This is a genomic window from Pseudoalteromonas haloplanktis ATCC 14393, assembly GCF_000238355.1.
In the GTDB taxonomy this organism is placed as follows: Bacteria; Pseudomonadota; Gammaproteobacteria; order Enterobacterales; family Alteromonadaceae; genus Pseudoalteromonas; species Pseudoalteromonas haloplanktis.
This window is the reverse complement of sequence record NZ_AHCA01000009.1, coordinates 172447-227431: the sequence shown is the minus strand read 5'-3', so window position 1 is coordinate 227431 and position 54985 is coordinate 172447. Positions and strand designations below refer to the sequence as shown.

Annotated in this window: 47 protein-coding genes (1 of these 47 cut by a window edge); 25 read left to right on the top strand and 22 right to left on the bottom strand. The window is 41.0% G+C overall.

Translation table 11 applies throughout. The annotated features are described in order from the left end of the window. Positions 1 to 172: 172 nt before the first annotated feature. Positions 173 to 580 carry a hypothetical protein gene (locus PHAL_RS24275; protein WP_016709610.1) on the bottom strand — a complete coding sequence of 136 codons (408 nt, stop codon included), beginning with the start codon at positions 578 to 580 and terminating at the stop codon, positions 173 to 175. Positions 581 to 652: 72 nt separating this feature from the next. Between PHAL_RS24275 and PHAL_RS0116865 the strand changes: the two genes are divergently transcribed. The 3 genes from PHAL_RS0116865 (at position 653) to PHAL_RS0116855 (ending at position 4891) form a co-directional block, all read left to right on the top strand. Continuing rightward, on the top strand, positions 653 to 2242 hold the full coding sequence (locus PHAL_RS0116865) for an alkaline phosphatase (protein WP_016709609.1): 1590 nt from the start codon (positions 653 to 655) through the stop codon (positions 2240 to 2242). Between the two features lie 11 nt (positions 2243 to 2253). After that, the gene (locus PHAL_RS0116860) at positions 2254 to 4044 is read left to right on the top strand and encodes an alkaline phosphatase (protein WP_029216211.1); all 1791 of its coding nucleotides are present in this window, start codon (positions 2254 to 2256) and stop codon (positions 4042 to 4044) included. A 133-nt stretch (positions 4045 to 4177) separates the two neighbouring features. Continuing rightward, on the top strand, positions 4178 to 4891 hold the full coding sequence (locus PHAL_RS0116855) for a hypothetical protein (protein WP_029216210.1): 714 nt from the start codon (positions 4178 to 4180) through the stop codon (positions 4889 to 4891). Between the two features lie 44 nt (positions 4892 to 4935). Here the strand turns inward: PHAL_RS0116855 and PHAL_RS0116850 are convergent, their stop codons facing one another. Continuing rightward, entirely contained in the window at positions 4936 to 7002 is a 2067-nt protein-coding gene (locus tag PHAL_RS0116850; protein ID WP_016709606.1) for a TonB-dependent receptor, read from the bottom strand. A 219-nt stretch (positions 7003 to 7221) separates the two neighbouring features. Here PHAL_RS0116850 and PHAL_RS0116845 point away from each other — a divergent pair, with 219 nt between their 5' ends. Next, complete coding sequence (locus PHAL_RS0116845; RefSeq protein ID WP_016709605.1) at positions 7222 to 8025, top strand: VOC family protein; 804 nt, start codon at positions 7222 to 7224, stop codon at positions 8023 to 8025. On the opposite strand, the gene PHAL_RS0116840 is transcribed toward PHAL_RS0116845, so the two are convergent. Continuing rightward, entirely contained in the window at positions 8002 to 8784 is a 783-nt protein-coding gene (locus PHAL_RS0116840; protein ID WP_016709604.1) for a hypothetical protein, read from the bottom strand. The genes PHAL_RS0116845 and PHAL_RS0116840 overlap by 24 nt on opposite strands. A gap of 150 nt (positions 8785 to 8934) precedes the next feature. Between PHAL_RS0116840 and PHAL_RS0116835 the strand changes: the two genes are divergently transcribed. From PHAL_RS0116835 to PHAL_RS0116820, 4 genes are all read left to right on the top strand, one after another. Further along, a complete protein-coding gene (locus PHAL_RS0116835; protein ID WP_016709603.1) occupies positions 8935 to 9600 on the top strand; it encodes an SDR family oxidoreductase in 666 nt (221 codons plus the stop codon). Between the two features lie 304 nt (positions 9601 to 9904). Further along, positions 9905 to 10270 carry a hypothetical protein gene (locus PHAL_RS0116830; protein ID WP_016709602.1) on the top strand — a complete coding sequence of 122 codons (366 nt, stop codon included), beginning with the start codon at positions 9905 to 9907 and terminating at the stop codon, positions 10268 to 10270. Positions 10271 to 10274: 4 nt separating this feature from the next. Then, positions 10275 to 12608, top strand: a complete 2334-nt coding sequence (locus PHAL_RS0116825) for a fatty acid cis/trans isomerase (RefSeq protein ID WP_016709601.1) — start codon at positions 10275 to 10277, stop codon at positions 12606 to 12608. Between the two features lie 108 nt (positions 12609 to 12716). Further along, positions 12717 to 14444 carry a response regulator gene (locus PHAL_RS0116820; RefSeq protein WP_016709600.1) on the top strand — a complete coding sequence of 576 codons (1728 nt, stop codon included), beginning with the start codon at positions 12717 to 12719 and terminating at the stop codon, positions 14442 to 14444. A gap of 6 nt (positions 14445 to 14450) precedes the next feature. Here PHAL_RS0116820 and PHAL_RS0116815 read toward each other — a convergent pair whose 3' ends face one another. Next, positions 14451 to 15068, bottom strand: coding sequence for a hypothetical protein (locus tag PHAL_RS0116815; RefSeq protein WP_016709599.1), 618 nt, complete (start codon positions 15066 to 15068; stop codon positions 14451 to 14453). 151 nt (positions 15069 to 15219) lie between these two features. On the opposite strand from PHAL_RS0116815, the gene PHAL_RS0116810 reads away from it, so the two are divergent. Beyond that, complete coding sequence (locus PHAL_RS0116810) at positions 15220 to 16665, top strand: ATP-binding cassette domain-containing protein (protein ID WP_016709598.1); 1446 nt, start codon at positions 15220 to 15222, stop codon at positions 16663 to 16665. Between the two features lie 317 nt (positions 16666 to 16982). Then, the gene (locus PHAL_RS0116805) at positions 16983 to 17477 is read left to right on the top strand and encodes a hypothetical protein (protein ID WP_016709597.1); all 495 of its coding nucleotides are present in this window, start codon (positions 16983 to 16985) and stop codon (positions 17475 to 17477) included. Positions 17478 to 18145: 668 nt separating this feature from the next. On the opposite strand, the gene PHAL_RS0116800 is transcribed toward PHAL_RS0116805, so the two are convergent. Both PHAL_RS0116800 and PHAL_RS0116795 read right to left on the bottom strand, forming a co-directional pair. After that, positions 18146 to 18439, bottom strand: coding sequence for a type II toxin-antitoxin system RelE/ParE family toxin (locus tag PHAL_RS0116800; protein WP_016709596.1), 294 nt, complete (start codon positions 18437 to 18439; stop codon positions 18146 to 18148). Then, the gene (locus tag PHAL_RS0116795; protein ID WP_016709595.1) at positions 18439 to 18678 is read right to left on the bottom strand and encodes a type II toxin-antitoxin system ParD family antitoxin; all 240 of its coding nucleotides are present in this window, start codon (positions 18676 to 18678) and stop codon (positions 18439 to 18441) included. The genes PHAL_RS0116800 and PHAL_RS0116795 overlap by 1 nt, the downstream gene beginning before the upstream one ends. Positions 18679 to 18989: 311 nt before the next feature. Here PHAL_RS0116795 and PHAL_RS0116790 point away from each other — a divergent pair, with 311 nt between their 5' ends. After that, entirely contained in the window at positions 18990 to 19298 is a 309-nt protein-coding gene (locus PHAL_RS0116790) for a hypothetical protein (protein ID WP_016709594.1), read from the top strand. Positions 19299 to 19523: 225 nt separating this feature from the next. Here PHAL_RS0116790 and PHAL_RS0116785 read toward each other — a convergent pair whose 3' ends face one another. Genes PHAL_RS0116785 through PHAL_RS0116760 form a run of 6 tightly spaced genes read right to left on the bottom strand, consistent with a single transcriptional unit; the run spans position 19524 to position 26588 of the window. Then, positions 19524 to 20402 carry a TraB/GumN family protein gene (locus tag PHAL_RS0116785; RefSeq protein ID WP_016709593.1) on the bottom strand — a complete coding sequence of 293 codons (879 nt, stop codon included), beginning with the start codon at positions 20400 to 20402 and terminating at the stop codon, positions 19524 to 19526. A 45-nt stretch (positions 20403 to 20447) separates the two neighbouring features. After that, a complete protein-coding gene (locus tag PHAL_RS0116780; RefSeq protein ID WP_016709592.1) occupies positions 20448 to 21881 on the bottom strand; it encodes a sensor histidine kinase in 1434 nt (477 codons plus the stop codon). Next, positions 21862 to 22536, bottom strand: coding sequence for a response regulator transcription factor (locus tag PHAL_RS0116775; protein ID WP_016709591.1), 675 nt, complete (start codon positions 22534 to 22536; stop codon positions 21862 to 21864). The genes PHAL_RS0116780 and PHAL_RS0116775 overlap by 20 nt, the downstream gene beginning before the upstream one ends. A 56-nt stretch (positions 22537 to 22592) precedes the next feature. Further along, complete coding sequence (locus PHAL_RS0116770; RefSeq protein WP_016709590.1) at positions 22593 to 24557, bottom strand: LTA synthase family protein; 1965 nt, start codon at positions 24555 to 24557, stop codon at positions 22593 to 22595. Beyond that, positions 24548 to 24922 carry a diacylglycerol kinase gene (locus PHAL_RS0116765; RefSeq protein ID WP_016709589.1) on the bottom strand — a complete coding sequence of 125 codons (375 nt, stop codon included), beginning with the start codon at positions 24920 to 24922 and terminating at the stop codon, positions 24548 to 24550. Before PHAL_RS0116765 ends, PHAL_RS0116770 begins: the two co-directional genes overlap by 10 nt. After that, entirely contained in the window at positions 24915 to 26588 is a 1674-nt protein-coding gene (locus tag PHAL_RS0116760; RefSeq protein WP_016709588.1) for a phosphoethanolamine transferase, read from the bottom strand. Before PHAL_RS0116760 ends, PHAL_RS0116765 begins: the two co-directional genes overlap by 8 nt. A gap of 552 nt (positions 26589 to 27140) precedes the next feature. On the opposite strand from PHAL_RS0116760, the gene ilvG reads away from it, so the two are divergent. From ilvG to can, 7 genes are all read left to right on the top strand, one after another. Further along, entirely contained in the window at positions 27141 to 28790 is a 1650-nt protein-coding gene (ilvG, locus tag PHAL_RS0116755) for an acetolactate synthase 2 catalytic subunit (protein ID WP_016709587.1), read from the top strand. Continuing rightward, positions 28787 to 29032 carry an acetolactate synthase 2 small subunit gene (ilvM, locus tag PHAL_RS0116750; protein ID WP_016709586.1) on the top strand — a complete coding sequence of 82 codons (246 nt, stop codon included), beginning with the start codon at positions 28787 to 28789 and terminating at the stop codon, positions 29030 to 29032. Before ilvG ends, ilvM begins: the two co-directional genes overlap by 4 nt. 110 nt (positions 29033 to 29142) lie before the next feature. Beyond that, positions 29143 to 30999 carry a dihydroxy-acid dehydratase gene (ilvD, locus tag PHAL_RS0116745; protein WP_016709585.1) on the top strand — a complete coding sequence of 619 codons (1857 nt, stop codon included), beginning with the start codon at positions 29143 to 29145 and terminating at the stop codon, positions 30997 to 30999. Between the two features lie 2 nt (positions 31000 to 31001). Beyond that, positions 31002 to 32552 (top strand): threonine ammonia-lyase, biosynthetic, encoded by a 1551-nt coding sequence (gene ilvA, locus PHAL_RS0116740; protein ID WP_016709584.1) that lies wholly within the window; start codon positions 31002 to 31004, stop codon positions 32550 to 32552. A gap of 169 nt (positions 32553 to 32721) precedes the next feature. After that, positions 32722 to 33771 carry an ABC transporter substrate-binding protein gene (locus tag PHAL_RS0116735; protein ID WP_016709583.1) on the top strand — a complete coding sequence of 350 codons (1050 nt, stop codon included), beginning with the start codon at positions 32722 to 32724 and terminating at the stop codon, positions 33769 to 33771. Between the two features lie 31 nt (positions 33772 to 33802). Beyond that, the gene (locus tag PHAL_RS0116730) at positions 33803 to 34999 is read left to right on the top strand and encodes a methyltransferase (RefSeq protein ID WP_016709582.1); all 1197 of its coding nucleotides are present in this window, start codon (positions 33803 to 33805) and stop codon (positions 34997 to 34999) included. Further along, a complete protein-coding gene (can, locus tag PHAL_RS0116725; protein WP_016709581.1) occupies positions 34996 to 35658 on the top strand; it encodes a carbonate dehydratase in 663 nt (220 codons plus the stop codon). The genes PHAL_RS0116730 and can overlap by 4 nt, the downstream gene beginning before the upstream one ends. A 67-nt stretch (positions 35659 to 35725) precedes the next feature. Here the strand turns inward: can and PHAL_RS0116720 are convergent, their stop codons facing one another. The 4 genes from PHAL_RS0116720 to ubiK form a co-directional block, all read right to left on the bottom strand. Continuing rightward, entirely contained in the window at positions 35726 to 36520 is a 795-nt protein-coding gene (locus PHAL_RS0116720; RefSeq protein WP_016709580.1) for a helix-turn-helix transcriptional regulator, read from the bottom strand. A gap of 13 nt (positions 36521 to 36533) precedes the next feature. After that, positions 36534 to 37319 carry a type I methionyl aminopeptidase gene (gene map, locus PHAL_RS0116715; protein ID WP_016709579.1) on the bottom strand — a complete coding sequence of 262 codons (786 nt, stop codon included), beginning with the start codon at positions 37317 to 37319 and terminating at the stop codon, positions 36534 to 36536. Continuing rightward, the gene (locus PHAL_RS0116710; protein ID WP_016709578.1) at positions 37312 to 37518 is read right to left on the bottom strand and encodes a ParD-like family protein; all 207 of its coding nucleotides are present in this window, start codon (positions 37516 to 37518) and stop codon (positions 37312 to 37314) included. Before PHAL_RS0116710 ends, map begins: the two co-directional genes overlap by 8 nt. Before the next feature lie 127 nt (positions 37519 to 37645). Continuing rightward, positions 37646 to 37915, bottom strand: a complete 270-nt coding sequence (gene ubiK / locus PHAL_RS0116705; RefSeq protein ID WP_016709577.1) for a ubiquinone biosynthesis accessory factor UbiK — start codon at positions 37913 to 37915, stop codon at positions 37646 to 37648. A gap of 112 nt (positions 37916 to 38027) precedes the next feature. Between ubiK and rep the strand changes: the two genes are divergently transcribed. Then, entirely contained in the window at positions 38028 to 40046 is a 2019-nt protein-coding gene (rep, locus tag PHAL_RS0116700; RefSeq protein ID WP_016709576.1) for a DNA helicase Rep, read from the top strand. 11 nt (positions 40047 to 40057) lie between these two features. On the opposite strand, the gene PHAL_RS0116695 is transcribed toward rep, so the two are convergent. The 3 genes from PHAL_RS0116695 to elbB form a co-directional block, all read right to left on the bottom strand. Continuing rightward, positions 40058 to 42628 carry a diguanylate cyclase domain-containing protein gene (locus PHAL_RS0116695; protein ID WP_016709575.1) on the bottom strand — a complete coding sequence of 857 codons (2571 nt, stop codon included), beginning with the start codon at positions 42626 to 42628 and terminating at the stop codon, positions 40058 to 40060. A 193-nt stretch (positions 42629 to 42821) separates the two neighbouring features. After that, on the bottom strand, positions 42822 to 43214 hold the full coding sequence (locus tag PHAL_RS0116690; protein WP_016709574.1) for a c-type cytochrome: 393 nt from the start codon (positions 43212 to 43214) through the stop codon (positions 42822 to 42824). A 191-nt stretch (positions 43215 to 43405) separates the two neighbouring features. Further along, positions 43406 to 44056, bottom strand: coding sequence for an isoprenoid biosynthesis glyoxalase ElbB (gene elbB / locus PHAL_RS0116680; protein WP_016709572.1), 651 nt, complete (start codon positions 44054 to 44056; stop codon positions 43406 to 43408). A 567-nt stretch (positions 44057 to 44623) separates the two neighbouring features. On the opposite strand from elbB, the gene polA reads away from it, so the two are divergent. From polA to PHAL_RS0116665, 3 genes are all read left to right on the top strand, one after another. After that, complete coding sequence (gene polA, locus PHAL_RS0116675; protein WP_016709571.1) at positions 44624 to 47359, top strand: DNA polymerase I; 2736 nt, start codon at positions 44624 to 44626, stop codon at positions 47357 to 47359. A 359-nt stretch (positions 47360 to 47718) separates the two neighbouring features. After that, positions 47719 to 48306 carry a YceI family protein gene (locus PHAL_RS0116670; protein WP_016709570.1) on the top strand — a complete coding sequence of 196 codons (588 nt, stop codon included), beginning with the start codon at positions 47719 to 47721 and terminating at the stop codon, positions 48304 to 48306. Continuing rightward, positions 48306 to 48827 carry a DUF1285 domain-containing protein gene (locus PHAL_RS0116665; RefSeq protein WP_016709569.1) on the top strand — a complete coding sequence of 174 codons (522 nt, stop codon included), beginning with the start codon at positions 48306 to 48308 and terminating at the stop codon, positions 48825 to 48827. Before PHAL_RS0116670 ends, PHAL_RS0116665 begins: the two co-directional genes overlap by 1 nt. Here the strand turns inward: PHAL_RS0116665 and yihA are convergent, their stop codons facing one another. Then, positions 48828 to 49490 (bottom strand): ribosome biogenesis GTP-binding protein YihA/YsxC, encoded by a 663-nt coding sequence (yihA, locus tag PHAL_RS0116660; protein ID WP_016709568.1) that lies wholly within the window; start codon positions 49488 to 49490, stop codon positions 48828 to 48830. Between the two features lie 294 nt (positions 49491 to 49784). On the opposite strand from yihA, the gene PHAL_RS0116655 reads away from it, so the two are divergent. From PHAL_RS0116655 to PHAL_RS0116640, 3 genes are all read left to right on the top strand, one after another. Then, on the top strand, positions 49785 to 50417 hold the full coding sequence (locus PHAL_RS0116655) for a c-type cytochrome (protein WP_016709567.1): 633 nt from the start codon (positions 49785 to 49787) through the stop codon (positions 50415 to 50417). A 742-nt stretch (positions 50418 to 51159) separates the two neighbouring features. Next, entirely contained in the window at positions 51160 to 51747 is a 588-nt protein-coding gene (yihI, locus tag PHAL_RS0116645) for a Der GTPase-activating protein YihI (RefSeq protein ID WP_016709565.1), read from the top strand. Continuing rightward, complete coding sequence (locus PHAL_RS0116640) at positions 51747 to 52259, top strand: DUF2489 domain-containing protein (RefSeq protein ID WP_016709564.1); 513 nt, start codon at positions 51747 to 51749, stop codon at positions 52257 to 52259. Before yihI ends, PHAL_RS0116640 begins: the two co-directional genes overlap by 1 nt. A 58-nt stretch (positions 52260 to 52317) precedes the next feature. On the opposite strand, the gene hemN is transcribed toward PHAL_RS0116640, so the two are convergent. Continuing rightward, positions 52318 to 53691 carry an oxygen-independent coproporphyrinogen III oxidase gene (hemN, locus tag PHAL_RS0116635; protein ID WP_016709563.1) on the bottom strand — a complete coding sequence of 458 codons (1374 nt, stop codon included), beginning with the start codon at positions 53689 to 53691 and terminating at the stop codon, positions 52318 to 52320. A gap of 116 nt (positions 53692 to 53807) precedes the next feature. Next, on the bottom strand, positions 53808 to 54985 hold the 3' portion of the coding sequence (locus tag PHAL_RS0116630; protein WP_029216208.1) for a methyl-accepting chemotaxis protein. 850 nt of this gene lie beyond the right edge of the window; the window shows 1178 of its 2028 coding nt (coding positions 851–2028); its start codon lies beyond the right edge, outside the window; the stop codon is at positions 53808 to 53810.

The window sequence follows — 54985 nt, the reverse complement described above, 5'->3', positions numbered from 1 at the left end:
AGGTGCTGGTGTTGTAGCAACTATCGTAGAGTAATAGTTAGCCTAGCTAATTAATACTAAAAAAACCCGAGCCTAGTCTCGGGTTTTTTAATGTCTGCGATTTGAGCTGTAAGCCGCCAGCCGTCAGTTTAAGACAAATTCGTCTTGACATGAAAGTTGAAGCGGGCAAATTTTATAGCTGATAGCTGATAGCTGATAGCTGATAGCTGATAGCTGATAGCTGATAGCTGATAGCTGATAGCTGATAGCTGATAGCTGATAGCTGATAGCTGATAGCTGATAGCTGATAGCTGATAGCTGATAGCTGATAGCTGATAGCTGATAGCTGATAGCTGATAGCTGATAGCTGATAGCTGATAGCTGATAGCTGATAGCTGATAGCTGATAGCTGATAGCTGATAGCTGATAGCTGATAGCTGATAGCTGATAGCTGATAGCTGATAGCTGATAGCTGATAGCTGATAGCTGATAGCTGATAGCTGATAGCTGATAGCTTACCCATCGTAACGTTATGATATAACAAATTAAATTCAATCAAACCTTTCATTTTTATGTAATCTAAAGTCACTTTTTCAGTCACAAATTCTGCCTAGTATGATTGCTCTGATTATTACTAACTTTCTTGTTCATAACGTACTAACGGAATTTAAAAATGAAAATTAATAAAATTGCGACTGCAATTGGTTTTACATTGGCATTGTCTGCAACGGCAAATGCGGCTGTATTACCAGATAATCAAACAAAAAATGAATGGTATAGCGATGCGCAAAGCAAAATAACGGCTAAGCAGGCAATGGCTACTACCGCACCCGCTACAAAAGCAAAAAACGTAATTCTATTCGTGGGCGATGGTATGGGTGTATCAACGCTCACCGCGGCGCGTATTCTTGCGGGTCAACAACAAGGCGCTTTAGGTGAAGAAGGCTTTTTGAGTTTTGAAGAGTTTCCATATTCTGCGCAAGTAAAAACCTATAACGTAGATGCGCAAACGCCAGATTCAGCAGGCACCATGACGGCTATTATTTCTGGTGTTAAAACGGATGTGGGTGTTATTGGTGTAAACGAAAATATAGAGCGCGGTAACTGTGCAACGGTAGCAGGTAATGAATTAATTACGGCTACTGAACTTGCTGAAATAAAAGGCTTAGCTACTGGAATCGTTTCTACTGCACGTATCACCCATGCGACACCGGCTGCAACCTATGCAAAGTCAGCCGATCGTAACTGGGAAGATATCTCAGATATGCCAGCAGATGCGGTTGCTGCAGGGTGTGAAGATATCGCCTCACAGTTAGTTAATTTTGAGAAGAATTTAGAAGCGCGTTTTGTTGGTGTTGATGTTGATGGTCTTGAAGTTGTAATGGGTGGTGGTCGTCGTCATTTCTTACCAAAAGATGCGGCGTTTAATTCTGTCGATGCGATGAGTGAGGTCGAAGGTGACCGCACTGATGAGCGTGACTTAACGGCGCAGTGGCAACAGCAATATCCTGAAGGTAAATATGTGGTTGATCAGGCTGGTTTTGACAGCTTAAGCACAGATACAACGCGTGCGTTGGCATTATTTAATGAATCTCACATGCAATATGAAGCAGACCGCAGCAATGATATTGCTGGCGAGCCTTCACTGACCGAGATGACGACTAAAGCCATAGATATCCTGAAAAATAATGAAAAAGGCTTCTTCTTAACGGTTGAATCAGGTCGTATCGATCACGCTCACCATGCGGGCAATGCTTATAACGCATTAAATGACACTATTGAGTTGGCCAATGCGGTTAAAGCTGCTGTAGAAAATACCGATCCAAGTGAAACACTTATCTTAGTGACTGCGGATCATAGTCATGTATTCACTATTGCTGGTTACCCAAAGCGTGGTAATCCAATTCTAGGGCAAGTAGTTGCTGTTGGTAGCGACACGGCAACGCTTGCAGCTGATGGCATGCCATATACCACAGTTGGTTACGCAAATGGTTTAGGCTTTAGAGATTTAGGCGATGAAACAGATGCCGATGCGTCGTATTCAGAAGCGGCAGCCGCAGGGCGTGTAGATTTGAGTGGTGTAGATACTTTAGCTGCTGGTTTTCATCAAGAGGCCACAGTGCCAATGGGCTCAGAAACCCATGCTGGTGAAGATATTTCATTACACGCAATGGGACCAGGCGCGCAGTTAGCACAAGGTGTGGTGGAGCAAAATGTAATTTTCCACATAATCAATCAAGCGCTCGAACTAATAGAAGAATAATGGTGATGACAATGAAAAAATTAAATTTAATATCTCTTGCCGTGGTTGTTGCATTAGCAGGTTGTTCTGATGACGATGATAAAATTGATTCACTGACTGTGGAAAACGCAATTACTGTGGGCTCTGAGCAATGTATCAATGGTGGCATTGAAACCTTAACGGGTGAAGACACCAATCAAAATGGTGAACTTGATGCGGATGAAGTTACTGCGACATCTGTTGTATGTAATGACCCTGCAACGTCATTAAATGCACAGCAGCTAGCGCCGCTTACAACAAATACTTGGTTTAAAGAAGCCAAAACTAAACTCGCTACTAGCCAAGATAATATAGCTAATATTATTACAGAATCAGGTAAAGCGAAGAATGTAATTCTGTTTGTTGGTGATGGTATGGGTATTTCGACAGTCACCGCAGCGCGTATTTTAGCGGGTCAGTTACAAGGAAAAATGGGTGAAGAACACCAACTAAGTTTTGAAACACTCCCATTTTCAGGTTTTGCTAAAACTTACAATGTAGACGCACAAACACCTGACTCTGCGGGTACTATGACAGCAATGGTTTCGGGTGTAAAAACAGATGTCGGTGTTGTTGGTATTGATGAAGCAGTGGTTAACGGCAATTGTTTGTCAGGTAAAGGTCATGAACTTATTACTTCATTAGAGCTGGCTGAAATTGCGGGTAAATCAACCGGTATTATTTCAACTGCGCGTATTACTCATGCCACACCAGCTGCAGCTTATGCTAAAGCGGCTAACCGTAATTGGGAAGATATCTCCGATATGCCTGAGTCTGAGGCTGCAAATTGTGAGGATATCGCTTCGCAACTGGTTAATTTTGAAAAGAATTTGGAAACACGTTTTGCTGGCATCGACGTTGATGGTATCGAAGTGGTAATGGGCGGCGGTCGGCGTCACTTCTTACCTAAAGATGCGTCATTTAATTCAGCCGATGCAGTAAGCTCAGTAGAAGGTGATCGTACTGATGGGCGCGATTTAACGGCAGAGTGGCAGGCTAAATATCCAAATGGTCAATACGTAATGGACCAAGCGAGCTTTGACGCGATTGATGTGGTAAATACTAAGCAAGTGTTTGGTTTATTTAATGAATCCCACATGCAATATGAAGCAGACCGCAGTAACGATATTGCGGGAGAGCCTTCTTTATCAGAAATGACAGCAAAAGCATTAGACGTATTAGATAATAACGACAAAGGCTTTTTCTTAACTGTAGAAGCAGGGCGAATTGACCATGCTCACCATGCGGGTAATGCTTATAATGCGTTAAACGATACAATTGAGTTGTCAAAAGCGGTGCAAGTTGCACTTGATAAAACCAGCATTGAAGATACATTAATTATTGTTACAGCTGATCACAGCCATGTATTTACCATTGCAGGTTACCCTAAACGTGGTAATCCAATTTTAGGTAAAGTGGTTGCTGTGGGTGAAACTGAGCCAAGCCTTGCGGCAGACAACATGCCGTACACCACAGTTGGTTATACCAATGGGGGTGGATTTAGAGATTTAGGTGAGGAAACCGATGCAGATGCAGGCTATAACTTTGCTCCTGTTACGGGTCGTGTTGATTTAACTGATATTAATACACAAAGCCCAGGCTTCCACCAAGAAGCGTTAGTCCCGCTTTCATCTGAAACCCATGCAGGTGAAGATGTAGGGGTTTATGCTCGCGGCCCAGGTGCCCACCTTGTTACTGGTACTAATGAACAAAGCTTTATTTTTCATGTTATGGATTACGCTGCTGATTTAGTGCAACAAGCTGATGACAAAGTGGCTAATTAAATGACAGTGGCTAACTAAGAGCACAACACTGTTAGATTATAAGAGCAACTCGTAGATGAGTTGCTCTTTGTCATTAATTTGCCAAATAAACACTTTACAGTGCTCCTCAGTATTAGATAAAAAAGAGAAATCAGTGAAAAAACTCATCGCATCGTTAGCATTCATAACTCCATTGGCCAGTGCCGCACAATGCGACCTTGATAGCCAATATGTACAAGCACACTATCAGGTTAGCAATCAGCAGACGACAACCAATGCGCTTACAAAGGATCAACAATTTACATTGTGGCGAACGCCGCATCAAGTTGCCGAGCAAGGCCATGAATTAGTTGAAGTATGGCAGCAGTTACGTAATCAACAGATCAGGCCTATTCGATATTTCCAAGCACAACAGCGTGGTATTGAATATCAGCCAACAGAGGTGCACGGCCAGCAAGATTGGAGTACTAAGTATCAATTAGTGAGTGATAACTTTATTGCCAAAATGACGCTAACCAATGAGCAAGGTGAAGGGTGTGAGCGTCTGCAAAATTATCAGTTAGTACAAGGTGATACTAAGATTGAACTGGCATGGTTGGTAAATAAAAAGCTGATAAGTTCAATGCGTATTAGCAAGCCACAGTTAACGCAAACATTAAGCTTAGTGTCGGTACATTTTGATAAAGCTGACGTGTTACAACAGTTTGCCAATTGGGATAGTTACCAAACGACTGATTACGCCGATATTGGTGATAATGAGAGCGACCCATTCTTAGCTAAAATGATTAACCTAGGTTTTATTGAGCATGGTGCGTCAGGTTTTTATGATGCTAACGGTAAAGCACTGAGTGGTGGGCATAGTCATTAAAAAGAGCGCCGAAGCGCTCTTACTAATCAATAACTCATTTACAGTTAGAAACCAAAGCTCCAATTTACACTGGCCACTCGGCCAGTACCCGCAAAGTAACGGGTCGCAGCAGGGTTAGTTTGGCCGTAATAAGTGATATAAAACTCATCGGTTAAATTATCAATACCTAAGCTAAATGCGCCGTATTGCTGAGTTTGATAGTTCACTGATAAATCAACAGTGGTATAACCTTCAAACTCACCACCGGTGTTATAATCACGGTCAAATAATTTGTTAGCTTGTAGACGACTGTTGATACTATTTGTCCACTGTTGCTGCCAAAATACATTCAGACGCGTTGGTGAAATATTACTGCCGCCTAAGTCACTTTCTACAACATTGTCACCATCACCATCATATTGCCCTTCGGTATCTGCATAATTAGCGCCAAAGGTCGTATCGTCATTGAAGAAGTATTGTAAGTTTGCTTCTATACCCGATATTTCGGTACGTTCACGTTGTACACTGTAAATACCATCGGCATCTGCTTGTAAACGAGAGCCTAAATCAGAGTCTGATTCAAAATAGCTGGCTTTAAAGCTAAACAAGTCATTGTTATATTCAAGGCCTACTTCACGATTGTCAGAGATCACCGGTTCTAAGTTTAAAAAGCTTTCAACAGATAGCCCAGGCTGATTAATACCACGTAGTACTCGACCCACATCAGCCATACTAAAGCCTTCGCTGTAGCTGGCGTAAAAGCGTAGATCATCCGTCATTTGATATACGACACCGACATTACCGAGTAATTCGTTAAAGCTTGGCTCGCCACCTTCAACAAAGGTACTGCCGTAAGAGGCAAGGGTAGTGAAATCATCAACTTTTAGCTTACCGTATTCGTAGCGAGCGCCCACGTTGAAGGTCCAATCTTCAAGGCCATCAAAACGTAATTGTGCAAAAGGAGCAGCATTATTAAATTTTGTTTCTGGAACCCAGTTGCGGCCGGTTTGTGCAAGCTCTTGGTAGGTCTCATCGCTTAATAAGTCAAGTCCGGTGACTAAATCAAAGTCGCTGCCAGCAAGGTTATTTTTGGCATAAGTTAGGCGGCTACCGAACTTTTGTGACTTGTTTTGAGATTGATCAAAAATGTCATCACCATAGTTGGGATCTTGAAACGTTGCAAAGTTGCCACCGCCATACATAGCAGCAAAGTCTTGCATAAAGAGTTGAAGCGACAAACTGCCGCCAGCGAGGTTGTTGTGCACATAATCAACCGTGGCTGTCGTAACTCTGTTACGAGGGGTTGCACCTTCAACATCACCTTTTTCTGCGCCCGTTGGGATCCCAGTTGTTACATCACCATCGGTTGCAATATAGTCGCCATTACCTTCAATTTTGTAATGGTTGAACATCACTTGTAGGCTTTGCTCACTATCTAATTGGTATTTCGCTTTAAAGAATAGGTCCAAACTGGTTGAATCTTGGGTGTCGCCTTGGGTACCATCGAGACCGACTAAATTGCCATTACCATCACGGTACATACCTGTACTACGTGCTGATACGCCTGCAACGATACTTAAATCATCTTTTTCCTGACTGAACAAATAGCTGGCTTTATAACTTTGGCTATCACTACCGCCAGTTGTTGGCGCGCTAAAACCAGCGGTTACTTGATGATTATTGTCGCCCGGTGTTTTGGTAATAATATTAATAATACCGCCACTTGCGCCCATACCTTGAATCGCATTGGCACCGCTGATCACTTCAATGCGCTCGATCATGGCAGGATCAATGGTATTGCCATCACGAGAACCATTACGTAATGGATTTGATTGTGGCACGCCATCGATCATATAAAGTGGTTCTCGACCACGCAGTGTTTCACCTGCACTGGTCATTTTTTGTCGACTTGGTGAAAAGCTCGGTAATAAGTTACCCAGAATCTGCGATAGATCTTGGGTGTGAGCCAATTGCTTTGCAATGTCTTCTGCGCTAATCACGTTAATTGTCGCTGGTACAGTGCTCACAGGAGCTGAACTACGAGTGGTTGATATTGTGATCTGTTCAATATCGGCTTGAGAATTAGCGAATGCAGCTAAAGGAGTTAGTAAAAACGGTAAGTAATATTTCATGGACACAATACAATCACTATTTGTTATGGTAGTAAAAATTGTTCGTATTTATACATTTATTTAGCTCTATTAGCAATATATTCAGCTCGAATTACCAGCAACTATTGCTATTAATGAAATTAATAGCTGTGTCAGTACAGGCTATGTCATAAATAAAATTGGCGAAAATGGCATTCCTCTTTTAATTTTAATAGACGTATTTTTTAAGGCGAATAAAGCATGAGTGAAACAAAAGTAAATCATCCCCATGGGATTTTTTGTTGGTCTGAGTTATGTACAACTGATTGGAAAAATGGCAAAGCTTTTTATACTGAGTTATTTTCTTGGGCGGCAGATGACCAACCGATTGGTGATGATCTTTATTACACTATGTTACAAAAGCAAGGCGATGATATAGCCGCTATGTATCAAATGTCATTAGAGCAAAAAACCGCAGGCACACCGAGCCATTGGCTAGCTTATATTGCGGTAGATAATATTGATGAAGTAGCTGCCAAAGCCACTAAATTAGGTGCTGATATCATTGCTGGCCCGCATGATGTGATGGACGCTGGGCGTATGGTGTTACTGAATGAGCCTGGTGGCGCACTGTTTGCGCTATGGCAAGCTAATGAGCATAAAGGCTGTAAGCGCTTAGGGGAGCTAAACACTCCGTATTGGCATGAGTTAGCAACACGTAATAGCGCTGCAAGCCGTGATTTTTATTGCCAATTATTGGGCTGGAAATGCGTCGAAAAACCAATGGAAGGCATGAGTTACACATTATTCACCATCGCCGATCAACCTGTTGCTGGAATGCTAGAAATGACAGAAGAGTGGCCAGCTGACATTCCTGCTCATTGGATGATTTATTTTGCGGTAGATGATTGTGATAATTACGCTGCCACCGCACAGCAACTTGGTGGTGAAGTGTGTGTACCGCCAACTGATATTCCTGAAGTAGGGCGTTTTAGTGTAATCACCGATCCGCAAGGTGCGGTGTTTTCGATCATGACATCGTCAATTCATGATATTCAAGATTAATCCATCGTCAATAGAGCTGTTTAACTGTATTGGTGGCAGCTCAATGATTTTGCCATTGCAGTGTGTAAACTCATTAGCAATCTCATTCAATATAACAGTAATTTCACCACTTGCTTTTAGCTTCGAAATTGACTGTTCAAGTGGTGCTAAAAGCGCTTGGTGGCGTTTGTGAATAAAGTGATGAAGAGGAAATGATTGCCCTAGAATTTCTCGGATATAGACTTGCTCTAACCCGGATTCACATAAAGTGCCTTTAGGAAATAAGCTATTACCAATGATGGCATGAGCACGTTGTTTTTTTAATGCGATAAAGGCTGATTTATCATTGATCACGGTATTACAGCTTAATAACTTGGATTCACACAGTGCTTCGGTAAATAAAGTCCCCGAAATAGTTAAAAACCCTTGATTGACATCTAGCTGGCAGAATGATTCTTCAATACAAAAAAGTACAATTTTAAGTTCAGCGAGAGGAGTCGGTATCATTAATAGTGATTTATATTGATTGCCAATAATAGTAAATCGTCCAGCTTCGGCATCATATAATCCGGCATTTACTTGCTCAAGCCCTCGCTTGCTTGGTAAAAAAATGTAGTGTGGCGTTATATCTAAAGGCGCATAAATTTTATTAAATAGCGTTTCAATTTGAGCTTGACCTAACTGATAAGACGCACTTTCTGACACATTAATAGTGTAATTATTAGCAGCGCTGGCTGTTGTAAATAAGCTAACAAAAAATATCAATAAAACTTTATACATAATGAGCGTGATGAAAGGGTGGTGTATTTAACATAGCATAGAACGAAAGGCTTGCAGTTGTAGTTTCAGTTTTATATTTAGTTCTTGTATTTTGTGGAATTACCCCAAGTAATTAGAACAGGTTAAATTAACAGCAATATGGAGAAATTGATGACAAAGCACGTAGTAATTACTGGCGCAAATCGTGGCATCGGCCTTAATTTATGTCAGCAATATTTAGCAAAAGGCTACCAAGTTACGGCTGTGGTACGTACACCAAGCGATGAACTTAAAGAGTTAGACGTTACAGTGATCAGCAATATCGATGTTGCTAACGCTGCTGATATTGACACCCTAGAAAGCCAATTGCATGGTCATAAGATCGACTTACTCATTAACAATGCTGGTATTTTCCATAATGAAAGTATGGCAGAAATGGATTTTGATACGCTCAATCAACAAATTGCAGTCAATGCGGTGGCACCGATCCGCGTGACTCATGCTTTGATCCATAGTTTAGGTGTTGATGCTAAAGTCGCCATGATCACCTCTCGTATGGGGTCAATTGCTGATAATGGCTCTGGAGGCTATATTGGTTATCGCATGTCAAAAGCTGCACTGAATGCGGCCTCAGTGAGTTTAGCTCATGAATTAAAAAGTAAAAAAATTGCTGTTGGGTTATTTCATCCAGGTTTTGTGCAAACGCAAATGGTTAATTTTGCAGGCGATATCTCGCCAGAATTATCAGCACAGCGCTTAATACAACGCATAGATGAACTAAGCTTGAGTAATACGGGTGGTTTTTGGCATTCAAATGGTGAAACCCTACCTTGGTAAATTTGCCAAACAGCACTTCTATATTTCAACAGTTGGTGAGTAATACCAATTCGCAATAATAAAATCATTTTGAGGGATTAAACCTGACGCTAACGGCGTTAAAAATTTCTGATTTATAGCAACTAAATAACGAAATTTTTGCCTTGTTATCGACGAGGTTTGCTTGCCTCAAAATTGACTCCTTAATTAAGCGAATTGCTATAAAACTCCACTAACTGTTGAAATCTTTCGCTAATTTTTAATACTATTATTTGCTATAATCGCTCTATTAAAAGCCAGAACAGTCGTATTTAGAGAGCAGCACATGGAATTAGAGCAAGATAGCAGTTTAACCTTACCGTTATTTCTTTTTGATGAAACCTTAAATGAGCGAGATTTAGAGGCACCAGATCTGTTGATCAGTGTACTTTTAGATGACGACTTACTTACTCAGCTTTGTCAAAACCCTACGCCTGATAGTAGCGTTGCAATTACTATTGCAGATTACTTGGTCGAAGCGCATAACCCTGTTTTTAGTGAGCTAGTTTCGCAGGCACATCATGCACAGTTGACTTTAAGCCACGGGCCTTTATTAAGTGCAGTGCTAGATACTAAGTCAGATCACACATTTGTGTCACCGCAAATGGATATGATGCCGACCTTTGATTTAGGTGATGATGAGGACGAATAAAGCGATGAAAAAGCCTTTTTTATTAAGCATGTTGTTTATTGTGCTAAGTGGCTGCGCTTATTTAGGTGCAGCCCATTACGATGAGCTTTTTGGCCCAGAGCAAACGCAGCAACGTATTGTTGCTCATAACACGGGCAGTGGCGCTGAATTTTTACAGCATGTACAACCTGTACTTGAAAGCCGTTGTGTGGTGTGTCACGGTTGCTATGATGCGCCATGTCAGTTAAAACTATCATCGCCAGAAGGGATCGACCGTGGCTTAAGTAAAGAGCTTGTGTATGACGGCACCCGTTTGTTAGCGTCAACACCAAGCCGCTTACTGTTTGATGCGACACAAACCAGTCAATGGCGAGAAAAAGGTTTTGTCCCAGTGCTCAATGAGCGAGAGCAATCAGAACAAGCTAATCTTGCAGGCAGCGTGTTATATAACAGTCTTGTGCTGAAAATGAGTTCTCCTTTACCTGAAGAAGGTGTGCTTGATGATGAGTTTGATTTTTCACTAGATCGTTCCCAAAGTTGTGCTTCGATAGGGGAGTTTGACCGTTTGGCTGATAGCCAGCCGCATGCGGGGATGCCTTACGGATTACCGGGTATTTCACGAACCGAATTTAAGCACTTAGAGAATTGGCTTAAAAATGGTGGTAAAATGGCGCATATTAAACCGCCAAGTAAAACCGTGCTTGCACAGGCTCAGCGTTGGGAAAGCTTTTTAAATCAAGATGGTTTAAAGCACCAGTTAGCTGCGCGCTATATCTTTGAACATTGGTATTTGGCGCATATTTACTTTGCACAGGATGGCGAAAAAAGCTTCTTTAAACTAGTGCGTTCAACGACCCCGCCAGGGCAAGATATTGTATTGGTCAATACGCGTCGTCCATACGATGATCCTAAGGTAGAGCGAGTGTATTACCGTTTGATGCATGATAGATCAACTATTTTGGCCAAAACACACTTACCACTTGCCTTGGATGATACAAAGTTAGCACGTTTATATCACCAGTTTATTGAACCTGATTACAAAGTTGAAAAAATGCCGAGTTATACGGCTGACGTAGCATCGAATCCATTTAAATCCTTTGCGGCAATCCCTACTAAATCTAAGTATCAATTTATGCTTGATGAAGCTGAGTTGATTATTATGGGCTTTATCAAGGGGCCAGTATGTCGTGGTCAAATTGCTTTAAATGTTATTAACGACCATTTTTGGGTGGCGTTTGCAGATCCAGATAAGGCTGCAACACCAGAAGTGGGGCAAATGCTAATGCAACATGAAGATGCACTGGCGCTACCTGCCGCCGAAGAAAGTAATGCTTTACCAATTTCAAGTTGGGTAAAATATTCACAGCGACAAAGTGCTTACCTTGAAGCAAAAGTAAAACTGGCAAATAGCATGTTCAAAAATGGCGAAAACCTTACCACCGACGTGTTATGGCGTGGTGAAGGGGTTAATGATAATGCCGCATTGACTATATTTCGCCATTTCGATAGTGCGACTGTGGTTAAAGGCTTTATAGGTCAAGAGCCGAAAACCATGTGGGTACTAGACTATGCATTATTTGAACGTATTCACTATTTGCTGGTGGCGGGGTTTGATGTGTATGGCAATATAGGCCATCAGCTCATTACGCGTTTGTACATGGATTTCCTCCGTCTTGAGGGCGAGCAAAACTTTTTAGCTCTGCTACCACAACAACAACGTAAACAGCTCAAAGCAAACTGGTATCGTAAATCGCCAACAAGTCTAACTGAATTTTTTAAAAGCGGTGAGAGCTTTAGCCAACCAACTGGGGTGGAGTATCAAACTCAAGATCAACAACACGAGTTGTATGGGTTAATTAAGCAAACTTTAAAACCAGTGCTTAGCCCTCGTTATGACTATAAACAGGTTCCAGAGCCGTTACAGCAGTTAAATAAAATGCCCGCCAAGGCCGTTAATCTACTGCCACAAATCTCTTATATTTTAGTCAAAGATGGTGATAAAGAGCATCAAGCGTATACCTTGATCCACCACAATGCTCACTATAATATTTCGAGCTTATTAAACGAAGAAGGGCAGCGAGCTTACGCAGAGGACACAGTCACAATCGTGCCAGGTTTTATTGGTGATTACCCTGAAGCTATTTGGTATTTGAACAATCCGCAACAGGTTGCATCTTTTGCGGAGCAGTTACCAATGATGCAGGTTGAGGCCGATTATAGGGCACTGAAGAGCCAATTTGCTATTCGCCGTACCCACCCGCAGTTTTGGCAATACAGCGATATTTTGCATCGGGTTGCTCAGCAATACCGTGGCGTAGAATACGGCTTATTTGATTATAATCGTTTAGAAAATAGGTAGTAAATAAAGCTGGTAGAACCAAGCTCAGATTAAAATGGGCTTGATTCTATTAGTGCACAGTGTCAGATTATTAGGCTTGGGCTACACTTAACAGAAAAAGAGCCTCTTATGATTCAAATCATTGCTAATATTCGCTCTCTCTACCGTTGGGCATTATTAGCGATTGCCATCCTCAGTACTGCAACCGCACTGTTAATTCAGTATATGCTGTTTGTGCAAAAAGACGACGCGCATATTATTAACGTAGTGGGTAAGCAGCGTATGTTATCGCAAAAAATAGCGTGGCATAGTAATGCACTAATAACAGAAACAGGCTTAGATACGCCGTTGCATCTTGCAGTTTTAGAGCAAGCAATTGCAGAGTTTACTGCGGGCCATGCACTTTTAGTACAACAGCAAGCAAATGGTGGTTATACGTATTTAAACGATGAGCTCGTTAGTTATTATTTTTCTCCACCAGTAAACCTTGCGCAAAGCGCCCAAGCATATTTAGATAAAGCGCAATTAATAGTAAATAATCGTAATGCCAGAACAGTAGATCAGTTATTTCATGTAGCGGATAGCGAAGCATTGCTGAAAGATCTGGATGGAGCAGTTACTTTATTTGAGCAGCACGCACAACAGAAGTCACAACTATTATCCTACCTAGAATTAAGCTTTTGGTTTACCACATTGGCTTTATTACTTATTGAGTTGAAATTTATCTTTCGGCCAATGGAGCACTTAGTTGCAGCGACGATCAATAAGTATCAACAACAAAAAGCGCAAGTAGAACAGATCAGCCATTACAAAGAACGTTTTATTGCACGGGCAAGCCATGAGTTTAGGACGCCATTACAAGGGCTTGTTAATTCGATTGAGCAACTACAGCTACCAGCAAACCAACAACAAGTGCAAAAGCAAGCTAAGTATTGTGCTAGTAGGATTGTTACTATGTTGGATGAGCTGCACGAATTACAACAATTTAATGCAGGCCAGTGGCAACTAAAGCCAGTTATGCAAAATTTACTGACGAGCCTTGAATCCGTAATCACTCCATTTAACTATGCATGTGAGACTAAAAATCTACAACTTGAAGTAAACTTAAGTGCCGACTTAAATCAAAACGTCATGCTAGATCATAAGCGTTTACAGCAAGTGATCACAGAACTATTAAGTAACGCGATTAAATATACCAGCAAGGGTTTAATTGCAATATCAGTAAACTATCGGGACGGTCAATTGCACATTGCGGTGACGGATAGCGGAGTTGGGTTTGCACAAAATTACCCTTATTTAAATGTAGATAGCACAGATAGCGACAATAACTTTCAAGGCTTACAAACAGGTTTAGTACGCGTTCAGCATATTATTAGTGCTATGCAAGGGGGAATTGAATTTAAGGATCTATCGCCTCATGGCGCAAAAGTTAAGATCCGCATGCCACTGGCTGAATTAGAATCAACAGCAGAGCCCGCGTTATTACCGGCATCGTTAAATTGTTTAGTAGTGGAAGATAATTTACTAAATGCGACGATTTTATCGCGTATTTTAAGCAACTTTAACTACAGTGTAATAACGGCTGAAAACGGTCTAATTGCAACAGAAAAAGTCACTGAGAATAGCTTTGATGTGATTTTTATGGATTTAAATATGCCAGTGATGGATGGTTTTCAAGCAATTGATATAATTCGCCAAGAGCTTCATTCAATGACCCCAATTATAGTTGTTACAGCTAATACTGCTGCCAGCGATTTAGAACGTACGTATGATTTAGGCGCGAACGCTCATGTGTATAAACCATTTGGAGTGAGTGAGATTGAAAAAGCCCTTATACATGTCTTTGATAAGGGCTGATTGCTGCTAGTGGCGAACTTTGATATCGCCCACACCAACCTCAACATTAATACTGTATTGGCCATCACCACGGTATTTACTGGTTGAACTCACCATTTTGCGGCTATGCTTAGCATCATTTTTCATTCCTGATACCTTGGTATCGCCAACGCCACTATCAAGGGTGATTGTTTGGTAATCATCTAATGCACTGCTGATCCTTACAGCCCCTACACCAACATCGATGTTAGCTGTGTTAGCAAAATCAGTGAGTTCAATATCGCCCACGCCTAACTCTATATCTATAGCCATGCTTGTAGGTAGGCTGACCTGCCAGTTTTGTTGTACTTCGTCATTTTCAATCGACAGGCTCAGCGTATCGTTATTTTGTTGATGCTTTAAAGTGATATCTTCCAGTGCCACATCATCGCTAAACCAGCTGTCATTTTTTGCTTTGAGTTCAATCGACACCGTAACGTGATTACCTTGGTGAGTGCTAAATTCTAAACTGCCAACCGGCACGTTGATTGCCAATGCTTGATTGGCCGTGACATCAAACGTCCGTTCAATTTTTTGCTCGGCATGGGCTGTAACACTGCTGGTTAATAATAGTGCGGCTAGGCTAATGGTGCTAAGTATGTTCATTATTGTTACTCATTGTTGTTGGCTTTATAGATTAGACGTAAGCAAATTTAAAAAGGTTTAAACGGCGTGAATTTTATTCTATAGCCATGTTTATTAAAGTCATGTACTTTCAAACTAAGTAATTAACTATGGTGGGTTGATAGGAAGTACTGTGAAGTCAATTAAACTTAATAATGTAACGGCTAATCTAGGCGTTGATGAACACGTGAGCTTCGCGCTAAGTAACTTAACGTGGCAGGTTGATAGCAATCAGCATTGGGTGCTACTTGGTGGTAACGGAGCTGGTAAATCAGCCATTACTGCAGTCCTACTCGATCAGGCTAATATTGTCAGTGGTACGCGACGTTGTGATTTTGAGCGTATGGAAATAGTCTCTTCAGACATGCAAAAGCAATTACTTGCCGCCGAGTTATTAGTTGACCAAGATGATATCACCGATGGTAAAACTGATCCTAAATTAGTGTCAGAATTAATTTATCAACAAGCAAGTGCAAACTTTGATGAGCAGTTATGCCAGCAGCTAATTACTGGGTTTGCTTTTGAGCCATTACTTAAGCAACGTTTACGCGCACTCTCCACAGGTGAAACACGCAAGCTGATGTTGATCAAAGCACTCAGTAATCGCCCTGAACTTATCGTACTTGATGAACCCTTTGATGGCTTAGATGTTGAAAGTACTGAGCGATTAAATACCATATTGGCAGCGCTAAGCGATAGTATGACCATGGTCTTTGTACTTAATCGTTTAGCTGAAATCCCAGCATTTATTAGTCATTATGGCTATGTAATTGCCGGTGAATTGCAGTATCAGCTCGCAAACCCTGACGAAAAACAGCGCGATGAATTATTTAAACTATTACATTTAGCGCATACAGACTTAACCATTCCTGGCAAAGATATGCAGCTCAGCGCCCCTGCGTTTCATGATCCTGAGTTAGTACGATTGCAAAATGCCAGCGTCAGTTATAATGGCCAGATTATTTTTAGCAATTTAAACTGGACAATCAAAGCACAGCAACATTGGCAGTTAAGTGGTAAAAATGGCTCCGGCAAAACCTGCCTACTTAACTTAATCACCGGCGATAATCCGCAGTGTTACAACAATGATATCAAGGTATTTGGTTTTCAGCGTGGCAGTGGCGAAAGCATTTGGCAAATCAAACAATATATAGGCTATATTTCCAATGCCTTGCACATGGACTATCGCGTTAGTATCTGCGCACTCAACACCATAATATCGGGTTTTTACGACAGTATAGGCCTGTATCAAAAGCCAACACAACGCCAGCTTGACCTTGCCATACAATGGTTAGCGCTATTGGGCTTAAGTGAATTTAAAAATACCCCATTTACTCAACTGTCTTACGGCGATCAACGCATGTTGTTAATTGCCCGCGCTATGGTAAAACACCCAACATTACTGATTTTAGACGAGCCATGCTTAGGGCTTGATGAAGCCAATCGACAGCGTGTTTTACTGCTAATCGAAAAAATATGCGCCGCAGGCAGTAGCACAGTAATTTATGTAAACCACCACGCCAAAGATAAAATAGCCGGTATTGAACACTACTTAGATATGGCAGATTTTAGCGGGTAGAGAAGGTGCTAGGGGTAGAGAAAGGTTCTAGAGACTAGGCGCTAGGAAAAACCAGAGCAGCTCGGCGTTAAGTTTATCACCGTAGAGTGGGTTGAGTGCTACGAAACCCAACAGCCATTCTTGCAAAGTAACGCCTTGATATTAAGCATCCGAGAAACGCTGAATTCTGCATCTTGAGGTGGTTTGGTTATATGGATAGCAAACAGTTACGTAATTTGTTATTAATGGGTAATGTAAATAAGAGAACGCGCCTTTTGTATAAAAAAGAGGAAAGTACTCTTTGATTAAATTGTTAGATATATCACAGTGGAGCTACTATGGATGCAATGACTTGGGGGTTTGCTGGTACGCTTGTAGGTGCTACAGCAAGTATTGCTACTACAGCGATGACAAATTGGATTACATATAAAATTTCAAAAAACACCAAAATTCAAGATCGAGAAGAACGTGCAAGAGTATTTCAAAGAGAAACGTTACTCGAATTACAAATTGAAATTCGAAAATATATTCTCACCTGTTCTCGCTCATATCGATCAAAAATGAAAATTTACGACTTAACTTGTGAATGGAAAGAACATATTCCGGAAAATTTAGATGAACAACTATTTGAGTTGAATTCAAAAACATCAATTTTAATTCAGCGTGTATCAAACGACAAACTACGCAATAAATTAGATGAACTACAAACAGCAGCTACCAAGTGTAATAGGTCTAAAAATGAATGTGAGGCTGAAACACATTATGTTGCTTATTCAGATATTTATGAAAAGTTGCATGAACAATTAGGCTATGAATTGAGAAGTTTATACTAGTCAGAATGCCTAATAGATATGAGTCTTAACCTGTCGATAGGCGCTAGTAGTCTTTTTGACCGTTTTATCAATTGACGGTCAATTAAAAATCAATAAACAAATTCGTTTACTTCCTCTAAAGCGCAGCGCCTCTTAACCTCTTTGTGAGTAATTCACTTAAACACATTTTGTACAAAGAGCAGGGAATGACAAGCCACGAGGTTCGAGCAACGGGCTGTGGGTATACACCTAGCAAATTGTAGGTCGTCATTTATGGCGACAGCTTTAGTTATTGGAATTGACGCGCTAAAGCACGACCTACGCCAACCTCAGGATCTAGTTGCCTAACCTCTTTGTGAGTAATTCACTTAAACACATTTTGCACAAAGAGCAGGGGATGACAAGCCATGGGGTTCGAGCAACGGGCTGTGGGTATACACCTAGCAAATTGTAGGTCGTCATTTATGGCGACAGCTTTAGTTATTGTAATTGACGCGCTAAAGCACGACCTACGTCAACCTCAGGATCTAGTTGCCTAACCTCTTTGTGAGTAATTCACTTAAACACATTTTGTACAAAGAGAAGGGAATGAGCAGTAAATGATGGGGGCAAAATAGCAACTCGGCTATGTTTGAACCATCAATAACAATAAATTAGAAACAAGTGATTCTACAGGCTCGTTATATTTTTCAGAGCGCGCGGTTAACATCCATACTTTTGTGTAATATTCTCACGATTAAAATTTGCTTTGTTTTATGTTCTTTATAATAAATTACGTGACTACCTTGCGGCCGTTTTCGATAACCTTCCCTTATGTAATCGCAATGAACTCCCTGCATAGGTTCGTCGGCTAATTGCTGGAAAGTACTATCTAACAGTTTTAAATAGTCATTTCTTTGCGCTGTACCCCAAGTTAACTGAGTATATTTGGCTATTTTTATTAAATCGCTTTTGGCTTTTCCTGATACTTCGAATTGCGACATTAGTGGTTATCTTTGTCCAGCTCTAAAATCAAAGAATCATACGAGTAATCCGCAACGCCACTGTTTTCACCGTCAATTAGCATATTGCGTAAATTCATTGTCTTTATTTCCTGATCTTCTAGGGCTCTTAAACCAGCACGTATTACTTCACTTGCTGAGCCATAACGACCTGAGTTAAGTTGCTGATTTATAAATTTATCGAAATGATCGCCTAATGTTACGCTTGTATTCTTAGCCATAATGTAAAATTTTTTAAATACCAATATATACTGGATTATGGTATAAAAAATATATCAAGGCAATTAAATGGGCAAAAAAGCAGTTGGCTTTTTTCTCTTACCTTGCCAGTTTCAGCCAGCTATTGTCTTGCCGCTTTTTTCAAGCTAGTTGTCGCCTTTTAAGCTCTTTGTGACTAATTATTTCTGTCAATAAGTATTGTTGAAAAGTATATTGTGTAAACTTGTCAGCTTTTTTTGGTCATAATCTTAAATGAAAAAATCAACTGGATGTCATTTCATTTCATTTTAGAGCTTAGGGAGGTTAATTAACTATGGAATCTATAAGGATAGCCGTCGCGACGTTGGGATTTATCGCTGGCACTTTTTTGATCATGGGGATGCTAATTGTCCATTTTGACTGGACATACTTGTTTGCAGGGTTTGTCTTTTATCTTTTTACTTACCTTGTTTGGCCAAGCAAAAAACGCGGTAAGCGTGTTTCAGAAAGCGCTATAATTGACAAGCTTGAACTTATAGTTGAGTTCCCTATTGAGCTTATAATCTGGTTGCTTAGGATACTAGGGGGGTTATTGAGAGGCTTATTAGGCGGTAAAGGTGATGGAGCTGATATCGACTTCTAAAGGAAGCAGGCGGCCACTTTTATAATTTCAGTGTCCTTACGATATTAGCGCAGCAGCTACTTCTATATTCCTCTAAAGCGCAGCGTCTCTTAACCTCTTTGTGAATAACTTACTTAAATTTTTTTGCACAAAGAAAAAGGGAATGAGCAGTAAATGAGGGAGGACAATAAATTAGCCCGCTTGGCTATTGCTAGCCAAGCAGATGAAGTGTCTATTTGTGAGTCATTAAAGACGAGTTACTGTAAAACCTTGGTCTTTAAATTGTTTTAATAAACCGTGTTGCTCTGGTAAGTGTAGGGCGCCTACGGCGATAAATAACTTTTCTTTACCGATGCGTGGCGTGAGTTCTGTTACCCAATTATTGTTACGTTCAATCAGCATCACTTGTTCGCTGATCTCACCATAGTTACTGTCGTCAAAACTTTCATTGTAATACTTAGTTAGCGTGACCATGTCACCGTTTTTCCACGCATCCACTAAGGTAATAAAATAGGTTTCTACGTCGGCAAGTTGTTCAAACGTTTCTTCAATCATCTCATTGCTTAACAATGACATGTGGTTAAACATTTCCATTTGATATTCAAGGGTTTCTAACTCGCCCACTGCTATATTATTATCTTTGGCGTAAGCAAGTACTTGCTTATCGATACCTGTTTGATCAGAAAATCCAGCATTTTGGAATTCCATTTGCATCATGGTTACCATTACCGCCCATGGGGCTAGGTTATTAAACATCGCAATATCTATCGACTTTTTGCTGAAGTATTCTTTTAACTTAGCGTAGTTTTGCTCTGATAACTCACTTTGCAGGGTCTTACCATTTTTTAGCATCATAAACGGCATAGAGCGTCGTTGCATTTCCATTGGGCTAATTGCACTGATATCAACTTCAACAATTACTTTATCACTGGCATCAATGGCTTTAGTGACTTTCTCTGGTAGACCTTTCATGCTGGCATCACCTACATGCACGGTGCCAAATAAATAGCTGTTAATACCGTTTTTCTCGATTTGCCAAAGGCCCGGTTCACTATGACTGGCAAAACTAATACACAGGAAAAGCGATAAAATAAAGTAACTGCTAATACGTTGGGTGAGGTTCATAATTGTCCTTATTAATAAATTACCGAGATAATATAAACTAATATTCTATCTAGGTAATGTTAAAATTAGTGCTAAGCGAGTATCCGGTTTATTTTTAGCGCTGATACTAAAGTGGTTTAAGTTGCATAAACTTTTTACTATCGATAACCCTAAACCGTGACGCTGGTTGTTCGTTCGTGAACTATCTAGTTGATAAAGCGGATCAAAAATCGCTTCTAGTTGTTGTTCACTTAATGGTTCTGTAAGGGCATTGCAGAGAGTAATAGTCGTTTTGTCTGCAAACTGCTCAACCCGTAAATTAACGCTTTGGCCAGGTACACCATAAAATAGTGCGTTATCGAGTAAGTTAGTCAAAATGGTATGCAAACAAAACTTATCTACTGTAACAAGCAGGTCCACGGCAATATCATGTTGTAATCGTTGTTCAATATCTGGGTGCTTAAACTGCAGTTCGTTACTGAGGTCATTTATAAATTCACTTAAATTGAGCTTTTCAAGGTTTAGTTCAATGGCGCTGCTACCAGCTCGTTGTAATAATAGAAGATTATTAACTATGGTTTTCATGCGCTGCGAAATGGCGAGTATATCGCTGGTGTAGGTGCTGGTTATGCGTTCATCGTTGGGGTAGCGCAATGCCACTTCAGAGAGGCTAATTAGCTCTGCAATAGGGGTTTTTAACTCATGAGCAATGTCACTAGTAAGGCGTTTTTCATTTTGATAGAGCTGCTGATTGGTGGTGATGAATTTATTGAGCTCATTACGAATAGGCTCTATCTCTTCTACCTTAAAGTCACTTTTAATGGTTTGTGAGGCGCCAGTGATATCGAGTTGTTTAATTTGTTCGTTTAAGTTATTCAGTGGATAGAGGCCACGATTGACGATGCGGGTAACTAAGTAGCGTACGCCAAATACTGTAATAATACAGGTAAGCAAAAATACGACATCAATAATGATTAACACTTTATTTAATGCTGAAGTTGGTGCTGCAATTGTTAATACCATAGTATTAAAATGACCACTATTACGTGCACTTTCGTCTTCTTGCTGAGCAATGAAGTGACTGATCATCGCTCGCCCTTCTTCACCATTTGGTAGAGTGTAATCAATAATTTTAAATTCATTAATCGGAATATCTATATTAGGTAAGTCGACGCCTGGATAGATCTGTAACGAGTCGGATTTTTCGAAGGTGTGTTGTTCGTGCCACAATTGATAAAACTCGCTGGCATTAGCTTGCTCGTATTCAGACATAAACTCACCGGCAAAATCAAACTCCAGTTTGCCCGCATGATCTTTTACTAAGGTTTTTAAGTAATTTGCTTTATTGGACAAGGATTGATTGAATTGATTCTCGACCCAAGAATCGACGCTTAAATCGACCGTTAAAAAAATAGTTACTAAGATCAATGAGATCACAGCGGTAATATTATTTACTAGTTTTCGTTTAATCGAATGAAGCTTAGTCTTGTGAGGCAACATAGCCGAACCCTCGTTTGTTCTTAATAGGGAGTTCCCCGCCAAGCTGGCGGACTTTTTTACGTATTGCAGAAATATGCGCTTCGAGGGCGTTTTTTGACAGTATATCAAATTGGCCGACAACAGCTTCACTGATCATTTCAAGCCCCAATACGCGGCCTTTTGCGCCAAATAAGCATTCAATAATTTTATACTCGTTGCGGGTTAGGTTTACAGGTTGCCCTTGATAATGCAGAGTTTTTAATCCTAAATCTAACACGCAATCACCAACACTTAAGGTATTTTGCTGGCTGTGCAGTTGACCCCGACGAGAAAGTGCCAGCACTCTGGCATGCAACTCTTCAAATGAGAAAGGTTTAGTTAAATAATCATCTGCACCAGTCATCAAGCCGTTTATTTTATCTTGCGCTTCTGAGCGGGCAGATAGAATAAGTACACGGGTTTGGCTAGAGGTACTGCGTAGTGCTTTAAGAATACTCATGCCATCTACACTTGGTAGCATTAGGTCGAGAATAATGAGATCATAATCGCCGCTGAGTGCCATGCTTAAGCCATGAGATCCATCCCCTGTACTATCAACAGTAAAACCAAGATTATTGAGGCCAACATCTAAGCTGCGTCTAAGTGGTTCAGAATCTTCTATTACCAGTATTTTCATTGTGTTAACTTTATAAACTGACGAATAAGCCTTACTACTTTAGCAAGGCTTAAAGATTAATGATACCAGCCTTTTTGATAGGCTAAGTTACCAAAGTTTGCATGAGCAAGAGCTTGTTTTACTAGTTGTTGATCATTACTAATGGGGACTAATTTACTCTCACTATAAAGATAAGACGTCGCGGGTTTGTGTGGTTGTAAAATAACCACTTTATTACCTTGAGGGTGATGCTTTGTTATATAGGCAAAGTTTTTATCATATTGCATCATCGCACGTTGTTCATTGTTGGCGATGGCTTGTGAAAGGTCGCGGCCTATCATTGGATGCTCACCACTGGCGCCAATTAACGACAATAACGTGGCTGGAATATCAAGCTGGCTGGCTAGTTGGTGATCGCGCTTTGCTGCAATACCTTTACCAAAGATCACCGCAGGGATACGAAAGTGGTCAATAGGCACTAAACTGGCGCCGGAAACCCGTGAATCGTGATCGGCAATGACTATAAATACAGTATCCTCCCAGTAGGTTGATTTTTTGGCTTTTTCAATAAATGTACCCAGTGCATAATCTGCGTATTTAGCGGCATTATTACGGGTTTGTTTGTCATTGTCGTAGAGTGAAATTTTATTATCAGGAAATTCATAAGGGCTATGATTTGAACTTGAGAACACTAAGCTGAAAAAAGGCTTACCTTGCTGTTGTAGCTTAGTCAGCTCTATATCTGCTTGTGTGTATAGATCTTCATCGGATGCACCCCATGAGCCATTAAAGTCAATGTTGGCAAAATCATCACTATCAACAATTTGCTCAAAACCATTGCCTAAAAAGAAGCTTTGCATGTTATCGAAGTGACTTTCACCGCCATAAATAAATTGGGTATGGTAGTTTTGCTTAGCAAGAAAATCAGCGATAGTAAAAAAGTCACGTTGTGATTTATCAAGTTTTACGACTGCACGTGAAGGGGTCGGCGTAAATCCGGTAATAACAGCCTCTATGCCTCGTACTGAGCGGGTGCCCGTTGCATATAAGTTATCAAATCCCCAACCTTGCTGGTAAAGTTTATCTATATTTGGAGTTAAAGGTAAGCCGCCTAACGTACCCACGTAACGTGCGCCTAAACTTTCTTGTAGTATGATCACTAAGTTTTTAGGTTTACCTTGGTACGCAGCTTGATGAAAAGTCTTTGTTGGTGCGTTGCTATTGTTAAAGTCAGCTTGTTGATTTTGCATGCTTTTACGTACTTCTGTGAGTAATTGCTCTTCTGCCATAGTGCCATAAAAGTCTTGACTGGATTGTTCATTACTGAGCTGTTTAATTGCAAAGGCCACGCTGTAAAGCGAATTGAGGCTCAGGTCATTAAGTAAATGATCGGTCGAAAATGCCACCATAGCGGGATTTAAAGGGCGATGACCAATAGAGTTACGTGCGCCTAGAGTCGTTAAACATAATAGTAAGATGACCACTACCGTATGCTTTAGTGTCGATAATTGAGCGCGGTTTTGCCATTGTGAAGCAAATATTATTGCAGCTGCTTTTATAGCTAATACCAGCAACAACAGTGAGCAGACTATCTCTGTTTTATAGCCTGAAAAAATCATCTTTGAGACTTCTTTAGGGTAAATTAAATACTCTATAAACAACCTATTAGGACGCAAATCATATTCATTAATGAAGGTTGGCGTTATCACTTCAAAAAAGACCAGTAGCGCGGTCATTAGTAACAGGTAGTACTTAATGATGTTGCGAGTCATGTATTGCTTACTCAGTGCTGAAGCGACAATAATAAGCAGTAAAGCAGGCATTAAAATATAACTTAAGGTTGCGATATCAACACGCAGTCCGCCAACAAAAATATTAAGCCAAGCATGAGAGCTAAATACGCGCTCACCTTGCCAAACACATAGGCCAAAGCGAGCTAAGGTTAGTGTTGTTAACGATAAGCCAAAAAATGTTAGTAATATCCAGTAGGGACCCAGCTTACTTGGTAGGTGATTTAGGTTAAGTTTCTGTGTTATGCCCATAAGATTGCCCACCAAATAAGTGTGCTGATCAGCATGGCAATAAACACACTGGCAGAGGCTATATCTTTTGCTAAACCTGATAACTCATGATGCTCAGTACCAATACGATCAACCACCACTTCAACGGCGGTATTCACTAACTCGGCAAATAATATAAACAACAAGCTGGCAATTAAAAGTAGCTTATTGCTGGTGGCTATCTCCTGCATCCAAGCAAACGCACCTAGCAATAGAAATAATGCGAGTTCTTGTTGAAATGCAGCTTCAAATCGGGTCATCCACTTTAAGCCATTAAAAGTGTGGCGTAAGGTAAATATAAGGCGCATTAGTCCTTGGCGTTTGAGTACTGTTTTCGCATTATTCATGGTTGCTTACCGCTTTGTTATTAAGAGTGTTACAGGTGTTTAGCAAATCTAATTGGGCTTCATAGGTGCTGGTTTTAAGGCCAATAAAATTTGCCAAAGTGTGAAATAAAATATCGTGTGAATACGCTGGCTGTGAGTCGAGTGAACGTAAACAGTTTTGGCTGATGCGTTGGTTGTTTTTCCCTACCCAAATATACAAAGGCACGTGGGTTTGCTCTGCTGGCGCAAAGCTGTACGGGAAGCCGTGTAAGTAAGCGCCATTTTCGCCCAGTGATTCACCATGGTCTGAAACATAAATAAAGTTTTTATCAATACTGTTAGGGAGTTCGCTTAGTTGTTGTAAAACTTGGCTGTTGACGTAGTCACTGTAGGCAATGCTGTTGTCGTAGGTATTAACCAGTTGCTCGTTAGTGCAATTTTGAATATCACTACGATCGCAAGTAGGAGTAAATAGCCTAAAGTCATCAGGATAGCGCTGAAAGTAAGTCGGGCCATGAGAGCCCATCATATGCAATACAATCACAGTATTTGCTTGGCTCAAATTTGCTAGTTTACGTCTAAGTGGCGCGAGTAATGCTTCGTCATAGCAAGGTTGCTGGGTGCAAAGCGAATCATCAGGAGTGAGAGTGGTTATGCGGTTACAGACATTTTTACAACCACTGTTATTGTCTATCCATAGTACATCTACACCAGCCGTTGCGGCGATATCCAGTATGTTTTGTTGGTTATCTGCTTCACTTTGCGAAAAGTTCGTATGCTGTTGCTGCGAAAACATACAAGGCACAGACACTGCGGTTGCGGTGCCACACGAGGCGACATTATTCATGTATGTGACATTGAAGGGGCGAGTGTAACGGTTGGTGTCACGTGCATAACCTTGGTATGCAAAATTAGCAGCTCGAGCTGTTTCACCTACCACAATCACCGTGACTTGTGTTTGTGCTGGGGTAATAAGTGTTGGTGTGGGATCGAGTATTTTAAATGGCTCTTTTGTCACTAACCATTGATCACGCAGGTATTTGTAGCCACTGCTTAAATACTGAAATGGAATTAACTCTTTTTTTAAGAGCTGATTATTACGTCCTGTTGCTGCGTAGTCAGCATAAAAGCTCAATACAATCACTGCGATTAAAGCAAGGCAACCAAGTACCAACTTACTACGACTCAGTAGCTCTTGTGTAACAGGACTAAATCGCACATTTGTTTTAATCAAAATTAGTAACGGTAGAAGGGCAAATAAGGTAAAAAACAGCATAAATTGCGGGTTGAGATAACTGACGGCTTCTTGGCTATCGGTCTCAAAGGTGTTTTGGATCATTGAGTAATCAAATACCACACCGTAATTTAAGGTGCCGTATAAAGCGGCACAAGAACACAGTAATAAAATGTAACTAACGGGTTTGAGCAACCAGCGGCTCGATAGCAAAGAGAAAAAAATAATTAATAAGCACAGTAACAACAACGGTACTGACAGCAAAAACAACCAAGAGAAAGCTGGTAGGGTGGTAATGGCTGTAAAAGCACCTTGCATGAAAGGAATATTAATCACTAAGCAGTAGTAGCTTGCGAGTGCAATAATAAATACGTTGGCACTACAGGTAATGTAAAAACGTTTGTTAATACCCGTGCGGAGAAATTGACTGACGACCATAAATTCACAACTCATATATAATTCAATGGCGAGATGGTAGAAGCCAATACTTAAGAAATACTGAGGAGTAACTGGGCATTTCCTGAGTGAAACGATTTAAAAAGAATAATTTAAGTACGAGTTCGTCAAAAATTAATCAAACCGCTATTTGGTTATAAGGAGGTATGAAATATCAAATGTTTCGCATATGAGAAAAATTAATCTATTTATGTGTCTATGTTGGATTTTTATGCCTTTAAAGTTCGGTGTTTACATGAATATTGGATTGATTTTAAGGTTGACTTAACCCTCCCATCGCGGTACTAATAGAAAAAGACGGCGGGGAGGTAAAAGTTCCTCGTGCGAACAAACAAATTTTTGGTATCGATTACATGCTTATAAATGCACTAAACCTAGTCCTAATTAACGTCGTGGTAATTATTATTACCGCGGGGGCTTGTTAGTGCTTTAAAAAAGAGAAGCATTGAAAAAGCCCCCCGCACTTAACAGTCCGGGGGGCTTTTTAGTTTCAGGGTTTAGAATGGGTAATTAAGTTTAGACATGTCACTGAGGAATGAGGATTTATTAATGACAGGCGCAGAGTTAACAATTGATTTATTAGCCAAACACGGCGTAAATGAAGTTTTTGGCTACCCAGGTGGAGCCATAATGCCAATTTACGATGCGCTGTATGGCGCGCCGGTTAAGCATTACCTTACTCGTCATGAACAAGGTGCAGGATTTGCGGCGGTTGGTTTTGCGCGTAGCACGGGTAAACTTGGGGTCTGTTTTGCAACTTCAGGGCCTGGTGCAACTAACTTAATCACTGCGCTTGCTGATGCGATGATGGATTCAGTGCCATTACTAGCAATCACTGGGCAAGTACCTACTGCAGCAATCGGCTCTGATGCGTTTCAAGAAATCGATGTATTGGGTATGTCATTGTCGTGTACTAAACACAGTTATATGGTTGAGCGCCCTGAAGATTTAGCGGAAATATTACAAGAAGCCATGCACTTAGCACAATCAGGCCGTCCAGGCCCTGTATTGGTTGATATCCCAAAAGACATTCAAATGGCGCAAGTCCCCTTTCACCCTTGGCTGGCAGGAGATGATTACTTACCCGAGTTAGATTCAAATCAAGTGGCGATAGCCAACCAATTACTTAGTGAAGCGAAGCGCCCAGTTGCTTACGTAGGTGGTGGCGTACAGGCGGCAGATGCGCAAAAGCAGTTAATGCAGTTTTTAGAAAAAACTCACATGCCAGCAGTATCAACACTAAAAGCCTTAGGTAGTGTATTGCCTGATTACGAATTTAATTTAGGTATGTTAGGGATGCACGGCGGACAAGCCGCAAATTTAGCAGTACAAGAGTGCGATGTATTAGTATGTATCGGTGCACGCTTTGATGATCGGGTAACGGGTAACTTAAGTAAGTTTGCAGCCAAAGCAAAAGTAATCCATTTAGATATAGATGCAGCAGAAGTCGGTAAACGTAAACCTGCTAAAGCGTCGTTAATTGCGGATTTAAAAACCTCATTGCCACAGCTTTCGTGTTTTGTTACTGAGCAGGCGTGGTTAGATCACACTAAAGCAATGATGGAACAACATGCGTGGCGCTATGACTACCCGGGTGAAAAAGTATTTGCCCCGTATTTATTAAACCAACTTAGTCAACGTATGCCAAGTAATGGTGTTGTTTGCTGTGATGTAGGTCAGCATCAAATGTGGGTGGCACAGCACATGAAGTTTAGTCACCCAAGTAACCACTTAAGCAGTGGTGGAGCCGGCACGATGGGCTTTGGCCTACCAGCAGCAATTGGCGCACAGGTAGCACGTCCTAATGATTTTGTGATCACCGTTTCAGGTGATGGTTCAATCATGATGAACATTCAAGAGTTAGCAACGATACGCCGTAACAATTTACCGGTAAAAATATTAATTTTAGATAACCAACGTTTAGGTATGGTTCGCCAGTGGCAAGAGTTGTTTTTTGAAGGGCGTTATTCTGAAACTGATTTATCAGATAACCCCGATTTTGTGCAGTTAGCAGCTGTATTTGGTATTCCGGGACAAACTATTACCCGTGCTGATCAAGTCGATGATGCGATCGCAGCATTAGTAAACAGTGATGGTCCTTATATAGTGCATGCCTGTATTGACGATAAAGAAAATGTCTGGCCGTTAGTACCGCCAGGTGCAGCCAACGATGAAATGATGACGGAGAGTGCAAAATGAAACACAGTTTAACAGTCGCCTTAAAAAACCAGAGTGTTGCCGTTGAGCGCTTTTTACGCGTAGTTCGTCATCGTGGTTTTGATTTAACCCATTTTCAGCTCAATATGGATGATGGTCACTATCACGTAGCGATGACAGTCGATAGTGATAAACCTATCTATCTTTTAACGACACAACTGAATAAGCTAGTAGACGTAAAGCATGTAACGTTACAAAATAATTTACAGCAGCAAGCCGTTTAAGCAGCTGCTCAACATAATCAACAGGGCTGTGGGTTTTTCCTATAGCAATAAAATTTTAAGAATGAGGATGTCAGCAACTGATAAAGGTGCTGCAAAACACTGAGGTAACTATGGCTAAATTAAGAAGTGCAACAACAACAGAAGGTCGAAAGCGCGCAGGCGCACGTGCATTATGGCGTGCAACAGGAATGACAGATACTGATTTTGGTAAACCAATTATTGCAGTTGTAAACTCGTTCACGCAATTTGTACCTGGTCATGTTCATCTTAATCAACTCAGTGAATTAATGGCCGAAACCATTACCCAAGCTGGTGGTGTACCAAAAGAATTTAATACTATTGCCATTGATGATGGCATTGCAATGGGTCACGGCGGCATGTTGTACTCATTGCCATCGCGCGACTTAATCGCGGACTCGGTTGAATACATGGTTAATGGCCACTGTGCCGATGCGATGATCTGTATTTCTAACTGCGACAAAATCACCCCAGGGATGATGCTTGCCGCACTGCGTTTAAATATTCCCGTTATTTTTGTATCGGGTGGTCCGATGGAGGCTGGTAAAACTAAGCTTGCTAATATCGATATTAAACTTGATTTAGTTGATGCCATGGTCAAAGGCGCCGATACCTCAGTGAGTGATGCCGACTCAGAGCAGGTTGAGCGTTCTGCATGTCCTACATGTGGCTCATGCTCAGGTATGTTTACCGCTAACTCAATGAACTGTCTATTAGAAGCGATAGGTTTGGCCTTGCCGGGTAATGGTACTACCCTTGCTACTCATAAAGACCGTAAACAACTGTATGTTGAAGCGGGTGCACGTATTGTTGATCTTTGCCGTGAGTATTATCAAAAAGATAATCAAGATGTATTGCCTCGCGCCATTGCTAACAAAACAGCGTTTATGAACTCAATGGTGGTCGATATTGCAATGGGTGGTTCATCAAATACCGTATTGCATTTGTTGGCGGCCGCGCAAGAAGCCGGTGTTGATTTTGATATGTCGCACATCGATGAGTTATCTCGTAAAACCCCATTTTTATGTAAAGTTGCCCCTGCAACCGCGCAATATCATATTGAAGATGTACACCGTGCTGGTGGCATGATGGCAATAATACGGGAGCTGGGTAAAGCAGGCTTAGTTGATTTATCTGTAAATCATGTGGCCGGTATGACCATGGCTGAGTTGGTTAAAAAATGGGATGCAACGGATCCTAATAATGAAGCCGCGCAAAAGTTCTACCGTGCTGGCCCTGCAGGTATTCGTACCACAAAAGCAATGAGCCAAGAATGTCGCTGGGATGAAGGCGATAATGACCGTGAAAATGGTTGTATTCGCAGTGTTGAGCACGCATTCCGTCAAGATGGTGGCTTAGCGGTACTATCAGGTAACTTAGCTGTGGATGGCTGTATCGTAAAAAGTGCTGGTGTAGTTGATGAAATGCTGCATTTTGAAGGCACCGCTGTGGTATATGAATCACAAGATGATTCAGTAGAAGGCATTTTGAATGATGAAGTGAAAGCCGGTGACGTTGTCGTTATTCGTTATGAAGGTCCAAAAGGTGGTCCTGGTATGCAAGAAATGCTTTACCCAACCAGTTACTTAAAATCAAAAGGTTTGGCTGAAAAATGCGCCTTGATCACTGATGGCCGTTTCTCTGGTGGTACATCTGGTTTATCAATTGGTCACGTGTCACCAGAAGCCGCCAGTGGTGGTGCGATTGCGTACGTTGAAAATGGCGATAAAATTATTATCGACATTGCGACTCGTGAAATCACCTTAGCGTTAACAGATGAAGAACTTGAAGCACGTAAGCAAAAACAACTTGCTCGTGGTAAGCAGGCATATAAGCCGCTTAATCGTGATCGTTATGTATCTTCTGCGTTAAAAGCGTATGCGCTACTTGCAACCAGTGCCGATAAAGGCGCGGTTCGTGATTTAGCCAAACTGGAGGAGCTTAGCTAATTATGGTTTCTCAAGAGCTCGATTATTTTCGCGCTATTATCCAAGCTAATATGGAACCACTGGCAAAAGTGACTGAGGTTAGCGAAATGGCTGAACTCAGTGCTCGCCTTGGTAATCAAGTATGGCTAAAGCGAGAAGATCAACAACCCGTTTATTCATTTAAACTACGTGGTGCATATAACAAACTAGCAAAATTACCTAAGGGCTCGGTGGTGATCACCGCATCTGCGGGTAATCATGCACAAGGTGTGGCGCTTAGTGCGTCACATCTGGGCCATCAAGCAACCATTGTGATGCCAGTCACGACTCCTGAGATCAAAGTTAACGCTGTGCGTGCGTTAGGTGGTGAAGTTGTATTACATGGCCATCATTTTGATGCTGCTAAAGCGCATGCGCTAGCTCTTACAGAGCAGCGTAATGGCGTATTTGTTCCGCCGTTTGACGATCCTGATGTAATTGTAGGCCAAGGTACTGTTGCTCGTGAATTAATGCAGCAGCTTAATCAACTTGATGCGGTGTTTATTCCTGTTGGCGGCGGTGGCTTGCTGGCTGGTATGGCTGTGTATATCAAATCTTTACGGCCTGATATTAAAGTGATTGGCGTTGAAGCCGACGAAAGTGCTTGTTTACAAGCGGCTCTAGAAGCGGGTAAGCCTGTTGAACTCGAACGAGTTGGCAGTTTTGCCGACGGGGTAGCGGTAAAAATTATCGGTGAAGAAACTTTTCGTTTAGCGCAAAAGTTTTGTGATGAAGTGGTGACTGTCACGGGCGATGAGATCTGCGCTGCAATGCAAGATATTTTTGTCTCAACCCGTGCTATCGCAGAGCCATCCGGTGCACTTGCAACTGCAGGGCTGAAAAAGTGGAGCCAACAAACCGGTCATAAAGGCCTGCATTTGGCGGCTATACTATCAGGCGCAAATTTAAATTTTGATCGCCTGCGTTATGTAGCTGAACGTACTGCACTGGGGGAGAAAAACGAAGCATTATTTGCAGTGACCATTAATGAAGAGAAAGGCAGCTTTAAACAGTTTTGTGCCTCATTAGGCGGCCGTGCAATTACTGAGTTTAACTACCGTTATGCTGGTCCCGGTGAAGCACAAATTTTTGTGGGTATTGCCTTGCGTCAAGGCCAGCAAGAATTAGATGAATTGAAAGCGGATTTGACTACCAATGGCTATCAATTTTGTGACTTATCAGATAACGAACTGGCTAAATTACATGTACGATATATGGTTGGTGGTAAAGCGCCAGAGCAGCTCCATGAGCGCTTATTACGCTTTGAGTTTCCTGAATATCCAGGTGCATTAGCGCGCTTTTTAGATACGTTAGGCAGCAATTGGAATATTACGCTGTTTCATTATCGCAACCATGGTGGGTCTATGGGTAATGTATTAGCCGGTTTTGCTATTGAGCCAGCTCAATATGAGGTATTTAATGAGCATCTAAACCGTTTGGGTTACAGTGTACAAGATGAAACACAAAACCCGTGTTTTACCCAGTTTTTAACAACTCAAGCACCTATAGATAGAGCTAAAGCCGCTAATAATTAAATAGATTGCCAAACTAGCCTAAGATACGAATTCAGCATTTTGCGCTAGTTTGGCTATAAGTACCTAAATTGAATTGTTTTTTCAATCCAGTTGATATGCAAAAGGCTTGGGTTAATCGAATATTTTATCTATAGTTAGGTTAATATAATTAAACTAATTAGAGCATGCTTTGCTATTTAAAGGACTGAAATTTAAGTTATCCGCTGCATTGATTATTTTTTGCGGACAAAGCAGTGCAACGACTGATATCACTTTACAACTAAAGTGGACCCATCAATTTCAATTTGCTGGTTATTATATGGCCCAGCAACAAGGCTTTTACCAAGCAGCTGGGTTAAATGTAACAATTTTACCTGCCGATCCTGATAACCCAGATACTTTTTCTAATGTGCTGTCAGGCCAAGCACAGTTTGGTGTGGCGCATTCGGGTATTTTACAGCAGCGCATTGCGGGTAAACCGCTAGTAGCAATGGCGGCTATATTACAGTTTTCGCCTTATTGTTGGATGGTAAAAAAAAGCTCTGATATTTTTCATCCTCGAGACTTTGCTGATAAACGTATTAGTAGTATTAGCCGTAAAGAAAATGCTGAATTACTGGTGATGTTAGAACGCAGTGGTATCCAAACAGATGATTTACCAGCTTATGCAGGGGATAGCAGTAGTGAAGATTGGTTAGCAGGCGCCATTGATGCGATGCAAGTATATGTGACGAATGAACCGTATACGATGCGTGAGCAAGGTATAGATCATAGGCTTATTTGTCCGCAGAAATATGGGATTAATGTTTACAGTGACATTCTTTACACGACTGAAAATATGCTCAGGCAGCACCCACAAGAGGTAGAGGCTTTCTATCAAGCCAGTTTAAAGGGATGGCGCTATGCCATGATGCATATGGATGAAGCAATTGCATTAACCCAGCATCAATACGCACCTGATAGAAGTTTTGCTCAACTCGCTTATGAAGCTGAAGTGTTGAGTGATTATATTTTACCTGCAGGGACGAACCTAGGCGCAATGTCGATCGCGAAATGGCGTTTGATTGCTGACTTATACGCAATAGAGCAAAGCGCTTTTAATCAAGCGCAAGATGGCTTTATTTATCAGTATGCTGAGCCCGAAAAAATTAATATGTCTTGGATGCTAATAGCCGCAATTATAATTAGTTTGTTATCCATTCCACTTTATTTACGCTTGATGCTAAGAAAAAGCGTATAATGCTTAAACGAATAGACCATCACAAAATCACATGAACCTTGCTGAGCAGTTTACAGCCTTAGATAATTTATTACACGACACTCGCCAATATTGGCAATGCACCGCGTTCGATTTTGATCAATTGCCATGGCCTGAACTAGAGCAAGCCTTGACGGCTTTGGATGATCAACAGGTTGCAGATCTCGATAGTGATCAGCCTGCACTGTATCAATTTATTAGCCCGTATGTTCCCGTCATTAACGATTTAGCTGCGTTGTGTGAGCTACCTCAAGCCTTAGTGACTCGCACCGAGTATCCATTTTGGATCAGCAATGGTATTAAGGGTCGCAAATTCACGCAGCTGCAAGACTTTGTTGCTTCACTCGGGCAAGCTCCTACTTTACCTGTTCTAGAATGGTGCGCAGGGAAAGGTCATTTAGGGCGTATGTTGGCCTATAATCAAGCACCAGAAGTTCACAGTATAGAACTACAACAGCATTTATGTGAGCAAGGTCAGCACAGTGCCCAGCAACAAGGGCTGGCTATGCGCTTTAGCCAAGCTGATGTGCTGGTTGATGAAGTTACAGGGTATTTTAAGCCGCGCCAACATGCGGTAGCACTGCATGCATGCGGGGCATTACATCAAACCTTTATGAATTGTGCCGTAAGCGCGCAAACACAAAAAATTAGCTTGTCGCCGTGTTGTTATCATTTATTTACCGACAATGATTATCAAGCAATGAGCGAGCTTGCTCGTCTTAGTAAGCTAAAGTTAACTCACCGTGATTTAAAGTTAGCCTTGCAAGAGACCGTAACGGCGCCCTCACGGGTTGATAAAATACGTAGAACCGAAGTGCAGTGGCGGTTAGGTTTTGATGCCCTTAGAAAGACACTGACTGGGGAGCAGCATTACGTTAGCGTGCCTTCAGTTAACAAGGCGATTTTTTCAGATTCATTTAAAGCTTTTTGTGCATGGGCTGCAAACAAAAAATCATTGAGTTTACCGCAATACATTGATTATGATTACTTTTTGGCTAAAGGGGAAATGCGCAAAAAAGTAACTGAGCGTATTGAACTGGTCCGTCATGTGTTTAGAAGGGCAATTGAAGTTTGGCTTGTGCTCGATCGTGCTTTATATTTGCAACAACAAGGTTATCAAGTCACTGTGCAGACGTTTTGCGAAAAACACTTAACGCCGCGCAATATTTTGATTCAAGCCACCGTCAAAGATAGAAAAGAGATGTCATGAGAAAGTTAAAAAATTTATTCGAAAATAATAAACGTTGGGCTGAACGCACGTGTAAAGATGATCCAGAATTTTTTAAAATTCTGTCAATGCAACAAAATCCAGAGTACTTGTGGATTGGTTGTTCAGACTCTCGGGTACCTGCCAATGAAATTGTTGATTTAATGCCTGGTGAGTTATTTGTTCATCGTAATGTAGCTAATGTAGTGGTGCATACCGACCACAACTGTTTGTCAGTGATGCAGTACGCTGTTGAAGTGCTAAAGGTAAAGCACATTATGGTGGTAGGTCACTATGGCTGTGGCGGCGTGCAGGCGGTGCTTAACGATGCTAAGTTTGGTTTAATTGATAACTGGCTACGTCATGTCGGTGATGTAAAAGAAAAATACATTGCAAAAATAGATGCTCTAGCTGAGAAAGACCGCCTTAATAGCTTGATTGAACTTAATGTTATTGAGCAAGTGCGCAATGTTTGCCGTACTAATATTGTTCAAGAAGCTTGGTTGCGAGGCCAAGATCTGACCATTCATGGTTGGGTTTATGGTTTAGCGAATGGTCACTTAAATGATTTAGAGTCCGTTGTGACCTGTGCCGATGAAGTAACTGATACTTATAAGAGTGCGGCATTGAAAGTATTTGATCGCTACGTTGGAGCGCTGTAGCGTCATTGCTTTGTTAGCAAGCAAGCTAGCTATATATGCTAGCTTTGCTAGGCAAGTAAATTCAGCACTATTTTGATGCTTTTCGCTTACGATATTGCAGGGGTGTTTCAAAAGTAAAACTGTGAAAGGCGTGACAAAAGTGAGCGTGATCATAGTAACCACATTGTAATGCAATATCAGTCATTGATATTTGGCTATCAGCGAGTAAGGTACGTGCGCTTTTGAGGCGATAAAACTGCTGTAATTGAGCTGGACTCACCCCCGCTTCTTTTTTTAAACGACGTTCAAGTGTTCGCCGAGTAAGCCCTAGTTGCTTACTTACAACGGTTGCGCAGTCATTAAGTTGTACCAGTTGCTTAATGACTTTTAGGGTGTTGTTGGCAACCAACTGCTTACTCATTGCTTGGGTTAGTAACCATTGTTCAAGAAAGAACAGTTGGCTTGTCAATGGGCTATTTTGCATTCTCTCAACACAGGCTAGTAAACTGCTATACCAGCTTGGCGTAAAATCGTGGCCTAGTAAGTAATCTTTTTCAGCTAGTTCGTGTAAGGATATTCCTAATAAGTGATATGCGCCGCAAGGTGCGAAGCGAACGCTTAGTAAAGAATCTAAAGTACTGAAGGTTTTAGCCTGAGTATGACGATTAAATACGAATGTAATTACAGGCGTGGTAAGGCTTAAATCAATTGTTAGACTTGCACCTGCATCAGGGTAGCGTTTTTCTTTAAATAACTGCGCTGTTTGCGTATTTTTAAAGCCTATTTTCCAATAGCATTGCACCCAATCAGCTAAGCGCTGATCGGGTGCAAATGTTTGAAAGTTTAAATGAGGTAATGGATCATTTAACAATAAAATGGCCATATATTTAGCCTGCTTACTTAGTGCTTATCGTGTTTTCTTCGGCGCGTAAGGTGAGCACTTCATAGCCATCTGCGGTGACGGCAATCGTATGCTCCCACTGAGCAGAGAGCTTTTTATCGCGAGTAACGACAGTCCAACCATCGGGTTTGGTTTTTATTTTTGCCGCACCTTGGTTGATCATAGGTTCAATGGTAAAGGTCATGCCCTCTTTTAGTTGCACGCCAGTATTGCGCTTACCATAGTGCAAAACTTGTGGCTCTTCATGCATTTGCTCGCCGATACCATGGCCACAATATTCACGGACTACGCTATAACCATTACTATGAGCAAAGTTTGCGATGGCATTGCCAATATCGCCTAGCCTAATTCCAGGTTTAACCATCTTGATACCTTGCCACATCGCTTCATAAGTTTTATCAACCAAGCGCTTTGCCAGCGGGGATACTTCACCAAGCATATACATTTTGCTGGAATCGGCAATGTAACCGTTTTTTTCAAGCGTAATATCAATATTGACTATATCACCAGACTTTAATACTCGTTTAGGATCAGGAAAACCATGGCACACCACTTCATTAACCGAACTGTTTAATACATAAGGGTAATCGTATTGACCTTTACTTGCTGGGCGCGAGGCAAGGTCGTCGACAATATAGCGTTCCACTAAATCATTAATTTCCATGGTGGTGATCCCAGGGATCACTAAGGGATCTAAGTAAGCAAATACCTTGGCAAGTAAACGGCCCGACTCTCGCATAAGCGCTATTTGCTCAGGGGTTTTAATAATTATGTCACTCATGTCTGGACTCCCCAGTACTAACATCAGCTTGCGCAAGTTGTTGCTTGATAATTTCAGCATAGGTCATGGTTGGGTTTAATTCGGCTAACATACCGATTTTTATCCAGTATTCAGATTGTGAGTTGATTGAACGCACCATAGTGGTACTGGCTTTGCGTATTTCTTCGTGGAGTTGGTCGCTAATTTTTACGATACCCATAACACTGCCTGTATATAAAACGTATATGAATCGTATATATATGTGCCTGTGATTGCAAGTTTACTGTTTTATAGGTAATAAAAAAGCAGCTAATGTAGCTGCTTTATAATGATCTGTTTGTAATCACTTATTGTGCATCATCGCTATTTTTAGCAACCAATTGTTGCTCAAGTAGCGCGACTTTAGCTTCAAGCTCAGTGAGTTTTTCACGGGTGCGGATCAATACTTGGCTTTGTACATCAAACTCTTCGCGGCTGACGAAATCCATCTCAGCAAGTTTGTTTTGAATGGCCTGTTTGGTTTTTGCTTCAAAGGTATCGGCAAGGTTTTTAACACCTTGTGGCATATTACTTGAAATCTGTTTGGCAATTTCTTCAATTTTTGCTGGGTTGATCATATTCTTCCCTCACTGTCACTAAAATGATAATAGCTAATATTACCTTATTGGCTAGGCGTATTGTAGTGATTACGTTAAAATTGCCCGTCTTTATGCAATCTCTTTGGTCAATATGAAACTCAATCCTAAACAAGATGAAGCGGTAAAATACATTAGTGGGCCATGCTTAGTATTGGCTGGAGCGGGATCTGGAAAAACTCGTGTAATTACTAATAAAATCGCTTATTTAGTGCAAAAATGTGAGTACCAAGCGCGAAATATTGCAGCTGTGACCTTTACTAACAAAGCGGCTAAAGAGATGCGTGAGCGGGTGATGCAAACGTTAGGTAAGCAAGAATCAAAAGGTTTATGGGTTTCAACTTTTCATACCTTAGGGCTTGAGATCATTAAAAAAGAACTTACAACGCTGGGCTTTAAACCGGGTTTTTCGTTATTTGATGATCAAGACACCAATCAGTTATTAGGTGACTTAACTGAAGAAGAATTAAAGAAAGACAAAGATCTACTCAATCTACTGAAAATGCAAATAGGCAGTTGGAAGAACGAATTAATTCTACCAGAGCAAGCCATTCGTGAGGCCCGTGAACCACAAAAAGCTTTATTTGCGCAATTATATGCTCGTTATCAAATTCAGCTACGTGCTTACAATGCACTCGATTTTGATGATTTGATCATGATCCCGACTATTTTACTCACCACCAATGCTACCTCTCGCGAGCGTTGGCAGCAGCGGTTTCGCTATTTACTGGTGGATGAATATCAAGATACCAATACCAGCCAATATCAATTAGTTAAGTTGCTTGTAGGTGAACGCGCTCGCTTTACTGTGGTAGGCGATGACGACCAATCAATTTATTCATGGCGTGGGGCACGACCGCAAAACTTAGTGTTGTTGAGTAAGGATTTTCCGGGCTTACGATTGATTAAGCTTGAGCAAAACTACCGCAGTGCTGGGCGAATTCTAAAAGCAGCCAATATTTTGATCGCCAACAACCCCCATGAGTTTGAGAAAAAGCTATTTAGTGAACTCGGTTATGGCGAGCCGATCAAAGTGATTGGCTGTCGTGATGAAGAACACGAATCAGAGCGTGTGGTTGCAGAGATCATCTCGCATAAGTTTATGAAGCGCACTAGCTATAAAGACTACGCTATTTTGTACCGTGGTAATCATCAAGCCCGAGGCTTTGAAAAATCACTAATGAGCAACCGTATTCCGTATAAAATTAGTGGTGGTACCTCGTTTTTCACTCGTTCTGAAATCAAAGACATCATGGCGTATTTACGCTTACTAGTGAATCAAGATGACGATAATGCGTTTTTACGTATCGTAAATACGCCGCGCCGTGAGATTGGCACAGTGACGCTTGAAAAACTGGGAACCTTGGCGAATGAAAAACATGCTAGTTTATTTGCCACCTGTTTTGATAATGACTTAGGCTATCGCTTAAAAGGGCGAGGGTTAAATTCGCTAGCGGGCTTTGCTCGCTGGGTGGTTGAACTGTCGGACAATGCAGTGCGTGGTGATACGCTTGAAGCCGTAAAAGATTTAGTAAGACAAATCAATTATGAAGCATACTTGTACGAATCATCGCCCAGCGCTAAAGCAGCCGAAATGCGGATGAAAAATGTTTCAGAGTTATATCGCTGGATCACTGATATGCTCACAGGAGATGCGGATAATCCACCGCTGACGCTAGCGGAAGTGGTTAGTAAGTTAACCCTACGTGACATGCTAGAGCGCAATGAAGAAGAAGACGAAAGCGATGCAGTACAATTACTTACCTTACATGCATCAAAAGGTTTAGAATATCCTTATGTGTTTATGGTGGGCATGGAAGAAGGGTTATTGCCACATCAGGTCAGTATTGATGAAGATAACGTTGATGAAGAGCGCCGCTTAGCCTATGTAGGCATTACCCGCGCGCAGCAAGAGCTGACCATGACCTATGCGAAAATTCGTCGCCAATTTGGCGAAACATCGCAAACCGAGTTGAGCCGGTTTGTTCAAGAATTACCCCAAGATGATTTGGCCTTTGAAAATAAAAAAGCACCGAATACCCAAGCCGAGCGAATGGAAAAAGGTCAAGCAAGAGTTGCTAATTTACGCGCGATGTTGAAAAAGCCAGAGTAACTGAATTACGCTTAATTTAATAATTGCTCGGTAGCAGGCGCAGATGTTGCAGTGGGGCTATTAATGGCATGCTGCTTACCTATGAATAGCATTAGCCCATGGCTGTCGAGCAAGGCTCTATAATTGAGGATTGAAGGGCCTTTTGCGATCACTTTAACTTGTTTTATTTTAGTAATTGCGAGTATGCCTTGCAGTTGTAAATCAAAGCTTTTTTGTTGTAGCACTCGTTTACTAAAAGTGGAACTAAGTAGTAAATAATCAAAATTAAGCTCGCAAAGTAAATTAAGTTCGCAACGATCTTTGGCAAAATCATTTAAACCAATTGAATAACCTAGCTCACTGAGCATTTTCAAATTACTAATTTGCACAGCGGAAGCGTAACGGATCTCTTGCTCATTAAATAATAAACAAATTTGTTTTTTTATACTCTGACTTTGCATCGTTTGACACAATGCTTGAAACTCAATTTTCTCAAGTAATAGACCAGAGCATGGAAATAACACCTTATCCAATTGCGCTGCCTGGATCTGTTGGCAGGCTTTGGTTAATAATTGTAGTTCAACCTCGAGTTGCTGTGCTTTATCTGCGGCAAACTTCTTTAAGATTTCAAAACTAGTGCTACCAAGTACAGGATGCTCGCCGAATGCTTCAAGTAAAGATTCCGATTGATGCTGTTCATCGAGGGTGATGATTTCAGAGCAGCGAAAGTGCATTGGTAAAGAATCTAAGTGATGGCTACTCTCTAACTCATAAGTACTCGTGCCAGCACTGAGTAAGGGGTGATAAAACTCAAAGCGGCTGCGGCCTGCATTTTTGGCGTAATACATAGCGGCATCTGCATCACGAATAATTTCATCAGTATGCTTATAGCTTGTTTTAGAGTAGGTAATGCCGACACTTGCACCACTTTGTACACAAATACCTTTCATGCAAAATGGTTTTTTCATCAGTTCTATTATGCGTTTAGCTACATCTTCTGCTTGCTGGCGATCGGTTAAGTGAGTTAATAAAATTACAAATTCATCGCCACCTAAGCGAGCAAGTAAATCATGCTCACGAATGCACTGCGAAAACGACTCGCTAACACCAATTAAAAACTGATCCCCCGCTTGATGTCCTAATTGATCGTTAATATCCTTAAATTTATCTAAATCGATAAACAGTACGGCAAACTGCTGCTCAGGGTAGCGTTGATAATGCTGTAAGGTTTTTTCTAGCTGAGTTAAGAATAAACTACGGTTAGGTAATCCGGTGAGCGGATCATGATGGGCATCATGGTATAGCTGTTGTTCTATTTTCTTACGCTCTTCAATTTGCATTTGTAAATGCATATTGGTTTGACGAATTTCTTTGGTTTTTTCTGCGACTCTATGTTCTAACTGTTGATGACTCTGTTTTAAGGCCTGGGCTGCTAAATGAGCCTGCAAAACAGTGGCGATCTGATGTGAAACGAAGGTGATAAGTTCAAAATCGTCTTGGTCAAAAACATGTTTATTATTATATGCTTGGCAGGTTATTAGGCCAATAACACCTTGCGCAGTTTTAAGTGGTGCTCCCAGCCAACTGGTTGCTGAATGTAAGTCAGTGCAAGGCTCTGGGCGTTCTACTTCGCCAGATTTTAGAAGCTTCTCGGCACGAGCAGAGTCGATTAATTGGGTTTGCTCGGTACGAAGTACCAGTTCGCTGTAACCTTTAGCAAAAGGGCGCGGCTTGGTGTTTTCGTTAAATTCATCCACACAATAGGGGAAATTTAACCAGCCGGTTTCTCGGTCGTACAAAGCAATATATAAGTTTTTAGCGTAAGTTATTGATTTTATTATTTCATGTACTTGTAAGTAGACTTCATCAATGTGCTTAGTTTGTGTTGCTAATTCTGAGATTTTAAATAGAATTTGCTGCCGTGCGAGGGTTTTTTTATGCTGCTCTACTTCAAGGTTAAGTGCTTCATTACTTTGCGTTAAAGCGCGGGTTCTTATTTTTACTTCTGATTCTAGCAGTTCACGCTTTTTAACCCGCTCGATAGCTGTCGATAAATATAAAGACATCACTTCCAGAAGTTCAATTTGTTGCTCAGAGTAACACTGTTCTTTATCGTAGCTTTGTGCGACTAGCACTCCGATAATGCGCTTCTCTCGATATACAGGTACACCCACCCAGTGTTCTGCGGGTGTGCCAAGTACTTTGAATAATCCTTTATCCGCAGCGGCTTGCATTTCTTCACCTTGGAAGTAGGTGGTTTTGCCTTGTTTAAACACATAGCCAGTAACGCCTTGAATAAAATTGTGATCTTGATTAAGAGGCACCGAAATACCATCTTTTTCATCAGCAAAATAAGAAAGCTCCAATGTGTTACTAAATTGATTTAATAGCACCACGTAAAAGCTTTTGCTAGGCACATAATCTTGCAAAATATTGTGGATTGCAGGGTACAGTAGTGTTAATTCGGCAACAGAGCTGGCTTGCTCTGATAATTGGATCAGGGCATTTTGTAAGTGGTGGGATTGCTTATATTTTTGGACTAAAGCTTTTAAACGATTATTCTTATGCTCTAGTTTATGTAATAAAGCCGCTTTATCTTCCAATGACAGTAACCGATTTTTATTATTGTATATTTATTGGGCTTATATTTTCACTTTTTAGGCGAATCGTCAAGCGGACAATAGTATTAGAAAGTGATAATAATAAATAGTGATAAAGGTAGGGGATGCTTTATTTTTATAATAAAAAAGGCTGATTTAAATCAGCCTTTATAAAAATACAGTACAGTATTAAGTATTAATTTTTGCTCATGAACTCAATGGCGGCTTGTAGCTCATCATCAGAACAATCCATACATGTGCCTTTTGGCGGCATTGCATTAAAGCCATTAATAGCATGATTTAAAAGTGTATCAGCACCTTTAGCTAAGCGTGGAGCCCAATCATCAGCTGATTTTGGAGCACCAAGTGCGCCAGTACCATGACATGCAAAACATGCAGCTTGGTAAACTTGTTCACCAGTGCGAGGACCTGTTGGCACTTCAGCAACGGCTGCTTTATCGCCTTCAAAGTAAACGGCACCAACTGGTGCGATACGTTTTTTGATCGCATCTTCAGTCATAGAGTTATCATATGGCTGTGCGTATGCGGTGGTTGCTAGCAATAATAATGCAGCTGATAGTTTTTTCATTTTGCCTTGCTCACTTCGATTTGAACGTGATCAATCACGATAGATGACGGAATTTAGAACGATTATAACGCTTAGCCGCAATTTATAAAACGCTACGATGGATTTTTCTTATGAAAAAACACTCTTTTTTGCGCCAGCGCAATAAAATCGCTCTCGCAAAGCAATTGATTTACGGCTTTTTTAAATTTGAGTTAGCTCATTTTTAATACGGCACTGACTAACTTTTCAATGCCTGCATCGGCATCTAAAATAGATTCTGCAAGCATGTATGCTGGTGTGCTTACGAGTTTGTGTTGCTCGTCAATAACAATGTCATTAACTGGGCAAGTAATGTGCTGAGCCCCTAATTTTTGTAATGCATCGGCAGTATCAACATCATTGCCTATGGTTGCTTTAACTCCATTGCCGTAGATCAACGGGATCATAGCGGGTGCTATACACATATAACCTGCTGCTTTATTAGTATCTGCAAATGCTTTTCCTACACGCAGCATCTCAGCGTGTAATTGTGCTTGTGTGCCATTAATAGCAAAATCACAGAGGTTTTTAGCTGCGCCAAAACCGCCAGGTACTATTAACGCGTCAAAGTCATTAGCGTCCAATTCGGATAGTGCTTTTATATCCCCTCTGGCAATACGTGCCGCTTCAACCAGTACGTTGCGATTTGGCTGCATTTCTTCGCCATTGAGGTGGTTGATGGTATGTAATTGTTCAATATCAGGGGCAAAGCATTGGTAGCTTGCGCCAGCTTTAGCAATGTGTAATAAGGTTAATACGGCCTCGTTGATCTCTGCACCATCATAAACCCCACAACCTGCTAAAATTACAGCTATTTTTTTCATATTATTGGCCCTTATTTATGTTTCATAAAGTTAGTTTAGCATGGCTTTTTAGTGTTCGTCGTGACCTTTGTAAGATCATTTTATGATCTTGCAGATGATCGATTAAAGATTATTTTTACTTTTTTAATTCATCTGAGGATGAGTAAAAACGTGCTATATGCTTTTTTAAAAGAGGAGTAAGAGGAAAAAATTATAAAGGATCACTATGATCTTTGATCCATTGTGATAGAATGCTCGTCCGGTTATTTACAAGGGATGAATTAACCGTTATTAGTTGTACCAAAAAGCACAATGAAGGGAAGCGATAAAATGCTTTTCCACATTGCTATAAAAATAATAAAAAAAGAACCTCGCATTATCTTTTTTAAATAAAACAAACGCTTACTGTTTTTCTGGGTAGTTTTAACTACTTTGGAGGAATCCTTTGTGGGTGTTATCTACATAGTTATCCACAGCTTGCTCTTATTTGCTTGCTTAAACAAAGTTTAATTGGCAGTCGTTTTATGTGTGCCCTTATGGCATGCTTATAATTATTTCGTTTTCTCTCATTTAGGATCCAATTACACCATGGCTCAGATCCCTGAAAATCCACTTATTTTAGTTGATGGCTCATCATATTTATTTCGTGCATATCATTCACCACCACATTTAACTAACTCAAAAGGTGAGGCTACAGGCGCTATTTATGGCGTAGTTAATATGATGAAAAGTTTGATCAAGCAGTACGATCCCAGTCATATGGTGGTGGTTTTTGATGCTAAAGGGAAAACGTTTCGTAATGATATGTACAGTGAATACAAGGCCAATCGCCCACCGATGCCTGATGACTTACGTACGCAAATAGCACCACTACATAATATTATTAAAGCGATGGGTTTTCCGCTTATTAGCATCGAAGGTGTAGAAGCCGATGATGTGATTGGCACATTTGCACGCATTGCCTCAGAGCAACAGCGTCATGTATTGATTTCAACTGGCGATAAAGATATGGCTCAGTTAGTTAATGAGCATGTCACTTTGATCAATACGATGACTGATAGTATTTCAGATCCTGAAACGGTGCTTGAAAAGTTTGGGGTTGGCCCTGAGCTCATTATCGACTACTTGGCGTTAATGGGCGATAAAGTCGATAACATTCCTGGTGTAGATGGCTGCGGCCCTAAAACAGCGGTTAAGTGGTTGCAAAAATATGGCTCATTACAAGGTGTGCTTGAACATGCTGGGGAGATCAAGGGGAAGATCGGTGAGAAACTGGCTGCCGCTGTTGATCATTTACCACTAAGTTATGAACTGGCTACGATCAAATGCGACGTTGAGGTTGAATCTGATCTAGACACTTTCAAACTGCAAGAGCCTAATCGTGATGAATTAATTGCCTTATATGGCGAATGTGAATTCCGTCGTTGGTTGGCTGAATTACTGGATAATCCAAAAGATGCCGATACCCATTTGGCTGTGCCAAGTGAAGCGAATGAACTACCTCAGGTTGCAGACGCTCACTATGAAACCATTCTCACACAGGCACAATTAGATACCTTAGTTGAGCAACTGAATAAGGCTGAACTTTTTGCGTTTGATACCGAGACGACTAGCCTTGATTACATGCAAGCCAAACTTGTTGGGATGAGCTTTGCAGTAAAAGCTGGTGAAGCGGTGTATTTACCTATAGCCCATGATTACCCAGGTGCGCCAGAGCAGTTAAGCTTAGAGACGGTAATGGCTAAGCTAGGGCCAATTCTAGCAGATGAAAATAAAGCGAAAGTAGGGCAAAACCTTAAATACGATAAAAGCGTATTAGCCAATGCTGGCTTTGAGCTCAAAGGTATAAAGTTCGATACCATGCTTGAATCTTACGTATTTAATAGCGTAGGCACGCGTCATGATATGGATTCATTAGCACTTAAATACTTAGGTCATAAAAATATTAGCTTTGAAGAGATTGCTGGTAAAGGCAAGAAACAGCTAACCTTTAACCAAATTGAACTTGAAAAAGCCGCGCCGTATGCCGCTGAAGATGCGGATATTACTCTGCGCTTGCATGAGGTGTTATGGCCAAAAATAGCTGCAGATGAAAAGCTTAAATCAGTGTTTGAAGAGATTGAACTACCGCTGCTGAGTGTTATTTCAGATATTGAACGTACCGGTGTCGCAATTGATAGTAAAATGTTAGCAGCGCATAGCCAACGTTTAGGTGAGCGACTCATTGAGCTGGAAAAAGAAGCTTTTGACATAGCTGGCGAACCGTTTAATTTAAGTTCACCAAAGCAGCTACAAGTGTTGTTGTTTGAAAAACTTGAACTACCGGTTATTAAAAAAACCCCGAAAGGTGCGCCATCTACCGCTGAAGAAGTGCTGCAAGAGCTCGCTCATGATTACCCATTACCGAAAGTGATCATTGAGCATCGTGGTTTATCTAAGCTTAAATCGACTTACACCGATAAACTGCCGTTAATGGTCAATGAGCAAACTAACCGTGTGCATACCTCTTACCATCAAGCGGTTACAGCAACGGGACGCTTAAGTTCTACCGATCCTAACTTACAAAATATCCCAATTCGTTCAGAAGAAGGGCGCCGCATTCGTGAAGCTTTTATCGCAGCGGATGGCTACAAAATAGTGGCAGCCGATTACAGTCAAATTGAACTACGGATCATGGCGCACTTATCGCAAGATAAAGGTTTGCTCAATGCGTTTGCTAATGGCCTTGATGTACACAGTGCTACTGCTGCAGAGGTATTTGGTGTTACGCTAGAAGAGGTGACGACTGATATGCGCCGAAAAGCCAAAGCGGTTAACTTTGGTTTAATTTATGGTATGTCGGCATTTGGCCTCGCGCGTCAACTTGATGTACCACGCCATGAAGCACAGCATTATATTGATAAGTATTTTGAGCGCTTCCCAGGAGTGCTTGAGTATATGGAATCAACCCGTGAAAAAGCAGCTGAAAATGGCTACGTTGAAACTATTTTTGGCCGACGTTTACACTTACCTGAGATCAACGCCCGTAATGGTGCGCGTCGTAAAGGAGCGGAGCGTGCTGCAATCAACGCACCGATGCAAGGCACAGCCGCCGATATTATTAAAAAGGCCATGCTAACGGTAAATAAATGGGTGTATGAACAGGCACCAAGTACCGTTAAGTTACTAATGCAAGTACACGATGAATTGGTATTTGAAATCAAAACAGACTGTGTAGAGCAATATACAGCTGAGATTTGTCAGTTAATGTCAGATGCGGCAAAACTCGATGTCCCCTTGGTTGTTGAAGCCGATAGTGGTGACAACTGGGAACAAGCTCATTAATTGAGCCGACGACTATAAAAGCGCCTTCTGGCGCTTTTTTATTTTTAACTCGCTGCTGTTAATTATGCGTTAAAAAAAAATATTATTTGTAGGATTCGTTATTTGTTTATCAATTCTGCTAGTTTGTACCTGTATTTAGTTTATTTCTCACTATTAGTTTGGTAAAGTCCGCGCGTCCTCATCCTGTAGGACATCCTGTTGATGATGCACTCGCAAGGGTGCAACGTATTGATAGCTTCTCCCCAGTTTGCTATACCAACCCAGTATTAATTTACTGGGTTGTTTTTTTTATCTCGCCATTGCACTTCACTCTATCAGTGCTAACATCAATATAATTCTCATTATTAAAGGAATGCGTTATGTTTAAAACTATGGCTGTCGCCACTTTGTCCCTATCTAGTCTACTTTTGGCACCACTTGCGAATGCGGCGTGGCATGTTAATAATGATCAAAGCAAAGTGAGCTTTATCTCGATCAAATCAAATAGTATTGCTGAGGCACATTACTTTAAATCGGTCTCGGGTGGCTTATCTGATCAAGGTCAGTTTAAAGTCGAAATTGATTTGGCATCTGTTGAAACGATGATCCCAATTCGTAATGAGCGCATGACCAACTTGTTATTTGAAACTGCTAAGTTTCCTAAAGCAATTATCACTGCTGATTTAACTAAGCGCTTACAAGCAATCGCACCAGGGCAGCACCTATTAAAGGGGATTAGTGCCGAACTTGATTTTCATGGCAATAAAAAAACAATTAAATTTGATGTGTTAGCAAATATGTCGCCAATGGGTGATATCACCATTTCATCGCTTAGCCCAATTATCATCAATGCGAGTGATTTTGCTGTAACAGAAGGGATTGCCGAGCTGCAAAAATTAGCGGGCTTACCATCAATTGCAACCGCTATTCCAGTAGACTTTTCATTAACGTTAAATAAAGATAGATAATGCAAAGTTTGCCTGAGCTTGCCAAATTGCTTGAGCAACCAGGCAAGCCTTTTGATGATTGGCAGCCAGTACATTGTGGTGAGTTGCCAATTGAAATCAATGAACAAGGTGACTGGTTTTACGCCGGTAGTAAAATTAATCGCCTTGCCATGGTTAAGCTATTTGCTGCTGTGCTTTGTAAGGAGCAGGGAGCATATTATTTAAAAACACCGGTCGAAAAAATAGCTATCACAGTACGTGATGCACCTTTTATTGTGGTTGATTGGTGCTTTGAAATGACGAAGCAAGGTCAAGTGTTGTGTTGTACCGATAATTTAGCGAGAACTTGGTTAATTACACCATCACAACCTATTGTAGTACAGCACTATCAAGGGCAAGTTGTGCCATATATCCAATTACCGAATGGTTGTAGCGCGCGAGTTTCTAGAAGTGTGTTTTATCAGTGGGCTGAAATAGCCGATACTGATCAGCAAGGCTATTTCATTCAATCTGCGGGTCAACGCTTTTACTTATCGATGTAATTACGCGTCAGTATCTGTTGTTGGTTCTGCATCAGCTGGCGGGGTTGCAACGATCGGTCCTAAAAACCACTCATCTAATTTTTTTGCAACTTCAGGTAATCCAGTGCCTTTTAACGATGAAAATGCATGTACGGTAATGTCACCCTCTAATGTGCTTAATTCGCGACGAACTTGCAAAACTTGTGCTTTACGTGCACCTTGCTTTAGTTTGTCTGCTTTAGTTAATAGCGCTAGCACCGGAATTTCACTGCTAGTTGCCCAGTTAATTAAATCACGGTCTAAATCTTTTAGAGGGTGGCGAATATCCATCAGTACTACAATACCTTTTAAGCTTTGACGCTTTTGCAGGTATTCACCAAGTGATTTTTGCCATTTCTTTTTCATTTCGATTGGTACCTTAGCAAACCCATAGCCAGGTAAATCGATTAGTCGCATATTATCAACATCAGCTAATTCAAAAGTATTGATCAACTGGGTGCGACCTGGGGTTTTACTGGTACGTGCTAACTTTTGATCTGTTAAGGCATTAAGGGCGCTTGATTTACCAGCATTAGAGCGGCCAGCAAAGGCAACTTCAATTCCCGTATCAGTAGGTAATTTAGTGATATCTGGGGCGCTGGTTACGAACGACGCAGTGTTATATTTGATACGAGATTTGAGCACAGGCTCTCCTAGAAACTTAATTTAAGTATTACAGCGAGTAAACTTTCTTATTAAAGTTCACTTAAGCGGTGCATTTTATACTATTACTGGCGTATTAAAAAGCTGATTTGGACTAAGATAGCAGCCTAAAATAAGCAAAAATGATAGCTCTAAAGCTTAATCTAGGTCAAAACCCTATAATTTATAAGTTTAATATGAGTAGAAAACGTGCCAGAGAATTTATTATCGTGTAGAATATATAAATCACAACATCCATATTGTAGATGATACAGGGTCGGAAACAGAGAATTCACCATGAAAAAAATAGCACTATCTTTAACTATATTGCTTGGTGCGTTGTCAGCAAGCAACGCAACAGCATTTGATGGCGATGTAAACGCAGGTAAAGAAAAATCAGCAACGTGTGCGGCTTGTCACGGCCCAGACGGTAACGCGCCGGTTAATATCTACCCAAAACTTGCAGGCCAGCACGCAGATTACATTTATAAGCAACTTGTCGATTTGAAATCAGGCATGACTTCAGGTGGTAAAGAAGGTCGTATGGACCCTGTCATGAGCGCAATGGCAATGCCATTAAGCGATCAAGACATGAAAGACGTGGCGGCTTATTTTTCGTCACTAAATATGTCTGAAGGTGCAACCCCTAAAGATGTAGTTGAAGTTGGCGCCATGCTTTATAAAGCCGGTGATGCAGAGCGTGGTATTCCAGCATGTGCAGCATGTCATGGCCCTCGTGGTAATGGTTCATCATTAGCTAAATTTCCAAAGATCTCTTTTCAACATCCTGAATACATCAAGTCACAACTTGAAAAATTCCGTGATGGTACACGCAATAATGATTTAAATGGCATGATGCAAGATATTGCTAAAAAGCTAACAGACAAAGATATCGAAGTGCTTTCGAAGTACCTAGGCGGTCTACACTAAAGTAGTATGGTTTAGTTTTATTTTTAAGACTAAACTCTACATTAGTTACAAAAAGCAGCGTACGCTGCTTTTTTTGTACCCGTGTTCTAGTTGATATTTCCCTCTTTCTTGTAAGACATTGACCATACCAAGCTGTAAGCTAAATCTTATTTTTATTTTTGTTTTTATTATAACTTGTTGTAATTTAATGTTTTCACAATGTTGCAATTTATGTTGTGTAAGAAAAGTTATATAAATTAGTTGTAACAAAATTATTAATGCGTAAATTAACCCCTGTCGCTGAAACAATAAGAACAAAATGGATTAAACTACACGGAAAGTAGTGTGACACGATTATCGGGGATAGGCATCGGTTGATGTCACCAAGGGAATATTAAAAAAGAGTCAATGAAGACCGAGAATAATAAAATCTCATGGAAGTTTAAAATAACAATAAAATGGAATGTTACACGGAAGGTAAAAATAATAACAATATGGATAAGTAAAATAATAACAATAATAAAGACTAAAAAGTCGAAGGGAGAAGTGTCCAGTTAAATGGTCGCTCAGATTAGCAGGCGGTAGAGATGTTTTCTCTACCGCCTTTTTATTTGTCCTGTTACAATAGCCACCGTTTAGAAAGTGCGCTAGTAGTCGAGTTACCCAACCTCAATCCGCACAAACCGAATTCTTCTGGCAAGGCCAGCATTGCAACGCCAAAAACGCGCGTTGTGCAAAACCTCTTAAGTGAGATGATCAAGATATGAGCAGAAAGAAAAAGTCACGTAAAATCCCGTCTAACGGTCCGGTTCGTTTAAGCCAAGATAAGCTTAAAGAAATGCGTGCGTTAAAAGAGCAACGCGTTAAAAAAACCAAAGGTGCTAAACCAGGGTCACGTAATTCGATTGAGACTTTGCAACCAGAAAGCAAAACCAATCAGCAAAATAAAGACAAGCGTGTTGGCAGCAAAAAGCCAATTCCTTTGATTGCTGTTGCGCCTGAGCCGGTTATTGAACTTAAACGTAACTTAAAGCCACAAGTTGAACTGAAAAAAGTCGTACAACCTGAGCTTTCACCAGAGCAAGAACTTGAAGCGCTAGAGAACGATGAGCGTTTATTAAAACTGGTTGAGCTGCATGAAAGTGGCCAAATGTTAACTGGTAAAGATGCTAAATACTTTAATAGCCGTATTGCACGTCATCAAGAGTTATGTGAATTGCTTGGCATTGAAGACGATGCAGATGACTTTGCTGACGAACAGTTCAGTGACGAAGGCAATAGCGATTTTGATCATTATTTGTCGAACGATTTAGCCAACGAGTGGTTAGATGATGACGAGGATGATAAATAATGAATATGCTGATCTTAGCTCTGTGTGTTGGTGCTGTGATCATTGCAGGGCTGGCATTTTATGCTGGCCAATTACTGTATAAGCTCAGTGCGCAAAAAAAGCTAATAGCGAAAGAGCAAGCAAAGCAACAAGCCAAGCTCGCTCAATCGCGTTTAGAACGCAATGCAAAGCTGGCTGATAGCATTCATCTAATCGCTCGCGCAATGCATCAAGAGCAGTGTGAGTACTCTGAAGGATGCTTGCGTATATGGGTGCTAATGTCGCAATATAGCTTTGCAGACGATGATGATTTATCAAAACGTTATCCGGGCATATTCGCAATGTATGAAGTCGTAAAAGAAATGCCAACTCATGATGCGCGTAAAAAATATTCTAAAAAAGAAATATTTAAACAGGATACTGTGCGCTGGCGTGCTGAAGAAAGTAATGCCGAGGCAATCAAAGCTGATTGTGAGAAAATCCTTGAAGATTTCAAAGCAGCGCCAGGCAGCGAGAATGTGGTTTTTAATTAGATTTGTGATAACACATAAAGCAAAAGCAGACCTAGGTCTGCTTTTTTGTGCGTGCTAACTAAATCACCCGTGAAAAGCGGGTGTTTTTAATGTGTTGCTGCAAGTAAGTATCAAAGCACATGCAAATGATACGAATAAACAAATTACCGCGCGCAGTGACGGTGATCAATTTTTCATTGATAACAACCATCCCATCAGCAATTAATGGCTCAAGGGCGCTGAGGGAGCTGGCAAAGTAGTCTGTGAAGTCGAGTTGGTACTTATCAGCAATACTTTGCATATCCAACTGAAAATGACAGATCAGTTGTTTGATTACTTCAGCGCGTATTAGGTCATCATTATCAAGTTGCATGCCTTTAGTAATTGCACTGCCGTGTTGAGTTTCTATCGCGTGGTAATACTGTTTTAGCTGTTTTTGATTTTGTAAAATAGCGGTGCCAATTTGCGAAATCGATGACACACCCAACCCGAGTAAATCGCAGTCACCATGCGTGGTGTAACCTTGAAAGTTACGATGCAATTGTTGGCTATTTTGTGCCACGGCTAATTCATTGCTGGTTTTGGCAAAATGATCCATACCAATGAATTGATATCCTGCTTCACTCATTTGTTCTAGGGTATTTTTAAACATGGAGAGTTTATCGTGGGCGCTGGGTAAATCGGCGTCTTTAATTTTTCGTTGTGCGGCAAAGCGCTCAGGTAAATGCGCATAGTTAAACACAGAGACACGATCAGGGCTCAGCTCAATAAGCTGCTCTATGGTTTCTTTAAAGCTCTGAGGTGTTTGTAAAGGCAGGCCATATATCATATCTGCATTGATTGACTTGAAGCCAAGCTCACGTGCTTCACTGATCAAGCTTTTTACTGCATCAGCACTTTGCGGGCGATTAACCGCAAGTTGAACCTCATCATTGAAGTCTTGAATACCAAATGACACACGATTAAAGCCTAAAAAGCGTAAGTGTTTTAACATATCATCGGCAAGCGAGCGGGGGTCAATTTCAATTCCGCGTTCAGCATCATGAGCAAAGTTAAAATGCTGTTCGAGTATGCCAATTAAACGCGCCATTTGCGCCGCAGTTAAAAAGGTTGGCGTGCCCCCGCCTAAATGTAATTGCTCTACTTGGTAACTGGTAAATAGCGCTGCTTGCGCGATGATCTCTTGCTCTAAATAATCGAGGTAGAGATCTGCTTTTGATTGATGGCGGGTGATCACTTTATTGCAGCCGCAGTAATAGCAAAGCTGGCTACAAAAGGGGATATGAATATAGACAGAGAGGCTGTTGGTTGATGATGAGTTGATAGCCTTAATCAAATCATGCTGCTGGTAGCCATCACTAAACGACAAGGCGGTTGGATAAGAGGTGTATCTTGGCCCCGAAATATTGTATTTGTTTATTAAGTCTTGATCCCACTTTGGTAAATTAATCATCACGCGCGCCTTTAATAAAGTTTGCGTCATTATAAAAAAATCAACTTGGCTGAGTATTGATCTACAACAAAAAAGAGTGCTACGAGAGCACTCTTTGTTAGTAGTTTAAAGAGGGATTAAAGCTTAAATTGATTGACAGTTTTATTAAGGGATGCTGCCAAATCATTCAGCTCCCGAGCTTCATCAGCAAGTTCAAGAGCATGATCAGCGGTATTATTTACTAAGTTATTAATCGCCGCTAAGCTGTTATTGATATCTTCTGCTACCACTGTTTGTTGCTCAGTTGAAGTGGCAATATGATGACTTTGATCTTGTACTTTAGTGACGGAATCGGCAATGTTCTGTAGGGCGTCAAGCACTTCTTGTGTTTGCGTAACTGAGCTTTGCGCGCGTTCTTGTCCTTGCTGCATCATAGTGGATGCTTGCTGCGCAATTTGCTGTAAGCGTGAAATCATATTGCGAATATCATCAGTAGATTCTTGGGTGCGGCTCGCTAAGGAGCGAACCTCATCGGCAACCACAGCAAAGCCACGACCTTGCTCACCGGCACGAGCAGCTTCTATAGCGGCATTAAGTGCCAGGAGGTTCGTTTGCTCGGCAATTGAGTTGATCACATCAACAACGGCGCCAATATTACTACTTTCTTGCTCTAAACCAGCCACAACCTTGGACGCCTCACCGATATGTTCTGCTAATGCAGTCATTACGCTTTGTGCATTTTGCGAACGTTTTGCTCCATCAACAGAGATGTGTTGTACTTCTTCAGCGGCATTATTGGTGTGTTGGGCATTGCGAGAAATCTCCATCACGGTGGTGGCCATTTCAGTTACTGCAGCACTTACACTGTCGACTTGTTGTTTCTCTTGTTGGATTTCGTCATTAGTTTTTTGTGAAACTAAATTTAACTGCGCTGCGGCATTGGTTAATTGTTTTGCTTGTTGTGCGGTGTCTAACATCATCACACGTAGCTTATCAATAAAGGTATTCATATGATGAGCTAGTTGGCCAACCTCATCTTTACTATCTATGGTAATAGTTTGGGTTAAATCGCCATCCCCTGATGCAATATCGCGCATAATATGGGTTAGGGTGATGATAGGCTTTGAGATCATTTGTGTGGCCCAGATGATCATGGCAATGATGATCAGCAAAATAATAACCACCGAGGTGGTGGTAGTCATTACCGCATCATTGACTGGTTCATCAATTAAGCTGCGCGGTACTAAAATTCCCACATACCAATTTACATAAGGATGCTCTAATTGCAGACGGTGATACACCACAAAATACGCTT

Excerpts from the sequence above, each read along its gene's own strand:
- PHAL_RS0116820 (WP_016709600.1), top strand. The coding sequence starts at position 12,717 with ATGATTCAAATCATTGCTAATATTCGCTCTCTCTACCGTTGGGCATTA.
- polA (WP_016709571.1), top strand. The coding sequence starts at position 44,624 with ATGGCTCAGATCCCTGAAAATCCACTTATTTTAGTTGATGGCTCATCA.
- PHAL_RS0116690 (WP_016709574.1), bottom strand. The coding sequence starts at position 43,214 with ATGAAAAAACTATCAGCTGCATTATTATTGCTAGCAACCACCGCATAC.
- PHAL_RS0116795 (WP_016709595.1), bottom strand. The coding sequence starts at position 18,678 with ATGGCTAAGAATACAAGCGTAACATTAGGCGATCATTTCGATAAATTT.
- PHAL_RS0116805 (WP_016709597.1), top strand. The coding sequence starts at position 16,983 with ATGGATGCAATGACTTGGGGGTTTGCTGGTACGCTTGTAGGTGCTACA.
- PHAL_RS0116845 (WP_016709605.1), top strand. The coding sequence starts at position 7,222 with ATGAGTGAAACAAAAGTAAATCATCCCCATGGGATTTTTTGTTGGTCT.
- PHAL_RS0116760 (WP_016709588.1), bottom strand. The coding sequence starts at position 26,588 with ATGAGTTGTGAATTTATGGTCGTCAGTCAATTTCTCCGCACGGGTATT.
- ilvG (WP_016709587.1), top strand. The coding sequence starts at position 27,141 with ATGACAGGCGCAGAGTTAACAATTGATTTATTAGCCAAACACGGCGTA.
- ilvD (WP_016709585.1), top strand. The coding sequence starts at position 29,143 with ATGGCTAAATTAAGAAGTGCAACAACAACAGAAGGTCGAAAGCGCGCA.
- PHAL_RS0116730 (WP_016709582.1), top strand. The coding sequence starts at position 33,803 with ATGAACCTTGCTGAGCAGTTTACAGCCTTAGATAATTTATTACACGAC.
- PHAL_RS0116825 (WP_016709601.1), top strand. The coding sequence starts at position 10,275 with ATGAAAAAGCCTTTTTTATTAAGCATGTTGTTTATTGTGCTAAGTGGC.
- rep (WP_016709576.1), top strand. The coding sequence starts at position 38,028 with ATGAAACTCAATCCTAAACAAGATGAAGCGGTAAAATACATTAGTGGG.
- PHAL_RS0116655 (WP_016709567.1), top strand. The coding sequence starts at position 49,785 with ATGAAAAAAATAGCACTATCTTTAACTATATTGCTTGGTGCGTTGTCA.
- yihI (WP_016709565.1), top strand. The coding sequence starts at position 51,160 with ATGAGCAGAAAGAAAAAGTCACGTAAAATCCCGTCTAACGGTCCGGTT.
- PHAL_RS0116840 (WP_016709604.1), bottom strand. The coding sequence starts at position 8,784 with ATGTATAAAGTTTTATTGATATTTTTTGTTAGCTTATTTACAACAGCC.
- PHAL_RS0116785 (WP_016709593.1), bottom strand. The coding sequence starts at position 20,402 with ATGAACCTCACCCAACGTATTAGCAGTTACTTTATTTTATCGCTTTTC.
- elbB (WP_016709572.1), bottom strand. The coding sequence starts at position 44,056 with ATGAAAAAAATAGCTGTAATTTTAGCAGGTTGTGGGGTTTATGATGGT.
- PHAL_RS0116720 (WP_016709580.1), bottom strand. The coding sequence starts at position 36,520 with ATGGCCATTTTATTGTTAAATGATCCATTACCTCATTTAAACTTTCAA.
- map (WP_016709579.1), bottom strand. The coding sequence starts at position 37,319 with ATGAGTGACATAATTATTAAAACCCCTGAGCAAATAGCGCTTATGCGA.
- PHAL_RS0116775 (WP_016709591.1), bottom strand. The coding sequence starts at position 22,536 with ATGAAAATACTGGTAATAGAAGATTCTGAACCACTTAGACGCAGCTTA.
- hemN (WP_016709563.1), bottom strand. The coding sequence starts at position 53,691 with ATGATTAATTTACCAAAGTGGGATCAAGACTTAATAAACAAATACAAT.
- PHAL_RS0116815 (WP_016709599.1), bottom strand. The coding sequence starts at position 15,068 with ATGAACATACTTAGCACCATTAGCCTAGCCGCACTATTATTAACCAGC.
- can (WP_016709581.1), top strand. The coding sequence starts at position 34,996 with ATGAGAAAGTTAAAAAATTTATTCGAAAATAATAAACGTTGGGCTGAA.
- PHAL_RS0116640 (WP_016709564.1), top strand. The coding sequence starts at position 51,747 with ATGAATATGCTGATCTTAGCTCTGTGTGTTGGTGCTGTGATCATTGCA.
- PHAL_RS0116800 (WP_016709596.1), bottom strand. The coding sequence starts at position 18,439 with ATGTCGCAATTCGAAGTATCAGGAAAAGCCAAAAGCGATTTAATAAAA.
- ilvM (WP_016709586.1), top strand. The coding sequence starts at position 28,787 with ATGAAACACAGTTTAACAGTCGCCTTAAAAAACCAGAGTGTTGCCGTT.
- ilvA (WP_016709584.1), top strand. The coding sequence starts at position 31,002 with ATGGTTTCTCAAGAGCTCGATTATTTTCGCGCTATTATCCAAGCTAAT.
- PHAL_RS0116830 (WP_016709602.1), top strand. The coding sequence starts at position 9,905 with ATGGAATTAGAGCAAGATAGCAGTTTAACCTTACCGTTATTTCTTTTT.
- PHAL_RS0116710 (WP_016709578.1), bottom strand. The coding sequence starts at position 37,518 with ATGGGTATCGTAAAAATTAGCGACCAACTCCACGAAGAAATACGCAAA.
- PHAL_RS0116765 (WP_016709589.1), bottom strand. The coding sequence starts at position 24,922 with ATGAATAATGCGAAAACAGTACTCAAACGCCAAGGACTAATGCGCCTT.
- PHAL_RS0116860 (WP_029216211.1), top strand. The coding sequence starts at position 2,254 with ATGAAAAAATTAAATTTAATATCTCTTGCCGTGGTTGTTGCATTAGCA.
- PHAL_RS0116850 (WP_016709606.1), bottom strand. The coding sequence starts at position 7,002 with ATGAAATATTACTTACCGTTTTTACTAACTCCTTTAGCTGCATTCGCT.
- PHAL_RS0116790 (WP_016709594.1), top strand. The coding sequence starts at position 18,990 with ATGGAATCTATAAGGATAGCCGTCGCGACGTTGGGATTTATCGCTGGC.
- PHAL_RS0116865 (WP_016709609.1), top strand. The coding sequence starts at position 653 with ATGAAAATTAATAAAATTGCGACTGCAATTGGTTTTACATTGGCATTG.
- PHAL_RS0116770 (WP_016709590.1), bottom strand. The coding sequence starts at position 24,557 with ATGGGCATAACACAGAAACTTAACCTAAATCACCTACCAAGTAAGCTG.
- PHAL_RS0116665 (WP_016709569.1), top strand. The coding sequence starts at position 48,306 with ATGCAAAGTTTGCCTGAGCTTGCCAAATTGCTTGAGCAACCAGGCAAG.
- PHAL_RS0116835 (WP_016709603.1), top strand. The coding sequence starts at position 8,935 with ATGACAAAGCACGTAGTAATTACTGGCGCAAATCGTGGCATCGGCCTT.
- PHAL_RS0116670 (WP_016709570.1), top strand. The coding sequence starts at position 47,719 with ATGTTTAAAACTATGGCTGTCGCCACTTTGTCCCTATCTAGTCTACTT.
- ubiK (WP_016709577.1), bottom strand. The coding sequence starts at position 37,915 with ATGATCAACCCAGCAAAAATTGAAGAAATTGCCAAACAGATTTCAAGT.
- PHAL_RS0116780 (WP_016709592.1), bottom strand. The coding sequence starts at position 21,881 with ATGTTGCCTCACAAGACTAAGCTTCATTCGATTAAACGAAAACTAGTA.